The 55,380-nt window shown below is 75.4% G+C and carries 54 protein-coding genes, 1 tRNA gene and 1 riboswitch (2 of these 56 running past the window's edge); of the genes, 23 read left to right on the top strand and 32 right to left on the bottom strand.

The features are described 5' to 3' along the window. Together CELF_RS03925 and CELF_RS03920 are read left to right on the top strand one after the other, a co-directional pair. On the top strand, positions 1-588 hold the 3' portion of the coding sequence (locus tag CELF_RS03925) for a hypothetical protein (RefSeq protein ID WP_013769954.1). 513 nt of this gene lie to the left of the window's left edge; 588 of the gene's 1,101 nt are visible here — the last part of the coding sequence; the start codon falls outside the window, past its left edge; the stop codon is at positions 586-588. Between the two features lie 43 nt (positions 589-631). Continuing rightward, a complete protein-coding gene (locus CELF_RS03920) occupies positions 632-1,741 on the top strand; it encodes a DNA glycosylase AlkZ-like family protein (protein ID WP_013769953.1) in 1,110 nt (369 codons plus the stop codon). A 15-nt stretch (positions 1,742-1,756) separates the two neighbouring features. Here the strand turns inward: CELF_RS03920 and CELF_RS03915 are convergent, their stop codons facing one another. Together CELF_RS03915 and CELF_RS03910 are read right to left on the bottom strand one after the other, a co-directional pair. Then, positions 1,757-4,018 carry a SpoIIE family protein phosphatase gene (locus CELF_RS03915; RefSeq protein ID WP_013769952.1) on the bottom strand — a complete coding sequence of 754 codons (2,262 nt, stop codon included), beginning with the start codon at positions 4,016-4,018 and terminating at the stop codon, positions 1,757-1,759. 85 nt (positions 4,019-4,103) lie between these two features. Continuing rightward, positions 4,104-5,684: a methyl-accepting chemotaxis protein gene (locus CELF_RS03910; protein ID WP_013769951.1), complete on the bottom strand. Its 1,581-nt coding sequence runs from the start codon at positions 5,682-5,684 to the stop codon at positions 4,104-4,106. A gap of 126 nt (positions 5,685-5,810) precedes the next feature. Here CELF_RS03910 and CELF_RS03905 point away from each other — a divergent pair, with 126 nt between their 5' ends. Further along, positions 5,811-6,323, top strand: coding sequence for a GNAT family N-acetyltransferase (locus CELF_RS03905; protein ID WP_013769950.1), 513 nt, complete (start codon positions 5,811-5,813; stop codon positions 6,321-6,323). Positions 6,324-6,412: 89 nt separating this feature from the next. Here CELF_RS03905 and CELF_RS03900 read toward each other — a convergent pair whose 3' ends face one another. From CELF_RS03900 to CELF_RS03890, 3 genes are all read right to left on the bottom strand, one after another. Next, positions 6,413-6,943, bottom strand: a complete 531-nt coding sequence (locus CELF_RS03900; RefSeq protein ID WP_013769949.1) for a hypothetical protein — start codon at positions 6,941-6,943, stop codon at positions 6,413-6,415. Between the two features lie 162 nt (positions 6,944-7,105). Beyond that, positions 7,106-7,912, bottom strand: coding sequence for a hypothetical protein (locus CELF_RS20330; RefSeq protein ID WP_126297665.1), 807 nt, complete (start codon positions 7,910-7,912; stop codon positions 7,106-7,108). A 23-nt stretch (positions 7,913-7,935) separates the two neighbouring features. Further along, positions 7,936-8,508 carry an RNA polymerase sigma factor gene (locus CELF_RS03890; RefSeq protein WP_013769947.1) on the bottom strand — a complete coding sequence of 191 codons (573 nt, stop codon included), beginning with the start codon at positions 8,506-8,508 and terminating at the stop codon, positions 7,936-7,938. 287 nt (positions 8,509-8,795) lie between these two features. On the opposite strand from CELF_RS03890, the gene CELF_RS03885 reads away from it, so the two are divergent. Continuing rightward, positions 8,796-9,599: an SCO4651 family lipoprotein gene (locus CELF_RS03885; RefSeq protein ID WP_013769946.1), complete on the top strand. Its 804-nt coding sequence runs from the start codon at positions 8,796-8,798 to the stop codon at positions 9,597-9,599. Positions 9,600-9,716: 117 nt separating this feature from the next. Then, positions 9,717-10,205 (top strand): GNAT family N-acetyltransferase, encoded by a 489-nt coding sequence (locus CELF_RS03880; RefSeq protein WP_013769945.1) that lies wholly within the window; start codon positions 9,717-9,719, stop codon positions 10,203-10,205. Between the two features lie 65 nt (positions 10,206-10,270). On the opposite strand, the gene CELF_RS03875 is transcribed toward CELF_RS03880, so the two are convergent. Next, positions 10,271-10,879, bottom strand: coding sequence for a class I SAM-dependent methyltransferase (locus CELF_RS03875; protein WP_013769944.1), 609 nt, complete (start codon positions 10,877-10,879; stop codon positions 10,271-10,273). Positions 10,880-11,017: 138 nt separating this feature from the next. On the opposite strand from CELF_RS03875, the gene CELF_RS03870 reads away from it, so the two are divergent. After that, on the top strand, positions 11,018-12,064 hold the full coding sequence (locus tag CELF_RS03870) for a serine hydrolase domain-containing protein (protein ID WP_041553332.1): 1,047 nt from the start codon (positions 11,018-11,020) through the stop codon (positions 12,062-12,064). A gap of 45 nt (positions 12,065-12,109) precedes the next feature. Here CELF_RS03870 and CELF_RS03865 read toward each other — a convergent pair whose 3' ends face one another. From CELF_RS03865 to CELF_RS21365, 3 genes are all read right to left on the bottom strand, one after another. Then, positions 12,110-12,559, bottom strand: coding sequence for an HNH endonuclease (locus tag CELF_RS03865; protein WP_013769942.1), 450 nt, complete (start codon positions 12,557-12,559; stop codon positions 12,110-12,112). 76 nt (positions 12,560-12,635) lie between these two features. Then, entirely contained in the window at positions 12,636-12,866 is a 231-nt protein-coding gene (locus CELF_RS03860) for a hypothetical protein (RefSeq protein ID WP_013769941.1), read from the bottom strand. A 180-nt stretch (positions 12,867-13,046) separates the two neighbouring features. Beyond that, positions 13,047-13,175 (bottom strand): hypothetical protein, encoded by a 129-nt coding sequence (locus CELF_RS21365; protein WP_013769940.1) that lies wholly within the window; start codon positions 13,173-13,175, stop codon positions 13,047-13,049. Positions 13,176-13,335: 160 nt separating this feature from the next. Between CELF_RS21365 and CELF_RS03855 the strand changes: the two genes are divergently transcribed. Together CELF_RS03855 and CELF_RS03850 are read left to right on the top strand one after the other, a co-directional pair. Beyond that, positions 13,336-13,590, top strand: a complete 255-nt coding sequence (locus CELF_RS03855) for a hypothetical protein (RefSeq protein ID WP_013769939.1) — start codon at positions 13,336-13,338, stop codon at positions 13,588-13,590. A 275-nt stretch (positions 13,591-13,865) separates the two neighbouring features. Continuing rightward, complete coding sequence (locus tag CELF_RS03850) at positions 13,866-14,948, top strand: NosD domain-containing protein (RefSeq protein WP_013769938.1); 1,083 nt, start codon at positions 13,866-13,868, stop codon at positions 14,946-14,948. Between the two features lie 134 nt (positions 14,949-15,082). Here the strand turns inward: CELF_RS03850 and CELF_RS03845 are convergent, their stop codons facing one another. Next, the gene (locus CELF_RS03845) at positions 15,083-15,913 is read right to left on the bottom strand and encodes an alpha/beta fold hydrolase (protein WP_013769937.1); all 831 of its coding nucleotides are present in this window, start codon (positions 15,911-15,913) and stop codon (positions 15,083-15,085) included. Positions 15,914-15,990: 77 nt separating this feature from the next. Between CELF_RS03845 and CELF_RS03840 the strand changes: the two genes are divergently transcribed. Continuing rightward, a complete protein-coding gene (locus tag CELF_RS03840) occupies positions 15,991-16,521 on the top strand; it encodes a MarR family winged helix-turn-helix transcriptional regulator (protein ID WP_013769936.1) in 531 nt (176 codons plus the stop codon). A gap of 36 nt (positions 16,522-16,557) precedes the next feature. Here the strand turns inward: CELF_RS03840 and CELF_RS03835 are convergent, their stop codons facing one another. After that, positions 16,558-17,142, bottom strand: coding sequence for a nitroreductase/quinone reductase family protein (locus CELF_RS03835; RefSeq protein WP_013769935.1), 585 nt, complete (start codon positions 17,140-17,142; stop codon positions 16,558-16,560). A 220-nt stretch (positions 17,143-17,362) separates the two neighbouring features. Beyond that, positions 17,363-18,364, bottom strand: coding sequence for an NAD(P)-dependent alcohol dehydrogenase (locus CELF_RS03830; RefSeq protein WP_013769934.1), 1,002 nt, complete (start codon positions 18,362-18,364; stop codon positions 17,363-17,365). A 99-nt stretch (positions 18,365-18,463) separates the two neighbouring features. On the opposite strand from CELF_RS03830, the gene CELF_RS03825 reads away from it, so the two are divergent. After that, positions 18,464-19,156 (top strand): TetR/AcrR family transcriptional regulator C-terminal domain-containing protein, encoded by a 693-nt coding sequence (locus CELF_RS03825; protein WP_013769933.1) that lies wholly within the window; start codon positions 18,464-18,466, stop codon positions 19,154-19,156. Positions 19,157-19,169: 13 nt separating this feature from the next. On the opposite strand, the gene CELF_RS03820 is transcribed toward CELF_RS03825, so the two are convergent. After that, complete coding sequence (locus tag CELF_RS03820) at positions 19,170-20,681, bottom strand: vWA domain-containing protein (protein WP_232014298.1); 1,512 nt, start codon at positions 20,679-20,681, stop codon at positions 19,170-19,172. A 631-nt stretch (positions 20,682-21,312) separates the two neighbouring features. Here CELF_RS03820 and CELF_RS03815 point away from each other — a divergent pair. Further along, the gene (locus tag CELF_RS03815) at positions 21,313-22,008 is read left to right on the top strand and encodes a GOLPH3/VPS74 family protein (RefSeq protein WP_013769931.1); all 696 of its coding nucleotides are present in this window, start codon (positions 21,313-21,315) and stop codon (positions 22,006-22,008) included. Positions 22,009-22,164: 156 nt separating this feature from the next. On the opposite strand, the gene CELF_RS03810 is transcribed toward CELF_RS03815, so the two are convergent. After that, a complete protein-coding gene (locus tag CELF_RS03810; protein ID WP_232014297.1) occupies positions 22,165-23,004 on the bottom strand; it encodes a DUF4253 domain-containing protein in 840 nt (279 codons plus the stop codon). 191 nt (positions 23,005-23,195) lie between these two features. On the opposite strand from CELF_RS03810, the gene CELF_RS03805 reads away from it, so the two are divergent. Further along, positions 23,196-24,251 (top strand): hypothetical protein, encoded by a 1,056-nt coding sequence (locus CELF_RS03805; RefSeq protein ID WP_013769929.1) that lies wholly within the window; start codon positions 23,196-23,198, stop codon positions 24,249-24,251. Continuing rightward, positions 24,236-25,372: a hypothetical protein gene (locus CELF_RS03800; protein WP_013769928.1), complete on the top strand. Its 1,137-nt coding sequence runs from the start codon at positions 24,236-24,238 to the stop codon at positions 25,370-25,372. The genes CELF_RS03805 and CELF_RS03800 overlap by 16 nt, the downstream gene beginning before the upstream one ends. A 22-nt stretch (positions 25,373-25,394) precedes the next feature. Here the strand turns inward: CELF_RS03800 and CELF_RS03795 are convergent, their stop codons facing one another. Next, positions 25,395-25,721, bottom strand: coding sequence for a hypothetical protein (locus CELF_RS03795; protein ID WP_013769927.1), 327 nt, complete (start codon positions 25,719-25,721; stop codon positions 25,395-25,397). A 317-nt stretch (positions 25,722-26,038) separates the two neighbouring features. Here CELF_RS03795 and CELF_RS03790 point away from each other — a divergent pair, with 317 nt between their 5' ends. Beyond that, a complete protein-coding gene (locus tag CELF_RS03790) occupies positions 26,039-26,584 on the top strand; it encodes a hypothetical protein (RefSeq protein WP_013769926.1) in 546 nt (181 codons plus the stop codon). 496 nt (positions 26,585-27,080) lie between these two features. Continuing rightward, positions 27,081-27,153, top strand: a tRNA-Lys gene (locus CELF_RS03785). Between the two features lie 63 nt (positions 27,154-27,216). Here CELF_RS03785 and CELF_RS03780 read toward each other — a convergent pair. The 7 genes from CELF_RS03780 to CELF_RS03750 form a co-directional block, all read right to left on the bottom strand. Further along, positions 27,217-27,591, bottom strand: a complete 375-nt coding sequence (locus CELF_RS03780; RefSeq protein ID WP_013769925.1) for a PH domain-containing protein — start codon at positions 27,589-27,591, stop codon at positions 27,217-27,219. Positions 27,592-27,637: 46 nt separating this feature from the next. Then, entirely contained in the window at positions 27,638-28,852 is a 1,215-nt protein-coding gene (locus CELF_RS03775; RefSeq protein ID WP_013769924.1) for a VWA domain-containing protein, read from the bottom strand. Further along, a complete protein-coding gene (locus CELF_RS03770) occupies positions 28,849-31,347 on the bottom strand; it encodes a DUF5682 family protein (protein WP_013769923.1) in 2,499 nt (832 codons plus the stop codon). Before CELF_RS03770 ends, CELF_RS03775 begins: the two co-directional genes overlap by 4 nt. Then, the gene (locus CELF_RS03765) at positions 31,344-32,453 is read right to left on the bottom strand and encodes an ATP-binding protein (protein WP_013769922.1); all 1,110 of its coding nucleotides are present in this window, start codon (positions 32,451-32,453) and stop codon (positions 31,344-31,346) included. The genes CELF_RS03770 and CELF_RS03765 overlap by 4 nt, the downstream gene beginning before the upstream one ends. Beyond that, positions 32,450-33,961 (bottom strand): DUF5691 domain-containing protein, encoded by a 1,512-nt coding sequence (locus CELF_RS03760; RefSeq protein ID WP_126297662.1) that lies wholly within the window; start codon positions 33,959-33,961, stop codon positions 32,450-32,452. The genes CELF_RS03765 and CELF_RS03760 overlap by 4 nt, the downstream gene beginning before the upstream one ends. Positions 33,962-33,992: 31 nt before the next feature. Continuing rightward, positions 33,993-35,309: an SWIM zinc finger family protein gene (locus CELF_RS03755; protein WP_013769920.1), complete on the bottom strand. Its 1,317-nt coding sequence runs from the start codon at positions 35,307-35,309 to the stop codon at positions 33,993-33,995. Positions 35,310-35,372: 63 nt separating this feature from the next. Continuing rightward, positions 35,373-37,265 carry an N-6 DNA methylase gene (locus tag CELF_RS03750; RefSeq protein ID WP_126297661.1) on the bottom strand — a complete coding sequence of 631 codons (1,893 nt, stop codon included), beginning with the start codon at positions 37,263-37,265 and terminating at the stop codon, positions 35,373-35,375. Positions 37,266-37,415: 150 nt separating this feature from the next. Between CELF_RS03750 and CELF_RS03745 the strand changes: the two genes are divergently transcribed. The 3 genes from CELF_RS03745 to CELF_RS03735 all read left to right on the top strand — a co-directional run bounded on the left by CELF_RS03745 (position 37,416) and on the right by CELF_RS03735 (position 40,194). Next, positions 37,416-38,750 (top strand): MFS transporter, encoded by a 1,335-nt coding sequence (locus tag CELF_RS03745; RefSeq protein WP_013769918.1) that lies wholly within the window; start codon positions 37,416-37,418, stop codon positions 38,748-38,750. 65 nt (positions 38,751-38,815) lie between these two features. Beyond that, positions 38,816-39,337, top strand: a complete 522-nt coding sequence (locus tag CELF_RS03740; protein WP_013769917.1) for an OsmC family protein — start codon at positions 38,816-38,818, stop codon at positions 39,335-39,337. A 5-nt stretch (positions 39,338-39,342) separates the two neighbouring features. Beyond that, positions 39,343-40,194, top strand: a complete 852-nt coding sequence (locus tag CELF_RS03735; RefSeq protein ID WP_013769916.1) for a hypothetical protein — start codon at positions 39,343-39,345, stop codon at positions 40,192-40,194. A 13-nt stretch (positions 40,195-40,207) separates the two neighbouring features. Here CELF_RS03735 and CELF_RS03730 read toward each other — a convergent pair whose 3' ends face one another. Further along, positions 40,208-41,200, bottom strand: a complete 993-nt coding sequence (locus CELF_RS03730) for an aldo/keto reductase (RefSeq protein WP_041553329.1) — start codon at positions 41,198-41,200, stop codon at positions 40,208-40,210. Between the two features lie 119 nt (positions 41,201-41,319). Between CELF_RS03730 and CELF_RS03725 the strand changes: the two genes are divergently transcribed. The 3 genes from CELF_RS03725 to rocD all read left to right on the top strand — a co-directional run bounded on the left by CELF_RS03725 (position 41,320) and on the right by rocD (position 43,994). Beyond that, on the top strand, positions 41,320-41,775 hold the full coding sequence (locus CELF_RS03725) for an SRPBCC family protein (protein WP_013769914.1): 456 nt from the start codon (positions 41,320-41,322) through the stop codon (positions 41,773-41,775). A gap of 130 nt (positions 41,776-41,905) precedes the next feature. Then, complete coding sequence (gene ddaH, locus CELF_RS03720) at positions 41,906-42,751, top strand: dimethylargininase (protein ID WP_013769913.1); 846 nt, start codon at positions 41,906-41,908, stop codon at positions 42,749-42,751. 16 nt (positions 42,752-42,767) lie between these two features. Continuing rightward, positions 42,768-43,994, top strand: coding sequence for an ornithine--oxo-acid transaminase (rocD, locus tag CELF_RS03715; protein WP_013769912.1), 1,227 nt, complete (start codon positions 42,768-42,770; stop codon positions 43,992-43,994). Between the two features lie 128 nt (positions 43,995-44,122). Here rocD and CELF_RS03710 read toward each other — a convergent pair whose 3' ends face one another. Beyond that, the gene (locus CELF_RS03710; RefSeq protein ID WP_013769911.1) at positions 44,123-45,232 is read right to left on the bottom strand and encodes a CAP domain-containing protein; all 1,110 of its coding nucleotides are present in this window, start codon (positions 45,230-45,232) and stop codon (positions 44,123-44,125) included. Positions 45,233-45,415: 183 nt separating this feature from the next. On the opposite strand from CELF_RS03710, the gene CELF_RS03705 reads away from it, so the two are divergent. Continuing rightward, positions 45,416-45,925 (top strand): Lrp/AsnC family transcriptional regulator, encoded by a 510-nt coding sequence (locus tag CELF_RS03705; RefSeq protein ID WP_013769910.1) that lies wholly within the window; start codon positions 45,416-45,418, stop codon positions 45,923-45,925. 3 nt (positions 45,926-45,928) lie between these two features. Here CELF_RS03705 and CELF_RS03700 read toward each other — a convergent pair whose 3' ends face one another. From CELF_RS03700 to CELF_RS03685, 4 genes are all read right to left on the bottom strand, one after another. Next, a complete protein-coding gene (locus tag CELF_RS03700) occupies positions 45,929-46,861 on the bottom strand; it encodes a universal stress protein (RefSeq protein ID WP_013769909.1) in 933 nt (310 codons plus the stop codon). A 145-nt stretch (positions 46,862-47,006) separates the two neighbouring features. Further along, entirely contained in the window at positions 47,007-47,609 is a 603-nt protein-coding gene (locus CELF_RS03695) for an HNH endonuclease (protein ID WP_013769908.1), read from the bottom strand. A 212-nt stretch (positions 47,610-47,821) separates the two neighbouring features. Next, positions 47,822-48,580, bottom strand: coding sequence for a C40 family peptidase (locus CELF_RS03690; RefSeq protein ID WP_013769907.1), 759 nt, complete (start codon positions 48,578-48,580; stop codon positions 47,822-47,824). Positions 48,581-48,582: 2 nt separating this feature from the next. Then, positions 48,583-48,742: riboswitch (cyclic di-AMP (ydaO/yuaA leader) on the bottom strand. A gap of 273 nt (positions 48,743-49,015) precedes the next feature. Then, complete coding sequence (locus CELF_RS03685; RefSeq protein ID WP_013769906.1) at positions 49,016-49,708, bottom strand: iron-dependent transcriptional repressor DtxR; 693 nt, start codon at positions 49,706-49,708, stop codon at positions 49,016-49,018. 112 nt (positions 49,709-49,820) lie between these two features. Here CELF_RS03685 and serC point away from each other — a divergent pair, with 112 nt between their 5' ends. Next, positions 49,821-50,963 (top strand): phosphoserine transaminase, encoded by a 1,143-nt coding sequence (gene serC / locus CELF_RS03680; protein WP_126297660.1) that lies wholly within the window; start codon positions 49,821-49,823, stop codon positions 50,961-50,963. A 237-nt stretch (positions 50,964-51,200) separates the two neighbouring features. Here serC and CELF_RS03675 read toward each other — a convergent pair whose 3' ends face one another. The 4 genes from CELF_RS03675 to CELF_RS03660 form a co-directional block, all read right to left on the bottom strand. Then, on the bottom strand, positions 51,201-51,920 hold the full coding sequence (locus tag CELF_RS03675; protein WP_013769904.1) for a hypothetical protein: 720 nt from the start codon (positions 51,918-51,920) through the stop codon (positions 51,201-51,203). Positions 51,921-52,091: 171 nt separating this feature from the next. Next, on the bottom strand, positions 52,092-53,909 hold the full coding sequence (locus tag CELF_RS03670; protein ID WP_013769903.1) for a DUF4012 domain-containing protein: 1,818 nt from the start codon (positions 53,907-53,909) through the stop codon (positions 52,092-52,094). A 103-nt stretch (positions 53,910-54,012) separates the two neighbouring features. Next, positions 54,013-55,350, bottom strand: coding sequence for an MFS transporter (locus tag CELF_RS03665; RefSeq protein WP_013769902.1), 1,338 nt, complete (start codon positions 55,348-55,350; stop codon positions 54,013-54,015). Next, a protein-coding gene (locus CELF_RS03660) for a MarR family winged helix-turn-helix transcriptional regulator (RefSeq protein WP_013769901.1) crosses the window boundary here: on the bottom strand, positions 55,347-55,380 show its end. The gene runs 389 nt beyond the window's last position; the window shows 34 of its 423 coding nt (coding positions 390-423); its start codon lies beyond the right edge, outside the window — the gene reads right to left on this strand; the stop codon is at positions 55,347-55,349. Before CELF_RS03660 ends, CELF_RS03665 begins: the two co-directional genes overlap by 4 nt.

Here is a 55,380-nt window from a genome sequence, read left to right as displayed (position 1 = left end):
GCCCGGCCGGTCGCCACCGCCGCCGCCGTGGTGGCCGGGCTCGTCGCCGGCGCGGGGTGGACGGTGGCCGCCGCCGTGCACGCGTGGGTCGACCGGACCGTCGCCACGCACGCCACGACGGGCCGCTCGACGCTCGCGATCACGGTCTCGACGACCGCCGACTGGTTCGCCCCCGTGACCACCGCCGGGGAGGCGTCGACGGGCGCGCTGCTCGCGTGCGGCGGCCTCGTCGCCGCGATCACGGGCGGGCTCGCCTACCTCGCCGCGCGCACGGCGGCTGCCACGCACGGCCGCACCGTCCTCGTGCTCGGGGTCTGGGCCGCCTGCGTCGCAGGTGCGCTGTGGGGTGCCCTGCCCACCGCGCTCGTCGGCGACGGCCTCGACCCCACGGGCGACGGGCGCTGGTTGCGCCAGCAGGACCTCCTGCAGCTCGGGCCCACCGACGGCGGTGCCGCCGGCCTGCTGTACGGCTGGCTCCCGGCGCTGCTCGCGCTGCTCGTCGTGCAGCGCCTGCGCGCCGCCACGCCGGTCCCGCGGGAGCCGGGCGGGCCGTCCCCCGCGCCGGCCGCGGCGGTCGCCGGGGGCTGACGGCCGCCCGGGTGTCGGACCCGGTCCGTAGGCTCCCGGTGTCATGACGGTGCACCACCTGTCCCGCACCGACGCACGACGGCTCGCCGTCCGCGCGCAGCTCCTCACGGCCGAGCGCCCGGCGGGCGTCCTCGAGACGGTCCGCGGCCTCACGATGCTCCAGGTCGACCACACCGCCTCCGTCGCCCCGAGCGCCGACCTCGTGCTGTGGAGCCGCCTCGGCTCGCGGTACGACCCGGGTGAGCTGGCCGACGCGGTCGACGGCCTCGCGCTGCTCGACGTGCAGGGCATGATCCGGCCCGCCGAGGACCTCGTCCTCTACCGCGCCGAGATGGCGCAGTGGCCCGGCCCGGACCCGCAGCCGTGGCAGGCGTCGCGCGCCGGCTGGCTGCGCGACAACGCGGGCTGCCGGCAGGACATCCTCGACGCCCTGCGCGCCGACGGGCCCCTGACCGCCCGGGAGCTGCCGGACACGACCGTGCGGCCGTGGCGGTCCAGCGGCTGGAACGCGAACCGCAACGTGCCGATGATGCTCGAGCTGCTGGTCGAGTCGGGCGACGTCGCCGCGGCCGGACGCCGTGGCCGGGACCGGCTGTGGGACCTCGCGGAGCGCGTCTACCCCGCCGACGACCCCGTGCCCGTCGAGGACGCGCGACGGCTGCGCGACGAGCGCCGGCTGCACGCGCTCGGCATCGCCCGGTCCCGCGGGGCGCAGTGCCCGGTGGAGCCGGTCGACGTGGGTACGGCGGGCGAACCCGCGGTCGTCGACGGCGTCCGCGGCGAGTGGCGGGTCGACCCCGCCCTGCTCGACGCGCCGTTCACCGGCCGCACCGCGCTGCTGTCGCCGTTCGACCGGCTCGTCCACGACCGCCGCCGCATGGCCGAGCTGTTCGCGTTCGACTACGCCCTCGAGATGTTCAAGCCGGCCGCGGCGCGACGGTGGGGGTACTACGCGCTGCCCGTGCTGCACGGCGACCGGCTCGTCGGCAAGGTCGACGCGACCGCGGACCACGCGGCGGGCGTGCTGCGCGTCGACGCCGTCCACGAGGACGGCGCGTGGTCCCCGGCCGTCCGGGCGGACGTCGCCGACGAGATCGAGGACCTGGCCCGGTGGCTCGGCCTGGAGCTGCGCCTCGGGGCCCGCACGCGCTGACGCGCGCCCGGCAGGTCAGGCGGCGTCGCGGCAGAGCACGAGCAGCGTCAGGTCGTCGACCGAGCCCTCCTCGCGGCACGCGTCGAGCACGTCGTCGATGCGCAGCGGCCGGGCCGGGTCGTCCGTGCGGTCCACCGCGGCACGCAGCCGCGCGAGCCCGTCGCGCAGCCGCGTCGCGCGCGAGTCGACGAGCCCGTCGCTGTACAGCACGAGCGCACCGCCCGCGGGCACGTGCAGCCTCCCGGCGGGCGGGTCGCCGCTGCCGACGCCGACCGGCCGGTCGACGGGCAGCTGCACGAGCTCGGCCCGGCCGTCGGCGTGCAGCACGACGGGTCGGGGGTGACCGGCGACCGCGACGTCCGCGTCGCCCGTGACGGGGTCCACGACCGCGACCACGACGGTCGCCATCTCGAACGGCATGGTCCAGCGCGCGACGTGGTCGAGCCCCCGCAGCACCTGGGCCGGCCCGTCGCCGCGCAGCAGGTAGGCACGCAGCGCGTTACGCAGCTGGCCCATCGCGGCGGCGGCCTCCAGCCCGTGCCCCGCGACGTCGCCGACGACGACCGCGAGCCGGCCGTCGGGGAGCAGCAGCGCGTCGTACCAGTCGCCCCCGACGCGTCCGCCCGCCGCGGGCTCGTACCGCGCGTCGACGCTCCACCCGTCCAGCACGGGCAGGCTCGCGGGCAGCAGGCTGCGCTGGACGGTCTGGGCAGCCCGCAGCCGGGTCCGGCTCCGCAGCACGAGCACCTCGAGCAGGCGCGCCCGCAGCTCGGTCGCGGTCCGTACGTGGCGGTCCTCCCACGGCGCGCTGCGTCCCCGCACCGTCTCGCGCCACAGCTCGAACGACAGGCGAGGGCTCAGGCGCACGGTGCCGCCCTCGCGACGCGCGATCGCCTTGTTGTGCGGGTCGCCGCCCCAGTCGACGTGATGCACCTGCTCGCGACGCAGCCACACGGCCGACTGCCCGTCGGGCAGCCGCAGGGCGAGCACCCCCGCGACCTCGGGGACGTGCCGCGCGAGGTCGGGCTCCTCGTCGGCGAGCGCGGTCCGGACCACGACGTCGTCGGGCTGCTCCGCGACCCACGTGAGCAGCGCGCCCACGCCGCGCGGCACGTCGCCCGCGGTCAGCACCGCCCCGTCGACCTGCGCGACGGCACCGTCGGCCGGGACGAGGTCGAGCAGGCTCGGCGGGTCGAGCAGGGCCTGCGCGAGCGGCCGGTCCTCGTCGCGCGCGTTCTCCACGAGCCGGCCGAGGACCTCCGCCGACGCGAGCCGGTCGGCGAGCTCGTCCTCCTCGACGCGCGCCACGAGGCGCAGCGACAGGGTCGAGCCGAGGAACTCGGCCGCGGCGCGCACGCCGTACGGCGGCTCGAACGGGCCCGCGTAGTGGTGGCACGCGATGAGGCCCCACAGCCGGCCGTCACGCAGCAGGGAGATCGACATCGACGCGGCGACGCCCATGTTGCCCAGGTACTCGCAGTGGATCGGCGAGACGCTGCGCAGCACCGCGTGCGTGAGGTCGAGCGGCAGACCGGTGCGTCCGTCGATCCCCGGCACGATCCGGGCCGGGGTGTACGCGACGTCGGAGATGAGCCGCACCCAGTTCTTCTCGTACAGCGCGCGGGCCTGCGGCGGGATGTCGGACGCCGGGTAGTGCAGGCCGAGGAACGCGTTGAGGTCGTCGCGGCGCGCCTCGGCCACGACCTCGCCGTTGTACTCGGCGTCGAACCGGTAGACCATCACGCGGTCGAACCCCGTGAGCGCCCGGACCTCGCGCGCGGTGATGTCGTACATCTCGGTGAGCTCGTGCGCGCGGTTCAGCTGCTCGACCACCCCGCGCACCGCCTGGTACGTGTTCGGGAACGAGAACGGCCGTGGACCGGTCGCCGGCTCCAGCTCGATGACGAGCAGCGTCGTGTCGCCGCTGACCACCCGGTGCAGCACGGCGTCGACCTCGAGGTCGCCGCCGGGCGTCGGGACGAGGAGCTGCAACGGGTTGCGCTCGCGCAGGCTCCCCCACGCGGCGACGTGCTGCCGGACCGCGGCGGCGCTGCGTGCGCCCACGGTGGCGTCGAGCGGCCTGCCGAGCGCGTCCTCGACCGCCACCCCGAGCAGGTGGGCGACGTTCTCCGAGACGTGCGCGACGACGAGGTCGGGCTCCGAGACGGCCAGCAGGACGCCACGCGGCTGGACGCTGCCGGGGACGTGGATCGGCTCACGTGCGCAGTTGTCGAGGTCCACGGGCTCGCCGGGGGCGAGGAACGTGGCCTCGGTCATGCGCGACTCCCTCACGTCCGCCGGCCCCGGCCGGGCACAGGACCGCCGCCACGCTAACCCATGGCGCCCGCGGGCACCCGCGGGGTCAGACCTGGAAGGCGGCGATCCGTGTCGCGAGCTCGCGAGACGTGCCGGCGACCTCCTCCACGCGCCCGTCGACCCGCTCGAGCGCGCGGGCGCTCGTCTCCGCCGCGGACGCGACCGACGTGATGCCCTGCGCGATCTCCCCCGCACCCGCCGCGGCGTCCGCGACCCCGCGGCTCATGACCGCCGTGGTCGCGGTCTGCTCCTCGACGGCCGACGAGATCGTGAGCTGGTAGTCGTTGATGCGGGCGATCGTGCGGGAGATGCCGTCGATCGCGGCGACGGCCCCGTGCGTGTCGCCCTGGATCGCCTCGACGCGGCGCGCGATGTCCTCGGTCGCGCGGGCCGTCTCCGTCGCGAGCTCCTTGACCTCGCCGGCCACGACCGCGAACCCCTTGCCCGACTCCCCGGCGCGCGCGGCCTCGATGGTGGCGTTGAGCGCGAGCAGGTTGGTCTGCTCGGCGATCGAGGTGATGAGCTTGACGACGTTGCCGATCTCCTGCGACGACGTCCCGAGCCGCGACACCGTGTCGTTCGTCGCCGCGACCTCCCGGATCGCCTGCGCCGCGACCTCGGCGGCCTGCGCGGCGTTCTGCGCGATGTCGCGGATGCTCGCGCCCATCTGCTCGGCGCCCGCGGCGACCGTCTGCACGTCGCGCGACACCTGCTCCGCGGCGGCCGCGACCTCGCCGGCACGGGCGCTCGTGTCGTGCGCCGCCCGGGCGCCCTGCGCCGTCACGTCGCGCAGTTCGCCGACGGCGGCGTCGGTCTGCGTCGCGTTGGTCGTCACCTGCCCGACGAGCACCGACACCGCGTCGACCGCCGCGTCGAGCGCCGAACCCGCGCGCGAGATCTCCCCGCCGCCGCGCAGGCCGGTGCGCTGCGTGAGGTCACCCCGCGCCAGCGCGTCCGCGACCTGCGAGATGCGGCCCGCAGGCTGCGCGACGTCCCGCGTGACCTTGCGGACCGCGAACACCATGAACGCCGCCGTGAGCACCCCGATGCCCACGAGCCCGAGCCGTCCGCGCTCCTCCGCCGCGCGCTGGCCCGCACGCAGCTCCTCGGTGCGGCTCTGCGCCGACGCCTGCACCTCGTCGACGAGCGCGAGCACCTGCCCGTACGACTCGCCGGCCGCCCCGTCGTTGATCGACGTCATCGCCGCGACGTAGTCCTCGGGCTCACCCGTGGCGAGCAGCGCGACGACCTCCGCGTCCCCCGCGAAGAACGAGTCCCACGCCGGGGCGAGCCCCTCGAACGCGGCGCGCTCGGCGGGGGTCGTCCCCGTGAGGTCGAGATCGTCCAGCCACGCCTCGACGTCCGCGCGGAGCGCGAGCAGCGCGGACCGGTTGCCCGCGTCGTCCGCGAGCGCCTCCTGCGGCCCCACGGCCGCGACGTCGGCCGCGACGAGCGCCTGCCACCCGGTCGCGTCGGCGATCTGGAAGCGGGCCTCCTCCGCGAGCCGGGAGATCCGGTCCGTCTCCGCGAGCCGGTCCGCGAAACCGCGCTGCACCTGGGCCGTCACCACGCCGAGGACGATGATCCCGATGAGGACGGTGACGAGGATGGTGAAGAGCGCGGTCATCCGCGCTCCGATGGTCTGGCTGTTCCAGGAGGACACGGCGGGCCGATCTCGTGCGGGGGCTGTCGCCCACGTGATCGGCAGGGCGGGCGCGGATGTGAGCAGTGCGGCGGCCTATCGTCGGTCACCATGACCGCGTCGCCCGTCCCCGCCGGCCCGCAGCACGTCGACGCGATCCACGCGCTGCGCCGGTCGCTCGAGGACCGGATGGCGGCCGCGGGCGTGGTGCAGTGGCCGCAGGGGTCGATGCCGCGCGAGCGCGTCGAGGCGCAGGTCGCCGACGGGCAGTGGTGGGTCGTGCCGGACCCGGAGATCGAGGTCGCCGGCACCGTGCGGCTGCTGTGGTCCGACCCGGAGTACTGGGGCGACGACCCGACCCCGGCCGCGTACGTGCACGGGCTGATGGTGGACCGCCGGCGCGCGGGGTCGGGCCTGGGCGGCGACCTGCTCGCGTGGGCGGCCGCGCGGGGACGCGACGCCGGTGCCACGCTGCTGCGCCTCGACTGCCGCGAGAGCAACCCGGCGCTGCGCCGGTACTACGAGGGCCAGGGCTTCCGGGCCGTGGGCCGCCGGGACCTGGGGAGCCACGCCAACACGCTCCTGGAGCGTCCCGTCGGGGCGCGGCGGTCGACCGACCGCTGAGGGCGGCGGGCCGGCTCGTGCCGGCCGGCCCGCCGCCGTGGTCCGCGAGCCCCGGAGGGAAGGGGGGAGGCTCGCGGACGGTGCCGAGGTCAGCCCTCGGCGCGGGCACCCGCGTCGACCGGTGCAGGGGCCTCGGTCGACGGGGCGTCGGGGGTGGTGCGCTGCTCGGCACCGGTCTGCGCCTGCTCGGGCAGCGCGTCCGGCCCGGTCTGGCCGGCGTGGTCGGCGGCCTGCTCGGGCAGCGTGACGCCTGCGCGCTCGCGCGCCTCCTGGGAGATGACCTGCCCGTCCACGCCGCCGTCGCGCGCGTCCTGCGCGACCCGCTGGCCGAACTCGGAGGCCTCCGGCAGGTCGGTGGGCGACGCGGTCGCCTCGGGGGACGCGCTGGGGGTGCCGGTCGGGGCGTCCGTCGGCGCGTCGGTCGCGGCCTGCTCGGGCGCCGTCGCCTCGGGGGCGGGCTGCTCGACGGCCGGCGGGACGTCCTGCGACGCGGAGACGCCGTACGCGACGCCGGGCACACCGACGCCCACACCGACGACCACGGCCACGCCTGCGGCCTTGGCGGGCAGACCGAGTGCGGCCAGCTTCGCCGTGACGGCAGCGAGGGTCGTGGAGCTCATGCGGTTACCTCCCGTGTCGGGTGCCGCCCCGCGCCACCCCGGTCGGGGTGGGGACCGCACCTCTCACCCACGTCATCGTGGCGACCTGCGCCAGGGGTACGGGTGCGGGCCGACGACTTTCGCGGGAGGCGGGAACCCGTCCGGCACGGCCGGTGCCGACGGTCAGCCGCGGCCCTCAGCGCTGCGCCCCGCGGCCCCGCCCTCGTCCCGGACGTCGGCGCGCGGCGTCGGGACGGCCGTGGGCCGCCCGTCCTGGCCGGGCGCGTCCTGCGGCGCACCACCCGGTGCGTCGGCCGGTGCGGGCTCGGGCAGCACGGGGGCGCCGGGGACGGCCGGACGGGGAGCGTCCTCGGAGCGTCCGCGCTCCTCGCCCGCGCCGGGTGCGGCGGGCGTCGGCGCGGGCGACGGCGCACCCGGGTCGGGGCACGCGTTGCCGCACGCGGGCACCGGCTCGACCGGCACGGCGGCCGGGCCCGACGGGCTCGGTGCCACGGGCGCCGGGGACGCGGGGACGCCCGTGACACCGTGCCATGCGTCGACCACGGCACCGACGACCGCCCGCGCCGGCTCCCGCACGACGGCCGGGGCGCCGTCGAGCTGCGCGGTGCCCACGACGGCCGCGGCGGCGGCAGCCGCCCCGATGCCGACCTTGAGCACGAGCGCGGCCGCGGCGGCGGCGCCCGCACGGCGAGCGGTGCGGCGTCCGGGGCGGCGTGCCCGCGAGCGCTCCGCGAGGTCCACGACCCGGGCACCACCGTCGGCCCCGAGGCCCGCAGCCTCGGCACCCCCGGCCACGGTGCCGTCAGCGCCGGGCGTCAGCCCGTCGCGCAGCAGGGCCGCGAGCGCGGCCGACGGTGCGGGCGGCTCGTCGTGCGCGGTCGAGCGCAGCGCGGCGAGGAACGACGACAGCGCCGGCTCGCCCGGGACGTCCCGGCCGGCCAGCAGATCGTCGTCGTGGAGGTGCCGCACGTCCTGGTCATCGTCGAACCGGCTCACAGGGGTACGCCCTCCCGCTCCAGGGTCCGGCGGACCGCCGCCAGACCACGGCGCTGCAGCGCCTTGACGGCGCCGACCTGCTTGCCGACGACCTCCGCGACCTGCTCGATCGTCAGGTCCGCGACGACGCGCAGCGTCAGGACGTCCCGCTGCTCCTCGGTGAGCGTGCCGAGCACCGCGAGCACCCGCTCGCGCGACAGCGTGTCGAGCGCACCGTCCTCGGCGCTCGGCACGGGCGTGCCCTCGTCGTCGTCGCCGAGCGGCTCGACCGCGACGCTCCGGGCGCGACGGCGCCAGGAGTCGACGGCGCGGCGGTGCGCGATCGTGAACACCCACGACCGGAACGCGGCCTGGTCGCCCCGGAAGCGCGCGAGCCCGGTGAACACCGACAGGAACACCTCGTTGGTGAGGTCGTCGACGTCGTCGACGCCGCGCGAGCGCAGGAAGGCGGCGACGGGACGCACGAGGTCGTGCCAGATGACGGTGAACGCGTCGCCGGACCCGTCGCGCGCGGCGGCGAGGACGTCGTCGAACCGCTCGATCACGGGCGTCGCGCCCGTCCCGTGCACCGCACGCGCACCTCCCTCGCCGCTCCGGGGCCCCGGCGTGCGCCGCCGTCGGTCGACCGCGCGCGGGGGTACGGACGGAGGACCGTACCGGACACGCCGGGCGTCGCGACACCACCGCAGCCTGCGGGGCGGGCCGGCGGCGGCGTCGGCCGACCGGGTGAGACGGACGAAACGGGCTGTCACAGCGTTCTCACAGGTGGCAGGATGTTGACCGTCGTGCGCCGCGCCGCCGTGCGGCCGTGGGGGTGTCCGCCCGACGTCGCGGCGTTCATCCAGGAGACTTCTCAGTGCTTCGTTCGCGTCTGTTCGCCCTGCCCGCCGCTGTGCTCCTCACCGCCACGCTCGCCGCGTGCGGTGGTGGCTCCGACAGCCCGTCCGCCGAGAAGACCTCGGCCTCGTCGGAGAAGTCCACGCCGACGCCGACCCCCGAGGTCGCCGAGCTGACGACCGAGGACTTCGTCGCCCGCCTCACCGCGGCGCAGAAGGACGTGACGTCCTACGACATCGCGATGACCACGACGGGCGCGGCCGCCAGCTCCGCGACGGGTTCGGTCAGCACCGCCGACGGCAAGCAGGACATGGCGATCCGCATGTCGACGGCCGAGACCGGCGACATCGAGGTCCGCATGGTCGGCGGGATGCTCTACCTCAACCTCGCGGAGCTGTCGGGCGGTCTGTTCCTGCAGGTCGACCCCAACGACCCGTCGAACCCGTTCGGTGCGGCGTTCTCGACGCTCGGCGAGGACCTGTCGGCGTCGGCCGGCGTCGCGAACCTCGAGGCGGCCCTGGTCAGCGTGACCGCGACGGGTGACTCCGAGGCGATCGACGGCACGGACACGCAGGTCTACGAGGTCGTCGTCGACACCACGAAGATCGCGCCGGAGCTGCAGTCGTCGCTCGGTGCCGACGGTGCGGCCGCGCTGCCCGAGACCATCACGTACACGTACTGGATCGACGCGGACGACCTGATCCGTCAGGTCGCGTTCGACGTGGCCGGCACGACCACCACGACGACGTTCTCCAACTTCGGCGCGGGCGCGCCGGTCGAGGCGCCCCCGGCGGACCAGATCACCACGGAGATGCCGTTCTGACGGTCCTCCCGACTCACCGCTGACGGCGGCGCTCCTTCCGGGGCGCCGCCGTCGGCGTCTGCGCGGACGGCGACGGTGCGACACCGACCGGGCGGCCTCCGCCGTTACCGTGACCGGGTGCCGATCCTCGTCCGCCCCTACGACCCCGACGGCCCTGCCGGGGTCCCCGACGACGCGGCGACCCTCGCCGTCTTCCGCCGCGCGGTCCACGTGACCGCCGCCGCCGACTACACGCCCGAGCAGCTCGCCGCGTGGGCTCCGGCCGACCCCGACCTGGCCGCGTGGGCCGTGCGCCGCGCCGCCCGGCGGACGGTCGTCGCCACGCTCGACGGCCGGGTCGTGGGGTTCACGGACGTCGACGCCGACGGGTACGTCGACATGATGTTCGTCGACCCGGACGCCGCCCGGCGCGGCGTGGGGCGCGCGCTGCTGGCGTGGGCGCACGACGAGGCCGTCCGGCTCGGTGCGACGTCGATGACGACGCGGGCGAGCCTGACCGCACGGCCGTTCTTCGAGGCGCACGGGTTCCGCGTGGAACGCGAGCACCAGCCGGTGGTCCGGGGTGTGAGCCTCACGAACTTCGCGATGCGCCGCCCGCTGCCCTGAGGCCCGGCCCGCGGGCCACCGTCGGCGCGGCCGCGCCGCTGCCTGCTGGACCGCGGCGGCCGTGCTCAGGCACGTCGCGCGGCGACCCGCTCGACGATCCGGTAGCGCGTCGCGGAGTGCTCGGTCGCGACCAGCCCGGCCTCGGCCAGCCGGTCCAGGGGCCGTCGCCGGTGGTGCTCGCCGTGCGCGCGACCGCCGACGTCGAGCAGGCGCTGGACACCACGCAGCAGCGCCGCCGACGACACCACGTGGTCCGCGAGGAGGACGGCACCGTCCGGACGCACGACGCGCGCGAGCTCGCGCAGCACGGCGACCTCGTCGTCCACGCAGCACAGCGCGAACGTGCACACCACGGTGTCGAACGTGGCGTCCTCGAACGGCAGCGCGGCCGCGTCGGCCCGGAGCAGCGTCACCGCGCCCAGCCCGCGGGTGCGCCGTCGGGCGAGGTCGAGCATCGCGGGGCTCTGGTCCACCGCGACGACCTCGTCGGCACGGTCGGCGTAGTGCGGCACGGTCGCGCCGGTGCCGACGGCGACCTCGAGCGTGCGACCGCGAACCCGCTCGCCGACCCACGCACGCGCGCCCTCCAGCACGCGCCGCTCGAGCCACGCCGTCGTGCGGTCGTAGCTCGGCGCCTGGCTGTCCCAGTAGGCGACGCGGTCGTCGCGGCTCATCACCACCCCCGTCGCCGACCCAACTCCTCGGCGAGCGGTCGGTCAACCCTCGCCACGCCGCCGCCGGACCCGCCCGGCCCGGGCGGTCATGTGCGGTGACGTGCGGCGATGTCGGCGCCCGGTGCTTCACTGCCGGTCGTGGACACCCCGCCCAGCACCCCCGAGGCCCCCTGTCCGTCACCTGCTCTCGCGACGGTCGCGGTCACGCTCGACGGCCGCGGAGGCATCCGCGTCGCAGGTTCGGCGGACGTGCGCTCGGGCCGCGCCGCCGACGCGACGACCCCCTTCCACCTGTGCTCCATGGCCAAGACGGTGACGGCTGTCGGCGTCCTGCGCCTCGCGCGCGACGGTGTGCTGGACCTCGACGCCGACGTGCGCGACGTCGTCGACGTCGCGGTGCCGCACGGCGTCGGCCCGACCGTCCGCCAGCTGTTGGCCCACCGGGGCGGCGTCGAGGACGCGCCGGGCTCCTTCACGCCGACGGCCTCCCCCGCTCCCCGGACCGCCGACGTGCTCGCCGGGTCGACGGCCCACCACGACGGCCCCGTCCGCGTGACCCGCCCGCCCGGCACGGCCTTCGCGTACTCGGACGCCGGCTACTGCCTCGTGGAGCGGGTCGTGGAGGTCGCCACGGGCGAGCCGTTCGCCGACGCGATGCACCGGGCGGTCGTCGAGCCGCTGGGTCTGCTGCGCACCGCGTTCTGGGCCGGCGAGACGGTCACCGGCGGCCCGCGCGCGGCGACCCTGGCCCGTGTCGCGGGGTCCGCCTGCGCCGGGCACCACGCCGACGGGACGCGCGTCGACGGCGGGCGCGTGCACTACGCCGGCCCGGCCGCGTCCGGGCTGTGGTCCGCGCCGACGGACGTGGCCGTGCTCCTCGAGGACCTGCTGCGCGCGTGGACGGGCGACGCACGTGCCGTCGTGCTCGACCCCGGGACCGCGGCGGCGATGCTGTCCGACCCGGACGACCTCGGAGTGGGTCTCGGCGTCTTCGTCGGCGGCTCGCCCGTGGCACGCGTCATGACGCAGGGCTGGGGCGTCGGGTTCCAGGGCCAGGTGCGCGTCGACCTGCGGTCCGGGGCGGCCGTGGCCGCGCTCCTCGCGCAGGACCCGGGCGTCCCGCAGGAGGAGTCGGTCGTGGGCCGCACGGTCCTCGACCTGCTCGCGGGTCTCGCGCGCCCCTGACGCACGGATCCCGTGGCCCCGGTCGCACGGACCCGGGCCACGGGATCAGGTGCCGAGCAGCTCGGCGAACGTCGGGACGCGCGGCGCGTACCGCAGCCGCATCCCGGCCTCCTCGGGCGTGCGGTCCCGCTTCCGGTTGTTGCACCGCCCGCACGCGGTCACGGTGTTGAGCCACGAGTCGGCGCCCCCGCGGCTGCGCGGCCGCACGTGGTCGACGGTGTCCGCCCCCCGCGCACCGCAGTACGCGCACGTCCGGCCGTCCCGCAGCAGCAGCCCCGTCCGGGACCACTGCGGGGCGCCGTGCGCGTGCCGCCAGCGCATCTGCACGTACCGCACGAGCCGCAGCACCGCCGGCAGCGGGTAGGGCCCGAACATCCGCCCCTCGACGGCCTGCTCCACGACCGCGACCTGCCGGTGCAGCATCCGGACCGCGTGCGCGAGGCTCACGCGCTGCAGCGGCTCGTACCCCGCGTTCAGGACCAGCACCCCGGACATGCGCTCACCTCCTCGTCGCACGACACGACCGCCCGGGACCGTCCCGGCGGCTCGCCCGCTGACCCGCGGGCCGGGTTCACTCGACGACGTGCACGACGCGCGAGAAGTCGCCGTGCGCGTCGCACCACACGTGGTCGCCGACGACCGCGACCGCGTCACGCTGGGTGTGCTCCTCGCACGCGAGCTGCACGCGACGCAGCGGGTTCGCGGCCTGGCGGCGTTCCAGACGGCGGGCGGCCCGGCGCCGGTCGGCGACGGACAGGTGGCCGCCACCGGCGGCCAGGGACTCGTTGACGATGCGGACCACGACGGTCTCCTTCCTGCACGGCTGAGCGGTGGTCTGGGGTGGGTCGCGAGCAGAGGACTCGAACCTCTGCACCGGAGCCCTGCGGGCCCCGGCGGTCTCCTTCTCTCGCGCGGGTGGGACGACGACGAGGGCCGTCCCCCGTGTCGGGGAACGGCCCTCGTGGCGACCTGGTCGGGAGGATCAGGCCGGCACGAGGGGCACCTCGGGTCGCACGTCCGTCGGGCCGGCGACCGGGCCGTGGCCCGTCGGGTCCGTCGAGCAGGCGAGCAGGGACGTCCCGGCCTGCCACGTGGGGTACGCGACGGTCATCGAGGTCCTCCTCTCGCTGCGGATGGGCACGCGTCCCGGCCGTCCGACCGGCCGCGCGCCGCACGTAGGGTGCCCCTGTCCCGGCGCCGCCCGCCACGCATTTCTCCCGCGCCGCGCCGAGCCCGTTGCCGTCGGACTGTGCGCCGACGACGATGCCGCCATGCCGACGACGCCCGCCCCCACCCGCCGCCGAGCCGTGCTCGCCGGGATCCTGCTCGTCTCGACGACCCTCCTGGTCGTCGGCCTGTGGCGCACGTGGACGGTGCCGTTCGGCTGGTTCGCGTACGCGCCCCTGAGCCAGGTCACCTACGGCGGCGGCGCATGGGAGACCCGCCTCCCGACCCTCCTCGTGCTGGTCGGCGCCCTCGGTGTGGGAGCCGTCGCCGGCTACGCCCTGGGCCGCCGCCGGTCCTGACGGGCGCCCGGTCCGGCGAGCAGCGGCGCGCGTCGTCGGCCGGTCGTCCGCCTCGACCGCGACGCGGCGTCACTGCCCCGCCGGCGAGCGGTGCGGTCACGACGTGCGCGAGGTTCAGGGAGGGCGCGGACCCGTCCTTGCCACCACGGTGCCGTCGGGCGGCTTTCGCCGGTTCCACCCGGGTGAAAACCCGCGCAGACCCGGACAAGCCGGACGCTCGTCAGCATTGTGGTGCGCGAAGCCCACAGGGCGTGGGCGCACAAGGGGGAACACCGATGCGCAGTCGATCCGTCGTCGTCACCGTCCTCGCAGGGGCCGCGGCCCTGCTCGCCGCTCCCGCCCAGGCGGCCGGACCCGGCCCGACGCCGGTGACGGAGTGCGGGCAGCAGGTCACAGGACCGGCGTACCTCGCGCAGGACCTCACCTGTACCGAGGTCGGCGTGACCGTGCTCGGCGGAGGCACGCTCGACCTGCGGGGTCGGACCATCAGCGGCCCGGGGGCGGCCCAGGGCGGCACCGGCGTGGCGCTCGGCGGGGACGGGGCCGCGGAGGTGCGCAACGGCCGCATCACCGGCTTCTACAACGGGGTGTACGCCTACGGGCCGGGCACGAAGACGGTGCGCTCGGTCACGGCCGAGGACAACTCGCACGGCGTCGCCGCCTTCGGCGACATGTTCGAGGAGAACCCGGCCGACCTGCGCATCGTGCGCTCGACCCTGCGGGGCAACATCGACGGCGTCTCGACCGCGTGGCTGCACCGGGTCGAGGTCTCGCGCAGCACGATCGTCGACAACAACTGGGGCGCGCAGTTCGCGTGGGCCGGCGTCGCGGTCGTCTCGACCACCACCGTCGAGGGCAACTCCACGGGCGTCGTGTGCAGCGTGACCTGCACCGTCACCGGCAGCACGTTCACGGGCAACGAGTACGAGGGTGTCTTCCAGGACGCCGGCGAGCTCGACCTCAGCAGCAGCGTGCTCTCCGACAACGGCACGGGGTACCAGGGCGGCATGTCCGTCGCGCGGCTGACCGGCAACACGTTCACGTCGAACGGCGTAGGAGTCGTCGGCGGCTTCGAGCTGGACCTGCGCCTGGAGCGCAGCACGTTCCGCGACAACGGCACGGGCTTCACGACCGACGGCGACGGCGGCCCCGTCGACACGCTCGTGCGCAACACGTTCGTGCACAACGGCGACGCGATCGTCTCCGACGCCGCCGAGCTGGCACTCGGCCGCAACACCGCGAACGCGAACAGCGGCTGGGGTATCCACACCCCGAACGCGACGGACCTCGGTGGCAACCGCGCGGCCGGCAACGGCAACGACCCGCAGTGCGTCGGCGTCGTGTGCCAGGGCTCCTGAGAGGGGCACCGGCGGACCCGTTCGGTCCGGAGCTCCGCTGACCGGTTCCCCGTGACGGCCGAGGTCGACAGCTCCCTGTGGGTGGGCGAGAACGCCCTCCCGTCGCGGTGACGGGAGGGCGTTCGGGGCAGCGGTCAGGCGGAGAGGAAGTCCAGCAGCGCCGTCGTGACCTCGTCGGCGTGCGTCCACAGCAGGCCGTGCGGCGCGCCCTCGACCTCGACGTACGTCGCCTCGGGCAGCAGCTTGCTGAAGGCGCGACCCGTGGCCCCGACCGGGAGGATGCGGTCGCCGGTGCCGTGCAGGATCAGCGTCGGGACGTCGATCTTCGCGATGTCGTCGCGGAAGTCGGTGTGCCACGTCGGCACGACGGTCCACGCGGCCCACGGCGCCGAGCCGGCGGCGACGGCCCACGAGCCGCGCACGGCGGCCTCGCTGATGCGCGTGCCGAGGTTCTCGTCGAGGTTGTAGAAGTTGCGGAAGAACTCGTCGAACCACGCGAAGCGGTCCTGGCGGGCCTGGGCGGCGATGCCGTCGAACGCGGCCTGCGGCAGGCCGTCGGGCGTCTCGTCGGTCTGGAGCAGGAACGGCTCGATCGACGCGAGGAACGCGGCCTTGGCGACGCGGTCGGAGCCGCGGGTCCCGAGGTAGCGACCGACCTCGCCGGTACCCATCGAGAAGCCGACGAGGACGACGTCGGTGAGGTCGAGCGTCGTCAGGACGGCGTCGAGGTCGGCGGCGAAGGTGTCGTAGTCGTAGCCCTCGGTGGCCTTCGTGGAGCGGCCGAACCCGCGGCGGTCGTAGGTGATGACGCGGTAGCCCGCGTCGAGCAGCGCGACCGTCTGCTTCTCCCACGAGTGCCCGTCGAGCGGGTAGCCGTGGATGAGCACGACGGGCTGGCCGCTGCCGTGGTCCTCGTAGTAGAGCTCGACGTGCTGGTCGGTGGCGGTGCTCGTGATGTACGGCATTCCCCTGCTCCTCTTCCGTGACGTCGCCCGGGTGGCGACCGGGGCGGTCTCGCAGTTTCCTCGCGAGCAACTACATCGTGCACGATTCAGTTGCGGGCGTCAATCCTCGCCGTAGACTGATCCTCGTGACCGACGACGGCCGGCAGGAGAACCCGGCGCAGACGGACGGCATCTCCCTGGCGACGATGCTGTGCTTCGACCTCTACTCCGCGTCCCGCGCGATGACGTCGGTGTACCGCGGCCTGCTCGACCCGCTCGGCCTCACCTACCCGCAGTACCTCGTCCTCGTCGTGCTGTGGACACGCGGCGACCAGACGGTCCGGCAGGTCATCGACCTCCTGCACCTCGACTACGGGACGGTGTCACCCCTGCTCAAGCGGCTCGAGGCGCGCGGACTCGTCGAACGTCGTCGCCGCGCCGACGACGAGCGGTCGGTGACCGTCACGCTCACCGACGCCGGCCGCGACCTGCGCGCCCAGGTCGCTCACGTGCCCGCGCACATCGGGGCCGCGTTCGGGCTGGACGACGACGAGCTCGCCGTCCTCGGCCGCATGCTCGACACCGTGACCCGGACGGCGACGGAGCACGCGTCCGCACCGCCCGCCTGAACGGCGCGGACGGGTCGGGCCGACCGGCGGCGCCGATCAGGCCGTGCGGGGCTCCCCCACGTCGAGGCGGACGACCCCGACGTGCGCGCGACGCACCGCGTCGACGACCTCCTCGGTCGCCGGCACCCTGTCGTGCGCGAGCCGCAGCCCGGTGCGCCGCGCCGACGCCCGCGGCGCGAGCGGGTCGATGCGCCCGCGGTACACCTCGGCGACCGCCTGCGGGTCCTCGACCAGCTCGGCACGAGCCGGGCGGCGCAGGCCGCGCCAGGTGACCTCGACGTCGGGCAGGTCACGCAGGTTGACCCGCCAGCGACCGTGCGTGACGACGACGAGACGCCCGTCAGGGCCGGGGCGGCAGCCCACGGGCACGTCGTAGGTCCGGCCCGTGCGGCGCCCGGTGACGTGCACGAGGAGCAGCTCGTCACCCATCCGGCCGGCGGTGCGCGGCGACGACAGCAGCCGGCGCATCACGGGGTCGGCGGCCCGGACGACCCACCGCGGCGGGTGCGTCACCTCCACCGCGGGGCGGTCGCTCGTCGCGCGTCGGCGGCTGCGCAGCACGGCGACGAGGGCCGCCGAGCCGAGGCCGACGACGACGGCTGCGCGGGCACGACCTGTCATGACTCCTCCTCCGGGACCGACCGCCGGGGCGGTCGTGCGTCGCCCGCTCCGGACGACGACGCGGTCGAGTGACGCGACGTACGAGCGACCCCGCTCAGGGGACGTACTGCCCGGTGACCCTGCACGCGCAGGCCCGACTCGATCTGCTCGGCCCCTCTACCCTTTCCACCGTCCTCCGACGGGGCCGTGGCGCGAGGTCCTTTGGTCCCGCCGGGGCGTCTCAGGCGAGGCGCAGCACGACGTTGCCGCGCTTGCGCCCGGTGTCGACGTACCGGTGCGCCTCGACGACGTCGTCGAAGTCGAAGACGCGGTCGACGACGGGCCGCAGCGTGCCGGCCTCGACGGCGGCGGTCACCTGCCGCAGCTGCTCGGCGAGGGGGATCGTGGCACCGCGCACCGCGACCGTGCCCCGCACGCGCAGGCCGTGGAGCGGCGCGAGGACCATGCTCGCCGGCGTCCCGACGACCGCGAGGACGGCCCCGCCGCGACGGACCACGGGCGCGACGCGCGACACCGGGGCGTTGCCGACGCAGTCGACGACCACGTCGTACACCTCGCCCTCGCGCGCGAAGTCGGTCGTCGTGTAGTCGACGACGCGGTCGGCCCCGAGGCTGCGCACGAGGTCCGCGTTGCGCCCGCTGCACACGCCCGTCACGTGGGCGCCCGCGGCGTGCGCGAGCTGGACGACCGCGGTCCCGACCGCACCGGACGCCCCGTTGACCAGCACCCTCGTGCCCGGTCCGACCTGGGCGCGCGCGAGGAAGACGAGGGCCGTCACCGCACCGAAGGGCAGTGCGGCGGCCTCCTCGAACGTGGTGCCCGCGGGCTTGCGGGCGATCCCGCGGTCGGCTCGCACGACGACGTACTCGGCGTGGAACCCCATCGCCAGGCCGCTCGCGACGAGCACCTCGTCGCCGGGCGCCCACGCGGTGACGCCGGCGCCGGTCGCGACGACGACCCCCGCACCGTCGACGCCCAGGCGGCGCGTACGCGGCCGGCGGATCCCGAGCATGAGGGGGCCCACGAGCCCCCATCCCGCGGGCAGGTCGCGCGCACGCATGCGGTGGTCCGCGACGGTGAGGGACGCGGCACGCATGCGGACGAGCACCTCGTCCGGGCCGGGGTCGGGCCGGTCGACCACCGCGAGGTGCACGACCTCCGGGGCACCGAACCGGTCGATCTCCGCGGCACGCATCGTCTTCGGCAGTGTCTGGACGTCCATCTCGGCTCCCCTTACGTCGTAAGTCTTACGTCGTAAGGTAGACCTGGTGGACGGACCCGTCCAGACCCCGCGTTACCGTGGGCGCGACAGGAGGTGGGGATGCCCGCACGCACGGATCGGCCGACGCTGACCCGCGAGCGCGTCCTCGCCGCGGCGCGCGACCTCGCCGACCGCCACGGGATCGACGCCCTCACCATGCGGCGCCTCGCCGAGGACCTCGGGGTCGAGGCGATGTCGCTCTACCACCACCTGCCGAACAAGGACGCCATCCTCGACGGCCTCGTGGAGCTCGGCTTCGACGAGATCGTCGCCGAGGTCGGCGACCCGGGTCCGCTCGAGGCAGGCGCGTGGCAGCCGGCTCTGCGGGCCCGCGCCCTGGGCGCGCGACGCGTGCTGCTCCGCCACCGCTGGCTCGCCGGGCTGCTCGAGCAGCGGTCCGCGATCTCGCCGTCGATGGTGCGCTACGTCGACGCCACCGTCGGCGTCATGCTCGCCGGCGGGTTCTCGCACGACCTCGCGCACCACGCGCTGCACGCGCTCGGGAGCCGCATGTTCGGCTTCACGCAGGAGCTCCCGCTCGACGACAACGGCACCGCCGACATCGACATGGAGCTGTTCGCGGCCGCCGCGCCGCACCTCAGCGCGATGCTCGCCCAGGTCGTGCACGACGCCCCCGAGCAGACGCTCGGCTGGTGCGACGACCAGACGGAGTTCGAGTTCGGCCTCGACATCGTGCTCGACGGCCTGGAACGCCGCCGCCGGGCCCAGCACGGCCCGACGGCGGCGTCGTGAGCTCAGCGCCCGCTCAGGCGGTCAGCTCCAGGTACTCCTCGACGAGGGTGACGAACTCCGCCCGCAGGCCGTAGGGGTCCTCGCCGAGGGCGGCACCCGCCCGCTCCCGGGCCCGCGCCGGGTCGGCGTCGCCCGCGTGCTGCGATCCCGTCGCCGCGAGCGCGAACTCGACCACCGCGGACGCGAACCGGAAGTCGCTCGTCGGGCGGGTCGTGTACGTGTCGGCGCCCGCGGGGAAGACGACCTCGGTGCTCTCGGTCGCACCCGGGTCCTTGTAGCGCACGTGCACCGTCAGGAAGTCGCCCGACGAGCCCGGCTCGACGTCCTGGTAGTCCAAGCCGTCGTCGCCGCCCGACCCCTGCGCCGGGACCAGCTCGTAGAACGCCGTGACCTCGTGCCCGGCGCCCACGTCGCCCGCGTCCTTCGTGTCGTCGGCGAACTCCTCGTCCTCCAGCCGGCGGTTGTCGTAGCCGAGCAGGCGGTACTGCGACACCGTCGCGGGGTTGAGCTCCACCTGCACCTTGAGGTCCTGCGCCACGACGAACATCGTCGAGTCGAACTCGTCCACGAGGACCTTGCGCGCCTCGTCGAGCGTGTCGATGTACGCGTAGTTGCCGTTCCCGTGGTCGGCGATCGCCTCCATCGTGCTGTCCTTGAGGTTCCCCATCCCGAAGCCGAGCACCGAGATGTAGACGCCGGTCCGGGCGTGCTCCTCGATGAGCTCGGTGAGCTGCTCCGGCGTCGACGGGCCGACGTTGAAGTCGCCGTCCGTCGCCAGGATGACGCGGTTGTTGCCGCCCTCGACGAAGTTCTTCGCCGCGAGCTCGTACGCCGTCTCCAGCCCGCGCGCGCCGCCCGTCGAGCCACCGGCCCGCAGCTCACGCAGGATGTCGACGATCTCCCCGCGCCGGTCGCCCGGCACCGAGTCCGCGAGCACCTGGTCGCTGCCCGCGTAGGTCACGATCGAGACCGTGTCGTCCTCGTCGAGCTGCTCGACCAGGAGCGCGAACGAGTCGGCGAGCAGCGGCAGCTTGTTCGGCTCGTCCATCGATCCCGACACGTCCAGCAGGAAGACGACGTTGTTGCCGCGCGTCGTGGGCTTCACGTCCGTCGCCTGCACGCCGATCATCGCGAGCTGGTGGCCGGGCGCCCACGGCGCGTCCGCGACCTGCGTCGTGACCGTGAACGGGTCCTCCGCGTCCGGTTCCGGCGCCGGGTAGTCGTAGTCGAAGTAGTTGACGAGCTCCTCGATCCGGACGCCCTCCGGCTCGACGCCCTGGCGGAGCTGGCGGCGCAGGTTGCTGTACGACGCCGTGTCGACGTCCGACGCGAACGTCGACAGCGGGCTCGTCGTCACGTCCTGGAACGGCTGCTCCGGCGAGTCGTCGTACTCCTCCTGCGGGTCCGTCGGGACGTCGCGCCACTGGTCCGGCGCGAACGCGTCCTCGTAGGCACCGTCAGGTGCGACCGCACCGTCGCTCGTCCCGTCCGACGAGCAGGCCGCGAGCGACCCGGCGAGCGCCACTGCCGCCAGCGCACCCACGACACGCCGCGCGCCCGCATTCCCCGCAACACCACGAATACCGTTCGTCGACGAAATCCTGGACCTCGTCATCGACCTACCACGCATCAGCCGTCCTCCATTGTTCGAGGACTGAAGCCTCCCGGCCGGGATCGACCTCCGACCAGCACAGGGCGGTCACACGAATGTCCCGTTCGGGTAACGACGTCACATTGTCGTCACGGCGTCATCCGTTCGGCGGCACGTTCCTGACCTGCGGCGACCTGCGTCCGGCACACGGCGGGCTGCACCCGGGCCGCACACCGGCGCGGCACTCGTCCGCCCGAGAAAACACGCCGGACCGTCGACCCGCCACATTGTCGACCCGCCAGAATGCCCGACTAGAAATCCACCCGCGCGCGGATCGGCGAGACTTCCCCCGATCTTCACACACCGCACACAATTCTCGGTCGCTGCCGTTGCCACACCCTCGTGGCCCGCCCTGGGGTGCGCCGCGCGGTCCGTCACGGGCCACCCCCGGCGTGAACGGTCTCGGCGACCTCCAGCAGCCGGCGCGAGCGGGCGGCCGCGGTCGCCCGTGCCGACGAGCGACGACCACACCCGGCGCCGGGCCCGGGGCGCTACGGTCGGCGTCATGCTGCTGGCCGAGGCGACACTGCTGCTGCTGACCGACCCGACGACCGGGCGGTCGCTCGACTCCGGGCAGCGCACCGGGCTCGCGCTCGCCGGTTCCGTCCTGGTCGAGCTCGTCCAGGACGGGCTCGTGGAGATCACCGGCAAGGGCCACCCGCAGCTCGCGCCGGGTCGCGTCGTCGTCACCGCCACGGCACGGCACCCCGACCCGGACCTGGACGACGCGCTGCGTCAGATCGCAGCCTGGCGCCGGCACCGCCGCCCGCAGGAGGTGGTCCCCGTCCTCGCGCGCGGGCTGCGCGCGACGATCGAGCAACGGCTCGTCGACGCGGGCGTGCTGCGCCCGGTACCCGTGCGGTTCCTCGGCATCACGTGGACGACGCGCCACCCCGTCGTCGACCCGGCCGGGCCGTCCGCCGTGCTGCGTCAGCGGCTGCGCGAGGTCGTCGTGGGCTCCCGGCAGCCCGACGCGCGCGACGCGACCCTCGTCGCCGTCCTGCACGCCCTCGGCCGGGTGCCCGGCGCCGTCGGCGACGTCGGCCTGTCCCGCTCGGAGGTGCGGCGGCGCGCCGCCGCGATCGCGAAGGGTGACGTCGGCGGGGAGGCCGTGCGCCGTGCCCTGCAGGCCGCGGAGAGCGCCACCGCGGCGATCACCGCGTCCGCCGTGATCGCCGCGTCGACGTCGTCCAGCTCCTGACGCCCGCGTCCGGCGCGCCATGCCACGAGGCCGGGCGAGCATCCCGTCGTCGCCCGTCGCCCACGTCGCTCACTCCGGCGCATCGAGCGGGTCACACCTCGCCGGTGGGCACGGGCGCGTGCGCCGCCCCGCGCTCGCGCTCGCTCCGGCAGGCCGTCAGTCCCACCAGAAGTACCAGGACTGCGAGCCGACCTGGTCGCGCGCCAGCTCGGTGAGCGAGCCGACGCCCTGGTAGACGCTGTCGTAGCAGTACTCGAACTGCTCGCGGGCCACGGCGAGGGCCTGGGCGGGGTCGGTCGGCGGGTGGTCGACCCACAGCTCGAGGACCTGCTCGTTGCCGAGCGTCACGAGCTGGGCACCGAACCGCTCCTGCCAGTCGCGCAGGACGACCGCGTGGTCGACGGGCTCCAGGTCGTAGTTCAGCCCACCGTCCCAGCCGAGCAGGACGGGCACCTGCCAGGCGTGGGCGGCGGGCACGAGCGCGACGAGGCCGTCCGTCCGGGCGGCGGTGAACGTCGCCTCGTACCGGGCCAGCGCGTCGGGCTCGACCATCGCGAGCGCGTCGTCGTCCTCGTCGTCACGGAACGAGTCGTCACCGCCGAGGTCCGCGTACTGCGCCAGCCGCTGCGCCCGCAGGGCACGCAGGTCCGCCAGCGACATGCCGTGCGCGCGGACGAGCTCCGCCGCCGGGTCGTAGTCGTCGCGCACGGCACCCGGCAGGGCGGCGCACAGGTCACCGGGCCCGTCCCCGAGGAGCACGGGCCACAGGCCGGTCGTCGGGTGCTCGGCGCGCAGCCGGTGCCACCACGCCACGAGGTCCTGGGCGGCGGCCCGGAACGCCAGGACGTCGCCCGTGCTCGTCGTGCCCAGCACGAACGTCGGCGGCGCCTGCCCGAGCACGGCCGTTCGGGTGATCTCCCGTCCGGACGCGGCGCCGGGCGCACCGGGGCGCACCGAGCGGGACGGGCTGCTGCGAGACGTCTTCCACCAGGCCACGACGTCATCGCACCACACCGCACGCGACGGCAGGGGCGACTCGCCTCCCGAGCGCGCCCCGGCTCATGGACACAGGTCCGGGTCGCCGCACCGCGACGTCAGCCTCAGCATGACGGGGACGGGTGTCGTGCCCGTCGACGGCACCGACGGTCGACCGCGGCTGGGGCGACCCTGTGCAGGGGGAGAAGCTCGTGCGACGTCGCATCATGCCGGGCGCGGTCCTGGTGGCCGCGCTGACCGTGCCCGTGGCGGCGCCGGCCGCCGCCGTGGAACCACCCCCGCCGGGGTGGCAGGGCCCGGTGTGCGGCACGCGCACGGTGATCCCGCTCAGCGTCGCGCGCGACGTGGACGACTCCGGGCTCGTCGTCGGCCACGACCAGCGCTCGCGGGCCGCCTCCTGGGACTCCCGGACCGGCACCTATCGCTGGTACGGCGGCATCGACGGCGGCCTCTCCTCGGAGATCAGCGCGATCAGCGGCGGCGGGCGCGTCGCCGGCGCGGCCCAGGTCGACGGACCCACGCTCGACCCGGCCAAGGCGGTGCGGGTCGAGGGGCCACTCCCCCTGCGACCCGTCGACCGCTCGCTGCGAACCTCCGACCAGGTGCAGGACGTCAACGACGCCAACGTCGTGGTCGGCACGAGCGAGATCGTCGGCGGCCAGGGTGCCACCGAGGCGTTCGTGTGGACCGACCGCCGGCACGTCCTGGCGACGCCCGACCCGTCGTACGTGCTCGTGCACGCGCTGTCCGTGAACGAGGCCGGCTGGGTGCTCGGCTCGGGCTACCGCCTCGACGCGCGGGGCGTCTACCACTACCAGGTGCTCGTGTGGCGCCCCGACCGGACCGTGACCGTGCTCCCGCCGCTCCCCGACGGCGGCATGTTCGTCGCCGAGCACATCGACGAGCAGGGCGGGGTGATCGGCCACCACCTCAGCCCGGACTGGACCAACGATGCGCTCGTCACGTGGTCGCCGACCTCGGGGTACACGTTCGTGCCGTCTCCCGGCGGCGACCTCCAGGTCATCGCCGCCGACGACCGCGGCGGGGCGGTCGGGACGGTCATCGACCCGACGACGGGGTCCGCGCTGCCGTTCCTGTACCGCCCGGACACCGGCTTCCGGCGTCTCGCGGAGCCCGGCGGCGCGCTGCTGCGCGGGGTGCCCTACGGCATGAGCGAGGCCGGCCAGGTGCTGCTCATGACCGACCAGCGGCCGCACCTGTGGACCCCGACGTGCCCGGCCGGCTGAGCACGGTGCCCCGGCTCGCGCGCCGCCCGTCGCCGGCGCGCGGTCCCGCTCCCCGCCGACGCCGGCGAGCCGCCCCGGGCGCGCTCGTCGCGCTGGTTCTCGTCGGGGCCCTGGCCACGCCCGCCCGCGCCGACGCGACGCCCGCGACGGGCTGGACCGGGACCGCCTGCGGCACGCTGACCCGCGTGCCGGTCCCGTTCGCCCTCGACCTGGGGAACGACGGGTTCGTCGTCGGCTACGACACCCGGCTCCGCACGATGTCGTGGCACGCCGCGACCGGCGACACCCGCTGGTACGGCGGCATCGAGGGCGGCCTGCGCTCCGAGCTCACCGCGGTGTCGCCCGGGGGTCGCGTCGCGGGCGTCGCCCACGTCCGGGGCGAGCGGTACGAGATCGCGAAGGCCGTGCGCGTCGACGGTCCCCTCCCGCTGGTCCCCGTCGACCGGTCGCCGAGCCGCTACGACAGCGTCCGAGCCGTCAACGACGCCAACACCGTCGTGGGCGCGAGCGACCCCGTCGGGTCCCCCGGCCGCACCGAGGCCTTCGTGTGGGCCGACCAGCGGCGCGTGCTCGCCCCACCCCCAGGCGCATGGAGCTCGACCGAGGCCCTCGCGATCAACGCGTCCGGCTGGGTCCTGGGGTGGGGCGCGGGGACCGACGCGACCGGCTCCTTCCGTCGGCAGGTGCTGCTGTGGTCGCCGACCGGTGCGGTCACGGCCCTGCCGCCGCTCGCCGACGGCGCGCAGCTGGTCCCCGTCGCGCTCGCCGACGACGGCCGTGTCATCGGGTACCGGACACGGTCGGACGGTCGTGGGGACGCCGTCGTGACCTGGACCGCCGCCGGCGGCTACGTCGTCGTCCCGGCACCGACGCCGGACGGGTCGCCGGTCGAACTCCAGGTGAGCGACGCCGACGCCGACGGGACGGTCCTCGGTGCGACCTACGACGCCCGGGCCACCCCGCCGCTGCGTCCCTTCCTGTACGACGCGCACTCCGGGTTCCGGCTCCTCGTCGACCAGGACGGCACGGCGCTGCCCACCGTTCCTCAGGCGGTCAACGACGGCCACCAGACCCTCCTGCGCGTCGGCGCGCACCCTCACCTCTGGACCCCTTGCGACTGACGAGCGTGCGCCCCTGCGGGTCCTACGCGTCCGTGAAGTTGCAGGTGATGACGAACCGGATGGGCTTGTCGAACGTGTAGGTGCGGTCGCCCTCGTTGGCGTCTCCGAGCTCGCTCACGAAGTACGTCCTGCCCGTCTTGATGACGACGAACGCCACGGGGGACGGCTTCGTGTAGGTGCGGACGCCGTGGCCGACGGTCGCCTTCGTGCAGTCGTACACGCCGCCGTACTCCCACGTCGTCGGGTCGGCCTGCGGGTCGGGCCGGCACGCCGCGGCCGGTCCGGCCGAGGCGAGCAGCGTGGCGCCCGCGAGCGCGGCTGCGGTGAGTGACAGACGTAGACGAGCCATGGGTCCCCCTGAGTCGACGAACGGGCACCGTGCGAGCCACGGTGTCTGTTTTGTCCACGTTAGGGGTCGCGTGGCATGCTCAAGAACCCCGCGAGCGGCGTTTCACCCTCCGGAGCTCCGCGCACGACGGCGGGTGCGCCGCCGGCGCCTCGGCGCACCCGCTGGGGCGTCAGGAGGTCTTCTCGAAAGGCTCGGTCATGCTCGTCGCCGACGCCCCAGGTGACGCCGCGCAGCCGGGGCTGCGTACGGCGTCCTCGGCAGTCCTCTGCGTGGGCTGTCGATCCTGTCCACTCGCCGAACCATCCAGGAGGCATCCGGTGAACCGCGTGCTGTACGTCCAGCGCTGGAGCCGACAGACGCGTCGACCGTTCCCCGGCCACACGTGGATCGACCCGTCGCGCGCGAGGCAGATCTACGAGTGCGGCGGCGACTTCATCGAGGTGCTCGATGCGGCCGAGACCGACCCAGACGGCAGGCCCCACCCGCGATGGTCGATCGGCTTCGCTTCCAACGGGTTCGTCCGGACCACGTTCTACAACCCGGCCGGCAGCACGTGGCGCAGCTCGGACTACGAGCCGCACGACGGTCGACTCTTTCGTGCGCACGTCTACGACTACACCTATCCCGACGGCGAGGTGTTCTACCTCGAGAACCAGTGCACGCGGCTGACGCGCTTCTTCTTCCGTCCCGACGGCACCGGCGCGGTCGAGACGCGGGACAAGGGTGCGTCAGGCACGGACCTCGGCCAGTTCACCGACGCGAACGTCTCCGGCCTGTGGGTCGACCGCCCCGAGTTCGGGCAGTGGTCGTCGCTCGCCGACGCCGAGCACGGCAAGGCCGCCCCCGCGGACGCCCAACGGTGACGAGGCGAGATCCGACGGGCGAGGCCCTGAGCACACCGCCGGTGGCATCGCCGACGCGCGACGGTTCGCGCTCCGCCAGGCCGAGTCGTCCCTGGAGTCGGAGGTGCTCTCCGTCGCCGATCCGGGTGCGGCCCGGCTCGCCCGGTAGACGTCCGCTCCCCCGTCGTACGGCGAAAGCCCCGCACGCCGAGCACCAGCCCGGCCGAGCACGCACACAGCTTCGAGGCCACCCCACCTCTACCTCACGAGGGCCCCAGTCGCCTCAGCCCGGGCGACGCGACGGGGGCCCTCGCCGTCCCTGAAACCCAGCGCTGTATCCCGAGGGTTCCACCGACGGAACACCGCGACGAATCACGCACCGCCGCCCCGCTGGCAGGCCCGCCACCGCCTTCACCAGGCTGTACCGTCGGTGCGTCAGCCGCGGGGCCCCACGGCCCGCACGCGGACGACACGGGTGTTGTCCCGTGGGTTCCACGAGTGAATCCCCTCATCACCCGGGCCTCTAGCTCAATCGGCAGAGCAGCGGACTTTTAATCCGCGGGTTGTGGGTTCGATCCCCACGGGGCCCACCCGGTCGACGCCCGTCACCCGTCGCCAGCCCGACGAAGTGGCCTGCTGCGGTGACGCCCGCGTCAGGCGCCGCCTCCCGTGATCTTCCAGAGGATGACGTCGTGCACGTGCCGGGCCTTCTGCTCGCCGCGGAAGTCGGCCTCACGGACGCTGCCACCGACGTCGAGGGCGATCGAGGACGTCGAGTAGAAGCTCCCCGCCCACGACTTGTTGGCGACCATGGACACCGAGCGGATCTGCCCGTACGGCACCGACGTGATCGCGACCTTCTTCCCGACGAAGCTGTTGTCCTGGAAGATCACGCGCTTGTCGGTCAGCCCGACGAAACCCGTCCCGACGCCGATGCAGTCGTAGACGGCGTAGAGCTGCTCCCCCTGCAGCAGCCCGCTCATGATCTTCGCGAGCTGGTCGGGCTTGTCGTGCGGGACATCGGCCATGGTGCTCCTCTCTCGGTCGGTCCTCCCGGCCGGTCGCGCGTCGGGCTCAGCCCGTCGGCACTCCCAGGGTGCTCTGCGCCCACCGGCCGACGTCGCCGCGGGACAGTGCGACGGCGAGCAGGTCGGGGAACGCGTCGGGTGTGCAGGCGAACGCGGGGACGCCGAGGGCCGCGAGAGCGGCCGCGTTCTCGTGGTCGAAGGCGGGGGCGCCGGAGTCGGACAGCGCCAGGAGCACGACGACCTGGACGCCGCTGGCCTGCATCGTCGCGACCCGCCGGAGCATCTCGTCGCGGACCCCGCCCTCGTAGAGGTCGCTGATGAGCACGAACAGGGAGTCGTTCGGGCGCGTGATGAGGGACTGCGAGTACGCGATGGCGCGGTTGATGTCGGTCCCGCCGCCGAGCTGCGTGCCGAACAGGACGTCGACGGGGTCGGCCAGCCGGTCGGTCAGGTCGACGACCTCCGTGTCGAACACGACCAGCGACGTCTTCAGCGCACGCATCGACGCGAGCACCGCGCCGAACACCGACGCGTAGACGACCGACTCGGCCATGGAGCCGGACTGGTCGATGCACAGCACGACGTCCCGCGCGACGACGGAGTGCCGGCGCGATTCCCCGACGAGCCGCTGCGGGATCACGGTCCGGTGCTCGGGCAGGTAGTGACGCAGGTTGGCGCGGATGGTCGCGTCCCAGTCGATGTCCCGCGGCCGTGGGCGGTGCGTGCGCTCGCCCCGGCGCAGGGCGCCCGTCACGGCGGACGTGGTGGCGGTCGAGATCCGCTGCTCGATCTCGTCGACGACGTGGGCGACGACCTGCCGGGCGGTGGCCTTCGTCTGCTCGGGCATGACGCGGTTCAGCGACAGCAGGGTGCCGACGAGGTTGACGTTCGGCTCGACGGTGGACAGCAGCTCGGGCTCGAGCAGCAGGCGGGCCAGCCCGAGACGGTCGACCGCGTCCTTCTGCATGACCTGCACGACGGTCGACGGGAAGTAGGTCCGGATGTCGCCGAGCCACCGCGCGACCCGGGGTGCCGACCCGCCCAGCCCGGCCGAGCGTGAGCCGCCCGCGCCGCGCGCACCCCCGGCACCCGTGTCGTAGAGGGCGGCCAGCGCGGCGTCCATCGCGGCCGCGTCGCCGTGCAGCGGCCCGGCCAGGTCGCCGGCCTCGCCGCCGAGGAGCAGGCGCCACCGGCGCAGCCGGGTGGCGTCGTCGACGCGGACGGCGACCTGGTCGTCGACGGGCGAGGGCACCTCGGTCATCGGCTCACTCCCAGGATCAGGGCGACTGCGGCCAGCGCGGGCGCCGCGAGGTCCTCGTCGACGTCGACCGGGGCGAGCGTCGCGCCGGGACGGGTGGTGCGGCGGACGGCGTCCCCGACCGCACGGCGCTCCGCGGGCGCGAACCCGCCGAACGTGCGACGCAGCAGCGGCAGGACGTCGGTGAACTCCTGCTCGTCGAGGGTCGCGACCCAGGTGTCGAGCGGGTCGAGCAGGTCGGTGTCGCGGGCCAGCAGCAGACCGGTGCCGGCGAGGAAGCCCTCGACCCATGCGGCTTTGTGGGGCGGCGTCGCGCCCACGGACAGGGCCCGGCCGAAGCGGGTCGCGGCGTCCTGCGTGCTGAGCGTCCCCGTCTCGCGCAGCAGACGCGTGACCCGGCCCGCGAGCACGCCCGCCAGGTCCGGGCGGTCGGCCAGGCCCGCGAGCGTCGCGAGCCACAGGTCGCGGGTGTGCCCGGGGTCGCGCAGCATCACCGCCGCGTGGACGGCGTCGACCGCGTCCCGCATCCGGGCCGCCGCGTCGTCGTCCAGGCTGCTCACGGCCGCGGGCAACGCCGCGCACGTGCGGATCACCAGCGCGTCGACGACGCGGGTCAGGTCGGTCGTGCGGGTGCCGCGCACGTCGGTGTACCGCTCGGCGCGCACCAGGGCCGGCAGTGCGGCCATCAGGTGCGCGGTGTCCACGTCGCGGGCGGCCCGGGCGTCGAGCTCAGACAGCAGGGCGCCGAGCGCGTCGGGCAGGTCCGCGGCCAGGACGTCCTCGACCAGGCCGGTCAGGGCGGGCAGCGCCGCGTTGCCGGCGGTGTCGACCACCTTCGCCGTGGCGGCGCCCGGGACGGTCGTGCCCCACATCGCGGCGTCGACGACGGCGACCGACAGCTCGGGCTTCCACGCGAGCGACCACGTCTCACGGAACGTCCCCGTGGACCGCACGGCGGACGTCTGGGGCGTGCCCCAGTGGACACCCAGCAGCCGCAGGCGGCGCAGCAGCGTCGACCGGTCCCGGTCGGTGTCCTTGCGCAGGTCGAGCGCCAGGTCGCGCGGGACGGCGTCGAGCTTGAGCCGCAGGCGGCGCCCCGTCGCGCGCAGGTCGGCCTCGAGCGGGACGGTCGGGACGGAGCCGGGGACGGTGCCGAGCGCCTCCCCGACGACGAGCCGCCCCGTGACGAGCTCGAGCAGGAGGTCGTCCCCGTCGCACATCACCGCCCGGATGGCCTCGGTGACCTCCTCCAGGCCGGGGTGCGGGCGGCCGCGCATGACCGCGAGCGCGTCGGCCAGCCGCGTGGCCTCGATCGCGTGCGCGGAGGACACGGGCAGGTCCTCCGCGCGCAGGACCCCCGCGACCCTGACCATCCACCGGGCGGTCACGTCCGTCTCGGTCGTGAACAGGTGGTGGTACCACCCGGGCGACGTGACGCCGGCGCCGTACCCGGACGCGAACGCCAGGCGGGACGCGGTCCACGGCACCCACGTCGTCGCGGTCGGGCGCTTGGGCAGGCCGCGCAGCACCTTCGCGTCGTGGGACGCCGGCGGCAGCTTCCCGTCGAGCGCGGGCGCGTGCCAGGCGCCGCAGACGACCGCGACCCGCCGGGCGCCGGACTTGAGCACGGCGCGCAGCGTCTGGCGCATGTGCGCCTCACGGCGCTCCTCGTGCTCGGCCTCGTGGGCGGGCAGCGGCTCCGCGGCCTCACGCAGCGCTGCCATCGCCTCGGTGAGGACGGCGAACGGGGCGGCACCGTCGCGGCGGTGCTCGACGACGTCCTCCCACCAGCGCTCCGGGTCGGTGTACCCGGCGGCGGACGCGAGCTGCGCGACCGGGTCGGTCCGCAGGGCGTGGCCGTCGCGCGCGGGCGGCACGTCGCCCCCGGTGCTCGGCTCCGGGTCACCCGCGTCAGGCCCGCCCCCGTCGGCGTCGCGGGGCGCGTCGGCGTCCTGGTCGGCGCCGTCCGCGTCGGCGCCGGCGGCCCGGTCGGTGCCGGCCGCGTCGCCATCGGCAGCCGGGTCGGCGCCGGCCCCGTCGGCCCCGTCTGCCTCGCGGGCCCCGTCCGCGCCGTCCGCATCGCCATCGGCGGCCGGTGCGTCGCGCCCATCCGTGCGCGCGGCCAGCACGGCGCCCGACGGCAGGTCGCAGAACCGGACGGGCACCTCGTGGGCCGCCGCCCAGGTCAGGGCCTGCCACTCCGGGGAGAACACCGCGAACGGCCAGAACGCGGCCTGCGACGGGGCGTCGGTCGCGTAGGCGAGGAGCGCGACCGGAGGGCGCAGGTCGGGGTCGGCGGCGAGCACGGCGAGCGGGTCGGCGTCGGCGGGACCTTCGATCAGCACGACGTCCGGCTGCAGCTCCTCGAGGGCGGCGGCGACCGCCCGCGCCGAGCCGGGTCCGTGGTGCCGCACACCCATCACGCGCACGACCGGTGCCGTCGACGCGGCGTCAGGCGGTACGTCCGGAGGGGCGTCGGCGGCCGTGCCGGTCGTCATCCGCTGACCTCGCGGCACGCGCGGTAGAAGTCGGCCCACCCGGACCGCTCGCGCACGACCGCCTCGAGGTACTCGGTCCAGACGGCCTTGTCGGCGACGGGGTCCTTGACGACGGCGCCGAGGATCCCGGCCGCGACGTCGGCGGACCGCAGCACGCCGTCGCCGAAGTGCGCGGCCAGCGCGAGACCACCGGTCAGCACGGAGATCGCCTCGGCGGTCGACAGCGTCCCGGACGGGGACTTGAGCTGCGTGCGCCCGTCGCTCGTGCGCCCGGAGCGCAGCTCGCGGAACACCGTGACGACCCGCCGGATCTCCTCCGCGGCGGCAGGGGCGGTCGGCAGCTCCAGGGACGAGCCGAGCTGCGCCACGCGGCGGGCCACGATCTCCACCTCCTCGTCCTCGGTCGCGGGCAGCGGCAGGACCACGGTGTTGAAGCGGCGGCGCAGCGCCGACGACAGGTCGTTGACGCCGCGGTCCCGGTCGTTCGCGGTCGCGATGACGTTGAACCCCTTGGCCGCCTGGACCTCGGTCGCGAGCTCGGGCACGGGCAGCGACTTCTCGGACAGGATCGAGATGAGCGCGTCCTGCACGTCGGACGGGATGCGCGTGAGCTCCTCGATGCGCGCGATCCGTGCGGTGCGCATCGCGCTCATCACCGGCGACTCGACGAGGGCCGCAGGCGTCGGGCCCTCGGTGAGCAGGCGCGCGTAGTTCCACCCGTACCGCAGCGCGTCGTCCCCCGTGCCTGACGTGCCCTGCACGACCAGCGCGGACGTGCCGCTGATCGCGGCGGCGAGGTGCTCGGACACCCACGTCTTCGCCGTTCCGGGGACACCCAGCAGCAGGAGCGCGCGGTCGGTCGCGAGGGTCGCGACGGCCACCTCGACGAGACGGCGGGGGCCCACGTACTTCGGGGTGACGACCGTGCCGTCCGGCAGCGTCCCGCCGAGCAGGTAGCTCACGACGGCGGCGGGCGACAGCTGCCAGCCCGGCGGGCGCGGGCGGTCGTCGGCCGCGGCGAGCGCGGCGAGCTCGTGCGCGAACGCCTGCTCGGCGTGCGGGCGCAGCAGGTCGCTCGAGGGCTCGGCGGGGGTGGTCGTGGTCATCTGAGCTCCTCGAGGATCACGCGGCGGGTGTGCAGGGTGTCGGCGGCGCGGTGCAGCGCATGGCGCCAGGTGTGGGCGGGGTCGAGCCGGTCCGCGGCGCCCCGCAGGGTCGCCTCGACGTCGGCACGCGGCGGCAGGTGCTGCACCGCCTCGGTGAGCGTCCCGTTCGCGTACCAGTCGTGCTGGCGCCGACCGGCACCGGCGGCCCAGGTCAGTACCGCCGCGACGAGCAGGTCCGGCCACGGGTCGCCCGCCCGGGCGAGGAGGCCGGCCAGCTCGGCGGACGACCGGTTGGCCGGTCCCGAGCCGTCCCGCGCGAGCAGGCCGGCCAGGTGACGGGCACGGGCGTCGGGCGCGAGCACGTCGACCAGGTCGAGCGCGTCGACGCCGGCCGCCAGGAGCGCGGCCGCCCAGACGGGGTCACGCTGGGTGCGCGCGGCCCGGGTCCAGCCGCGGCGCAGGACGTCGAGCTCGGCGTCCTTGGCGGTCATCGCGACCAGGTCGGCCGGCGAGCCGCCGAGGTGCGCGGTCCAGGCGGCGAGCGGGGTCGCGGCGACCAGCTCCGTGAGCAGCCACACGGACGGTGCGTGCCCGGTCCGCGGCGGCGGGAAGGGATCGCCGGGGTGGGCCTCGGGCAGGGTCAGCGCCAGGGTCCGCCGCACGAGCCGACGCTCCGCCCGGACGCTCGCCAGGGCGCGGGCCGTGACGGCGCGCGTGAACGGCGCGTCGGGCAGGAGCGACAGGAGCTCGACCGCGAGCGCCCGGACGCCCGCCGACCGGTCCGCGACGGCCGCCTCGAGGAACGGCGCGTCGGCCGCCGAGAGGCCGGTGCCCAGGCGACGCAGCAGCGCGGCACGGGTGTCGGCCTTCTCCTTCTTCCACGTGCCTGCGAGCAGGTCGAGGCCGGCCTGCGGGTCCCGGGCCCGCACGTGGGACAGGTGCGCGGCACGCTGGGCGTCGGTGCCGTGGTCCCAGACGTCGCCGGTTCCGGCGGGCGGGGCCGGGTCGATCCGCGCGGCCCAGTCGTCGCGCTGCGCGGCGAGCCAGCGGCCGCGCTCGCCGAGGACGGCGACGACCGCGTCGCGCACGGCGGCCCCGGTCGACGGCGTGCACGCGAGGTCCAGCAGCGCGGGCAGGTGCTGCGCGGGGGCCCGGTACCCGGCGGCGGCCGCGGCGTCCAGCCACGTGAGCAGCGCCGGGTCGGCGGTCGCGCCGGGAGCCACCAGCAGCCCGGCCAGCCGCTGCGCGGCGGCGGGCGGGACGGAGGCCAGCGTCTCCGGCGCTGCCGGTTCGGGTGCCTCCGGGGCGCGCCTCGCGGGTGTGCCGGCCCGGCGCGTGACCGCGACGAGCGCGGCCGCGTCGAGCAGCGCACCGGCCGGGTCGGCCTCGTCGATCCGTCGCGCCAGGTCGCCCGCGGCGCCGGGGATCGTGGCGAGGTCCGGCGCGCGGCGCGCCGTGCCCATGAGGGCGGCGGTGACGAGGTCCTCGCCGAGCGGTGCACTCACCACGCTGCCCACCCGTCCTCGCTCCGCCTCGCGCTCACCACGTCACCAGCCCGTCCTCGCCCCGCACCGCACACACCAGGACCCCGTCGCTCGTGTGCTCGCCGGCGACGCTCACGGGGCGGCCGCCGCTGACGGCGAGCACGCGCCACAGGTGCGGGGACGCGACCGCGGGCAGCGCGTGGGTCTCGTCGCGCAGCACCCAGCCACGGTCCGAGGAGTCGGCGGGCACCGGCACGACGCCCGCGAGCACGACCGGCACCTGCGTGGTCCACGGATCGGCTGCCAGCGCCCGGGCCCACGCGGCGGTGGCGTCGAGGACCGACACCCCGGCGTCGGTGCTCGGCGGACCCGGCTCGCCGTGGCGCTCGCCGAGCACGCCCCGGGTCGGCGCTCCCGGGTAGAGGTGCACGTCGGCGTCGATGCTGACGCCCGGGGGGACGGTCACGTCCAACGGCTGGCTCCCCGCGGCGAACGACACCAAGGCGACGGTGCGACCGGTCGACGCACCGCGCAGCAGCGTCCGGCGCACGGCCAGGCGCCCGTCGACGGAGTCGTGCATCGCCCACACGTCCCACCGGTCGCGCACGGGCGCCGTCGCGAGGACGTCCTCGGTGCGCGTGGGGTACCCCACGCGGCTGCGGACGACGTCGGCGAGCTCGTCCGGGAGCTCGCCGAGCCGGGCGTGCGCCGTCGTGAGCAGGTGGGTGAGCGCCAGGTGGTCGAGGACCCGCACGGGCCAGTCCGGTCCGCTCGCGGCGAGCGACGGGACGGCACGCACGGCGGTCGCGAGTCCGGGGGCCTGCGCGTCGACCATGCGCGCCGCGACCCGGTCGACGTGCCCGTAGCCGGCCCGGTCCGTCCCGGCCAGACCGGTCCGGACCTGGTCGCGCAGCCACGTGCGCAGCTCCTCGAGCCCCGCGCCGACGTTGCCCGCGCGCCGCTCGGCACGGCGGGCCGCTGCGACCGGGTCGGGCGTCGCGGCCTCGTCCTTCTTCGCGGCGGCCTTCGCGGCGCGGTCCCGGCGACCGTCGAGCCACGCGACGGCGTGCGGGGCGACCTCGGTCGCGTCGGGGACGGTGCCGTCGGCCCACAGCAGGAGCAGCGCGAGCGCGTGCTTGCACGGGAACTTGCGCGACGGGCACGAGCACGAGAACGCCGGGCCGGACAGGTCGACGCAGGCCCGGTACGGGGTCTTCCCGGACCCCGCGCACAGCCCCCAGACGGCGGACGTGCCGGCACCTGCGCCGAGCTCGCTCCACGGCCCGGGCGTGGCGAGCCTGCGGCCGGCCGTCGCGGACGCCGGGTCCGGGGCGAGGGCCAGGACCTGCTCGGTCGTCCACCGCGGTTGCACGGACCGAACCGTAGCGGCGTGCACGGACAGTCCCACCCCGCCCCCCGCAGCGCCACCCGACCGCTACAGCTCGAACGTCTCCCCCGCGGTCGCGCGCTCGAGCTCGGTGAGGAGCGCGTCGCGGCCGTCGAGGACGCGCCGGAACGCCTCGACGCTCCCCCGCCACGGCCCGTCGCCGCCGAGGAGCGGGACCTCGAGCTCGAAGAGCCGCGCGCCGAGGGTGCCGAGGGTGCTCTGGACGAACACGAGGTCGCGGACACGCAGGCGCACCGACGGGAGCGTGAGCGCGTACAGCAGGGCGTACGGGTCGAGGTCGGGAGTGCCGGGCGTGACGGACAGGATCCGCAGGTGGCTCTGGATGACGCTGCGGACGGTCCGCTGCGTGACCATCGCGGCGGTGCCGATGCGGTAGCGGCCGTCGACGACCATGAGCAGGTCGCCGGGGCGCAGCGCCTGGGAGTCGCGGTAGCGGGCCCAGACCTCCTCGGACACGGACTTGGTGGGGTCGGTGGACACCTCGAAGTTGGCGACGTCGGACGTGCGGACGAAGGGCACGTCGCCCGTGCCGTAGGCGTCGGAGCCGGGTTCGTGGCCCTTGCGGACGGTGAGCGCGCCGTCGTGGACGAGGTCGCCGAGCGACACCCAGCGGGCGCCCTCGACGAGCCGGGCCTCCTGCGGGGTCCGCGGTGCGGGACGCTCGAAGTAGCGCGGGACGAGGTACGTCGCGTCGGTGAGGTCGGCCTGCTGCCAGCGGGAGCCGTCGGTGCCGCGCTGCGCGTGCTCGGCCGCGAGCGCCGGGAAGTCGTCCGCGACGGAGCGCCCGGAGGCGTCGACCCGACGCCCGCGCCGGTCGTGCCCGCAGTGCAGCGCGGACGCGACCCACGTCGGTCCCTGCGGCGCGTCCTTGCGGAAGAACAGCACGTTCGTCTTGGTGTCGGTGCCCGGCTGGAACGTCGTGCGCGGGCAGTCGAGCAGCGCCTCGATCGCGCCCTGGGTGCGCAGCCACTCCCAGACGTACGCGGAGCCGGCGTTGCCGAACACGCCCTCGGGCAGCACGATCCCCATCCGCCCGCCGGGGCGCAGCAGCCGGACGCACAGCTCGAGGAACAGGATCTGCGGGTCCCGGCTGCGGTCGACGGTGTCCGTGCGGCGCCACCCGCCGGTGCGCGGGTCGCGGCTCCAGACGTGCGCGAGGTCGTAGCGGCCGAGCAGCGCCTGGTCCTCGACGCCGATGCGCGCGCCGAACGGCGGGTTCGCGAGGACCACGTCGTAGGTGCCGAGACCGCCGGCCGCGACGTGGGACCACGCGTCGAGGTCGAGCGAGTTCTGGTGGTGCGGGTGCGCGTCGTCGCCCGCGACCATGGCGAGCAGGGCCGTCTGGAGCCGGAACAGGTCGAAGTCCTTGTCGCCGCCGACGACGGTCGCCGCTCCCCCACGACCGGCGGCGTGCGCGTGCGCCTCCACGAGGAACCCGCCCGACCCCGCGGCGGGGTCGACGACCTTCTCGCCGGGCTGCGGGTCGACGATCGCGACCATCGCCGCGACCAGGGAGCGCGGCGTGAAGAACTGGCCCTTCTCGCCGCGGACGCGCGGCCCGACGACCGCCTGGAACGCCTCGCCGACGACGTGCGCGGGCGCGTCGCTCAGCTCGACGTCCCGCAGCGCGCGCAACGCGTCGCGGACCGCGGCGGCGTCGTTGTTGAACCGCTCCTCGGGCCGGATCGCGCCGGGGAACTGCGCGGCGACGAGGTCGAGCAGCACGTCGGGCGACGCGCCGTCGAGGACCTCGTCGTAGGTGCGCATCGACGCCGTGCGCTCGACCGCGAGCTTGGCGAGCAGCGCGAGCGTCATGTCCTCGACGATGCGCTCGGCCCTGCTGGCCTGGCCGTTCGCGTACAGGTAGTAGTACAGGCCGCGGAACGCCTCACCGAGGCTCGCTCGGGGGGCAGCGGGCATGCGGGCCATCGTAGGCGGCGGGTGCGCGGCCGGACGGGTCCGCCCCGCGGGCGCGCGGACGGGTCGCCGGCGGCGCGGACGTAGGCTGGGCCGGTCCCCCGGTCGTCCCGCGCGCTGTCGTCGCGGGCGCCGGCTCCCGGAAGGTTCCTCGTGACTCGCGTGCCCGCGCCCGACCCGGCGCGATCGGGCGCACCCGCCGCACCCGAGGTCTCCCGCCGGGCCGTCGCGGTCTTCGTCGCGGCGCTGCTCGCGTACGTGGTCGCCGTCGTGCACCGCACCGCGATGGGGGTCGCGGGCGTCGAGGCCGTCGAGCGGTTCGGGATCGGCGCGACCGCGCTGTCGTGGTTCGTCGTCGCGCAGCTCGCCTTCTACGCGCTCATGCAGATCCCCGCCGGGCGGCTGCTGGACCGGTTCGGCGCGCGCGCCGTGATCACGGTCGGGTCGCTCGTCATGGCGGGCGGGCAGCTGCTGCTCGCGTTCGCGGACTCCGTGCCCGAGGCGCTCGTCGCGCGTGTGCTGCTCGGCACGGGCGACGCGGGGATCTTCATCTCTGCGGTCCGGCTCGTCGACGCGTGGTTCCCGCCGCGGCGCGCCCCCGTGCTCGTGCAGCTCACGGGACTCATCGGGCAGTCGGGCAACCTCGCGTCGGCGATCGGCGTCGCCTGGGTGCTGCACCGGCAGGGCTGGACGACGACGTTCGTGCTGCTGGCCGTGCTGGGCGCGGTGGCGACGTGCGTCGCGTTCCTCGGGATCCGCAGCCCGGAGCCGCGCGAGGTCCGGCCGCACGAACGGTTCGCGCCCGCGGTGCTCGCGGCGGTGCGGCCCGCGGGGACCCGGCTCGGGTTCTGGAGCCACTTCGCGACGCCGTTCAGCGCCAACGTCGTCGCGCTGCTGTGGGGCGTGCCGTTCTTCGTCACCGCGCAGGGCCGCACCCCGGCGGAGGCGAGCGCCCTGCTCACGGTCCTCACGCTCACCGCGATGCTCGTCGGGCCGGTGGTCGGGCGGTTCACCGCGCGGCACCCGCTGCGCCGGTCGTGGTCGGTGCTCGCGAGCTGCGTGGTCACGCTGCTCGCGTGGGTGTGGCTGTTGGTCCCGTCGGGGCCGCGGCCGATGTGGCAGCTCGTGGTGTTCGTCGTGCTCGTCGGTGCGGGAGGACCGGTGTCGCTCGTCGGGATGGACTTCGCGCGGACGTTCGCGCCGCCCGCGTCGCTCGGCACCGCCAGCGGGTTCGTCAACACGGGCGGCTTCTCCTCGACGATCCTCGGCCTGCTCGGCGTCGGCGTGGTGCTGCAGCTCGTCGAGCCGGACGGCGCGGGCACGTACTCCCTCGACGCCTACCGGCTCGCGTTCACCGTGCTGCTGGTCCCGTGGGTCGTGGGCGTCGTCGGCGTGCTGGTGAGCCGTCGCCGCACGCGCGCCGTCATGCGCGAGGCGGGCGTCGTCGTGCCCCCCGTCCGTGAGGTGCTGCGCCGACGCCGCGGCTGACCACCCCGCGGGACTCCGCCCGGCCCGAGCGGTCAGGCTCAGGAGCGCGTGGCAGGATCGGGCGCATGACCACGGACCAGACGGTGCAGGCCACCCCCGCCGTGCCCGACGACGCCGCCACCCCCGCCCCGGTGCCCGCGGTGAGCACGACCCCGGACGTGACCCGCAACGCCGGTGACACCCGGCTGTGGGTCGAGCGCACGGGCAAGCGGCAGTACATGGGTCGCTCGTCGCGCGGCGCCGAGGTGCTCATCGGCTCCGTCGGCGACGAGGGCCGGTTCACGCCGGGCGAGCTGCTGAAGATCGCGCTCGCCGGGTGCAGCGGGCTGTCGTCCGACGCGGCGCTCGCGCACCGGCTCGGAGACGACGTCGACGTCACGATCAACGTCAGTGGCATGGCGCACGACACGGAGGACCGGTACCCGGCGCTCGCCGAGGAGCTCGTCGTCGACCTGTCGAGCCTCGACCCGGCCGCGCGCGAGCGGCTGCTCACGGTCGTGCACCGCGCGGTCGACCAGCACTGCACGGTCGGGCGCACGCTCGAGCACGGGGCCACCGTCACCCTGACCGTGACCGGGGAGCGCTGACCACGGTGCCGCGCATCGTCGAGGCCGCCCTCGCCAAGGCGGTGACCGTCCCGTCGTCGACGATCCACGCGCACGTCGACGCGCTCCGCCGCCGCAACCCCGAGGCGTCGCCCGAGGAGCTCGTGCGGCTGCTCGAGAAGGAGTACCTCGTCGTCGTCGCGACCGCGGGTGGCGCCGTCGGTGCGGCCGCCGCGGCCCCGGCCGTCGGCACGGGTGTCGCGCTCACGCTCACGGCGAGCGACGTGGCGACGTTCTTCGGCGCGTCCGCCGCGTTCGCGCTGGCCGTGGCGAGCGTGCACGGCATCGACGTCGAGGACGTCGAGCGGCGCCGTGCGCTGCTCCTCGCGACGATCCTCGGCGAGTCCGGGGCGAAGGCGCTCGGCGACGCCGCGGAGATCTCGACCGCGAACGTCGCGCGGGTGCTGCTGACGCGCATGCCGATGGCGACGGTGAAGAAGGTCAACTCGACGCTCACCCGCAAGCTGGTCCGCACGCAGGTCACGCGGCACGCGGGGCTCGCGATCGGGCGGCTCGTGCCGTACGGGATCGGCGCCGTCGTCGGCTTCACGGGCGGCCGCGCGCTGGGACGGAACGTGATCCAGGGCGCGCGCGCCGCGTTCGGGCCGCCGCCCGCGCACTTCCCGCACGTCCTTCAGGTCGCGACGCGCGACGCGCTGCCGAAGGTGCTCACGGCCGAGCGCGAGACGGCCGAGCAGCTCCTCGGGCGCACCCCGCCCGACCGGGTCGGCATCACCGCGGTCCCGGAGCAGCGCAACGCGCCGCGCCGTTTCCGCGGCCTGGCGAACCGCCGGGCCCCGAAGATCCCCGACCAGAACCCGCCCAGCGGCGACTCCTGAGCCCGCGCGGCCGTCACCAGCAGCCGTGCACGTGCTCCCGGATGCGCTCGTCGTAGATCGCCCGCAGCCGGTCGCTCGTGTCCTGCGGCAGCGGTGCGAGGTCCGCGGCGGCGGCGTTGGCGCGCGCCTGCTCGGGGTTGCGCGCGCCCGGGATGACGACGGAGACGCCGGGCTGGTCGACGATCCAGCGCAGCGCGAGCTGCGCGGTCGTGGCGCCGTCCGGCGTGAGCGCGGCGACCTCACGGGCGGCCGCGACGCCGACGTCGTAGGGCACGCCGGAGAACGTCTCGCCGACGTCGAACGCCTCGCCGTGCCGGTTGTAGCTGCGGTGGTCGTTCTCGGCGAACTGCGTGCTTGCGTCGTACTTCCCGGACAGCAGCCCGGACGCGAGCGGCACGCGCGCGACGATCCCCACGCCGGCCTCGGCGGCCGCGGGCAGCACCTGCTCGAGCGGCTTGCGGCGGAACACGTTGAGGATGATCTGGATGCTCGCGACGTGCGGGCGGGCGATCGCGGTGAGCGCCTCGTCGACGGTCTCGACCGACACCCCGTACGCCGCGATCCGCTGCTCCGAGACGAGCGTGTCGAGCGCGTCGTAGGTCGACTCCCGGGACAGCACGGCGGTCGGCGGGCAGTGGAGCTGGACGAGGTCGAGCGTGTCGACGCCCAGGTTGCCGCGGGACCGGTCGGTCCACGCGCGGAACGCGTCGAGCGTGTACGCGTCCGCGACGTGCGGGTCGGCGCGGCGGCCCATCTTGGTGGCGACCGTGAGCCCGGAGCCCGCACCGCCGCGCGCCGCGAGGAACCGCCCGACGAGGCGCTCGGAGCGCCCGTCGCCGTAGACGTCCGCGGTGTCGAGGAACGTGACGCCCGCGTCGACCGCGGCCTCGAGCACGCCCAGGGCGGTCTCGTCGCCCACGTCACCCCAGTCGCCGCCGAGCTGCCAGCAGCCGAGCCCCACGACCCCGACGGACCGCCCCGTCCGTCCCAGCACACGCGTCTCCATGCCCCCGACGCTACCGTGGTCGGGCGTGCCGTCCGCGCACGCGCGACACCGTCCGCCGACGCCGCCACCCGCCCGAGCGCGGCGGCGGCCGACCGGCGGACCCCCGGCTGGGAGGCCTGATGCCGACGGTGACCCGCACGCTGCCCCTGCCGGCCGACCGCGCGTGGGACCTGGTCGCGGACGCCCGCAACCACGCGCGCTGGGTGCCGTTCACGCGCGTCGACGTGATCGACGGCGAGGTGGTCGCCGTGACCGGCCCGCGGGCCCGGCGCGGCGGTCGGGGCCTCGTGGACCGGATGCGGGTCGACCGGTTCGACCCGCCGTCGGGCGGCCGGCCCGGGGTGGCCGAGTTCGTCAAGGTGGGGCGGGTGCTCCTGGGCTCCGCGCGGATCGAGGTCACGCCCGCGGGGCCGGACGCCGCGCGCGTGCGCTGGCGCGAGGACGTGCACCTCGCGGGGCCGCTGCCGCGCCGGCTCACCGCTGCCGTCGGCGCGCCGGTGCTCGCCGCGATGGTCCGGCGCGCCCTTCGGATGGCCGCGGACGAGGCCCGGCAGGAGCGGGCGCACCACCTCTGACGCAACGGATCTTCACGATCCCCCTGCGCGACGCAACAGATCGCCCCCGGGCGCGCAACCGGCGTTGCTCAAGTGCGCCCGGAGCCGGCCCTAGGCTCGACCTGACTGCCGCCACGTCACGAGGAGCACGATGTCGACGACCGCCCCCGGTGCCACCCGCCGCCACTACCTCATGTGCGAGCCGCGCTTCTACACGGTGTCGTACGAGATCAACCCGTGGATGGACAAGACGCGGTACACCGACGTCGAGCGGGCCGTGCAGCAGTGGCGCACCCTGCGCGACACCTACCTGGACCTCGGGCACACGGTCGAGACGATCGACCCGCTCGAGGGCCTGCCGGACATGGTCTACGCGGCGAACGGCGCGACCGTCGTCGACGGCGTCGTCTACTCCGCGCGGTTCCGCTACCCCGAGCGCGCCGCCGAGGGCCCGGCCTACCAGAAGTGGTTCGCCGACCGCGGGTACGTCACGCACACCGCAGCCCAGGTCAACGAGGGCGAGGGCGACATGCTGGTCGTCGGCGACATGGTGCTCGCCGGCACGGGCTTCCGCACCGACCGGGCCGCGCACGCCGAGGCGCAGGAGCTGTTCGGGCGTCCCGTCGTCTCGCTCGAGCTCGTCGACCCGCACTACTACCACCTCGACACCGCGCTGGCGGTGCTCTCGAGCGACCCGGCCGACCCCCAGATCGCCTACTTCCCGCCCGCCTTCTCCGCGGGCTCGCAGGCCGTGCTGCGCCAGCTGTTCCCCGACGCGGTCGTCGCGACCGAGCAGGACGCGGTGGCGCTCGGCCTGAACGCCGTCTCGGACGGCCAGAACGTCGTCGTCGCGCCGGCGGCCACCGACCTGCAGGGCGCGCTGCGCGAGCGCGGCTACACGCCGCTGCCCGTCGACACCACGGAGCTGCTCAAGGGCGGCGGCGGCGCGAAGTGCTGCACGCTCGAGATCCGCGCCGCGGCCCCCAGCCACCCCTGACGCGACGGAGGCGACCGTGACCGCGGTGCAGCAGGACGCCACGACGCTCGCGCCGAACTACCACCCGCTGCCGGTGACGGTCGCGTCGGCGGAGGGGTCCTGGGTCACGGACACCGCGGGCCGCCGCTACCTCGACCTGCTGTCGGCGTACTCGGCGCTCAACTTCGGGCACCGGCACCCGGCGCTCGTCGCCGCCGCGCACGCGCAGCTCGACCGGCTCACGCTCACGTCGCGCGCGTTCGACCACGACCTGCTGCACCCGTTCGCCGACCGGCTCGCGGCGCTCGTCGGGCCGCTGCTCGTCGGGCGTCCGATGGTGCTGCCGATGAACACCGGGGCCGAAGCCGTCGAGACCGCGATCAAGGCCGCGCGCAAGTGGGGGTACGACGTCAAGGGCGTCCCTGACGGGCAGGCGCGCATCGTCGTCGCGGACGGCAACTTCCACGGCCGCACCACGACGATCGTGTCGTTCTCGTCCGACCCCGACGCGCGTGGCGGCTTCGGGCCGTACACCCCGGGGTTCGTGCGCGTGCCCTACGGCGACGCGGCGGCCCTCGAGGCAGCCCTCGACGAGCGGACCGTCGCGGTGCTGCTCGAGCCCGTGCAGGGTGAGCAGGGCGTCGTCGTGCCGCCCGCGGGCTACCTGCCGGCGGTCCGTGCGGCGTGCACCGCCGCCGACGTGCTGCTCGTCGCCGACGAGATCCAGAGCGGCCTCGGCCGCACCGGCACGACGCTCGCGTGCGAGGTCTGGGGAGTCCGGCCGGACCTCGTGACGCTCGGCAAGGCGCTCGGCGGCGGGGTCGTGCCCGTGTCGGCGGTCGTCGGGCGCGACGACGTGCTCGGGGTGCTGACCGCGGGCACGCACGGGTCGACGTTCGGCGGCAACCCGCTCGCGTGCGCGGTCGCGCTCGCCGTCATCGGGCTCCTGGAGAGCGGCGAGCCGCAGGCCCGGGCCCGCGAGCTCGGCGAGCACCTCGGCGCCCGCCTCGACCCGCTCGTCGCGGACGGGTCGCTGGCAGCCGTGCGCCGCGTCGGGATGTGGGCGGGGCTGGACGTGGCCCCGGGCCGGCCCGGCGGCCCGACGAGCGGGCGCGACCTGTGCGAGCGGCTGCTGGCCCGCGGCGTCCTCGCGAAGGACACGCACGGCCGCACGCTGCGGCTCGCGCCGCCCCTGACGATCACCCGGGACGACCTCGACGACGCGCTGGACCGGCTCGTCGACGCGCTGCACGCCGCGTCCTGACGGGGCCTACGGACCGGCTCCCGCCCGGGCTCGCCGGTGGTGTCTCCCGGACGGCAGCACGGACGGACGCACCGCCACGCCCGGCGCGCCGCGCCCCCTCCCGGCGCGGCGCGTCGAGCGCGCGGTGGTCAGCTGAAGCGGACCGCGCCGAACAGCCAGCCGGCGCTGGTCGCCGCACCCACGGACATGGACGAGACGTCCGTGCGCAGCATCTGCGCGTTGTGGCCGGACGACCGGGACCATGCGGAGACGAGCGAGGACGCGCTGCCGTTGCTCACGCAGCCCACGATGTTGTCCGACCCGGAGTGCCAGATGCCGCCGGCCGACGCCATGTCGAGCGCGTGCGACGTGAGTCCACCGGACCGCGACACGGACAGCGTGCTGAGCCCGTTGTTCGCCCGGTACGCGTTGATCGCCTCGCCGATCGCACTCGCGCTCGCCTCGGCCGCACCGCCGCCCGACCCCGCGCAGACCTTCCCGCCGGCCGGGACGCCCGTCGTCGGGGCGGGGGCGGCGGCGCCGCCCGTCGCGGGCGCCTGCGTGGCGGCCCGCCGCGTGGTGGTCGTGCCGGACCTCGTGGTCGTGGCCGCCCGGGCGGCCGCCTGCCGGGCGGCCTCGGCCGCAGCGGCCTGCTCGGCGGCGATCCGGGCCTGCTCGGCGGCGACCCAGGCGGCCTGCGCGTCGACGACCGCCTGCTGCGGCGCGGCGACGCCCGCGGTCACGGTGCGCAGCGCGGTGAGGCTCACGTGCGGCCCCGCGAGGGCGGTGCTCACGGCGCCGGCCGCCGTGGCGAGCTGCTGACGGGGTCCGTCGCCGGCCTGCGCCGACGCGGCGAGCGTCGCGGTGGCCTGGTCGACGGTCCGCTGCGCGCCCGCCGTCGCGGCCGAGCGGGCGGCGGCGTACACCGCGGCCGACTCGCGCGCGTCGAGCGCCTCCTGCACGGCACCGTCCTGCGTCGCGGCGGGCAGCACGGCGGTCACCCGCTCGCGCGCCTCGGCCCGCGCCTCCTCGCGCTCGACGGCAGCGCGCTGCGCGGCGATCCCGGTCGTGGCGCCGGCCATGAGGAGCGCGACTCCCCCGGCGACGACCACCCAGGACCGGCGGGTGCGTGCGGTGCCGCGCGGACCGCCCGAGCGGTCGCGCTGCGTCGGGATGGTCCCGGCAGGCGCCGGACGCGTCCCCGTGCGGGTCGCGTCCGTCAGCGTCGGCGTCACGGTGTCCTTCGCGTCCACGTCCATACGTCTCCCCCCGACGGACCCTCCCCGGTCGGGTGAGGGCGTCACTCGTGTGCATCGGCACGTGCCGTGTCCCGCTTGAGCGATCCGTTCCCTTTCGTTCGATCTCCGCCAGGGTGTCGGGTGCGCCCCGATGTCGCCACCCGAGCGGGCACGCGGTCCCGTCGCGGGCCGCCGTCCGGGAAGATGGTCCGCGTGCGTGACGACACCGGCACCGACGCCCTCGACGCGGCGATCCTGCGCGTGCTCTCCCGCGACGCGCGCGCGACGTACGCGCAGGTCGGGCAGCAGGTCTCCCTGTCCGCGCCCGCGGTGAAGCGACGCGTCGACCGGCTGCGCGAGTCCGGCGTGATCCGCGGGTTCACGGTGCGCCTCGACCCGGCGGCCATGGGGTGGCACACCGAGGCGTTCGTCGAGCTGTTCTGCCACGGGTCGACGAGCCCGGCGACGATGCGCGACGCGGTCGAGCAGTACCCCGAGGTCGTGGCGGCCAGCACCGTCACGGGCGACGTCGACCTCGTGGTGCAGGTGCGGGCGCGCGACATGCGCCACCTGGAGCGGGTCGTCGAGCGCCTCGCTGCGGAGCCGTTCGTGTCCCGGACCCGCTCGACGGTCGTGCTCTCGGCGCTCGTGCGGCGCCCCGACGTGCCCGCGGACCTGGCGGCGCAGGAGGCGGTCCCGCCGGCCGGGGTCTGAGCGTCAGGCCTGCTTCTGCGGGCCGCACCGGTTGGTGACGACCATGACGGGGCACTCGGAGTGGTGCAGCACGGCCTGGCTCGTCGACCCGAGCAGCAGCCCCGCGAACCCGCCCCGACCCCGCGACCCGACGACGATGAGGTCGGTCGCGACGGAGAACTCGGTCAGCAGCTCGGCACCGCCGCCGTCGAGCGCGTACCGCCGCACCTCGACGCCGCGGTAGTCGGCCAGCGCCCGGTCCACGACGACGTCGAGCCCTTCGCCGACGTCCTTGAGCACCTGGTCGTGGTCGACCGTGTCCGGCAGCCACGCGAGCATCCCGCTGAGCGAGCTCGCGGGCACCCCGGCGACGGCGTGCACCTCGGCACCCCACGCCTGCGCCTCGGCGAGCGCGAACCGGAGCGCCCGTTCCGCCTGCGGCGACCCGTCGACACCGACGACGATCCGCCGCACGGGCTTGACCGCGGGCAGCACGGCGTCGTCGGCCAGCGCTCGTCCGCCCTCGCGGAGCGGGACGACGACCGTCGGGCAGTGCGCGTGCGCCGGCAGCGCCGACGAGACGGTGCCGAGCAGGCGGTCCGCGAACCCGCCCCGACCGCGCGTCCCGACGACGGCCATCCGGACGTGGTGCGACAGGTCGACCAGCACCCCGGCCGCGTCGCCCGTCTGGACGGTGGCCGTGACCGGGATGCCGAACCCGTGCACGCGCGCCGACGCCTCGGCCAGGACCGCGCGGGCGCCCTGCTGGATCGCCGTGTCGTCGAGCGCGGCGTAACCCCCGTCGAGCGACGCCGCGGTGAACGAGGGCAGGGAGTACGCGCAGACCAGCTGCAGCCCCCAGCCGTGGGTCGCGGCCTCCTCGGCCGCCCAGTCGAGCGCGTGCAGGCTCGCGGCTGAGCCGTCGAGCCCGACGAGGACAACGTCGTCTCGCTCCATCGGGGCCTCCCTGCTCGTCGTCGCGCCGCCCGGCCTCGGGACCCCTGGCACCAGTGTGGCCCCGGGGCCGCCGACGCGCTCCTACGAGACGGCGGCGATACCGCAGTTTGGCACAACCTTGACCCGGGACCGGAACAGCCGGAGGTCAGGCGGGCACGTACGCCGCCCACAGCGGCTCGGAGCGGGCCGCCGCCGTCCCGAACGTGACCGACCAGCGTGGCGCGCGGGGCGCGAACCCGAGCTCCCAGCCGATCTCGTGCAGCAGCCGGTCCGCCTTGCGGTGGTTGCACCGCACGCACGCGGCCACGACGTTCGTCCACTCGTGCCGCCCTCCGCGCGAGCGGGGGTGGACGTGGTCGACGGTGTCCGCACCGCCGCCGCAGTAGGCGCACCGGTGGCTGTCGCGCTGCAGGACCGTGCGACGCGTCGGCGGCACCGGACGGCGCACCGGGACGTGCACGTACCGCGTCAGGCACAGCACGACGGGCAGCGGCACCGACGCGTGCTCGGAATGCAGCAGGCGGCCGTCGGTCTCCAGGACGGTCGCCTTGCCGCTCATGACGAGCAGGACGGCCCGGCGGAGGCTCACGATGCACAGGGGCTCCATGCTCGCGTTGAGCAGCAGGGAGCGGGCGCCGGAGGACAGGACGGGTGCCGGCGCGCGGGAGGCGGCGGGGCCGGTGCCGGTGGCGGCGGGGGCACGCCCCGTGCCCGATCCGGCGGCGAGCGTGACGGTCTCGGTCAGCACGGCGTCCTCCCGACCTCGGAAGTCGGACCGGCTGGCTGCCGGACCGGCGAAGCGACAGCGTGGTGCGCGACCAGAGTACGCGGCGGTGGGCGGGCGTCCACCACGGGAGCGGCCGTGCCACGGGTGAACGGCGCCGTCGCGGTGGGGGCAACGACGAGGCCCCCGACGACGCGGACGTCGTCGGGGGCCTCGGTGGACCGAGCCGGTCGGTGTCAGCCGACGCGGAGGAAGACCGGCGAGCTCTGCCAGATCTCGCGGAACTGGATCGTCTTGCCGGGACGCGGCGAGTCGATCTGCTGGTTGCCGCCGGCGTAGATCGAGATGTGGCCGGGGCTCCAGATGAGGTCGCCCGGCTGCGCGTCGGCGCGGGACACGACCGTCGCGGCGGCCTTGATGCCCGAGCTCGTGCGCGGCAGCGAGATGCCGAGCTGCGCGTAGACGTAGGAGACGAACCCGGAGCAGTCGAAGCCCTCGGGGGTCGTGCCGCCCGAGAGGTACGGCGTGCCGACGTAGCGGGCCGCGACCTCGAGGACCGCGTTGCCGGCGACCGACTGCGGGATCGGCGCGTTGCTCGTGGTGGCCGCGGTGCGCGTGGTGCTGCGCGACGCGGTCGTGGTGGTGCGGCGCTCGGGGGCCGGCGGGGGCGTCGGCTTCACGGCCGTGACGGCCGGGGCGTCGAACGTCCAGGCGGCCTCGGCGGGCGAGCTGACGACGGGCGACGTGTTGAGCACGGCACGCGCGGAGGCGGTGAGTGCTGCGGTGTCGACCGAGTTCAGGGCTCCGGCGTTGTCCGACGCGGCACCCGCGGGGGCGCCGATCATCGTGACGAGGAGGCCGGACGACGCCGCGACGACGGCGGTGCGGCGGCCGGCGGTGCCCATCTGCTCCGAGGCGGCGGAGGCCAGCTCGGACAGGGGCGTCGAGGGACGACGCGCTGCCCGATGCCGGGCGCGTGTGGTGCTCACGGTCACTAGGTGCCTCTCCTGTCGCCTGCGAGGTGAGCTGTCGGGTTCGAGTGGGAGAACACTCGGCCTGGGCGGCGGTCCTGCTGCCACCTGGGCTTCACCCCAAGGTCACCGTCTCCGGTGGACCACAAAACGTGGGTCCCCCGCCCCTGCCGGCGGTTCGTACGGACCTCGGGGCGGCGGCAGGGTTAGGCGTTCCGCTCGAGGGCTTCCACGGAGGAGGGTTCCGAGAAGCAGGTTGAACGTACAGGAGCGTTCGGGTGATTGTCACGTTCCGATCACGGCCAGATACGGCTTGTGTTGGACACCCGTCCGGCGTGTCGCCGCGACACGCCGGAACCACCTGGGAGGACGCCTCGGACGCCCGTGGGAGCGCGCGCACGCGCACGTGCCGGATCTCACCCGGACCCCCTGCACGGCCACCCCGTGGCCGCAGGCGCCTCAGCGCGTGCCGACGAAGATGTGCCGAGCGACGTCGTCCGGGAGGTCGAGCACGGTGCCCGAGCCCGCCACGCCGACCGTCACGACGCCGTCGCCGCGCTCCACGGTGACGTCACCGCCGGGCCGCACGCCGGCCTCCGCGAGCCGTGTCAGCAGCTCGACGTCGACCTGCAGCGGCTCCGCGATCCGCACGACCACGACCGTCGTCCCGTCGGCCGAGGGGACGGCTGTCAGCGGCGTCACCCCGTCGAGGAAGTTCACGCGCGTGACCTCCTCGCCGATCTCGGCGAGGCCCGGGATCGGGTTCCCGTACGGGTCGAAGTGCGGGTGGTCGAGCAGCGCCGCGAGCCGCTTCTCGACGCGCTCGCTCATGACGTGCTCCCAGCGGCACGCCTCCTCGTGGACGTACGGCCACTCCAGGCCGATCACGTCGGTGAGCAGGCGCTCCGCGAGGCGGTGCTTGCGCATCACGCGCACCGCCTTCGTGTAGCCCAGGTCGGTCAGCTCGAGGTGGCGGTCGCCCGTGACGACGACGAGGCCGTCGCGCTCCATGCGCGCGACCGTCTGGGACACCGTCGGGCCCGAGTGGCCGAGCCGCTCCGCGATGCGCGCCCGCAGCGGCGTGCGGCCTTCCTCGGTGAGCTCGTAGATCGTCTTGAGGTACATCTCCGTCGTGTCGATCAGGTCGCTCACCGCACAGCCTCCGCGTCTCCTCGTGCGCCGGCGGACCCCTCACACCGCGCGCTGCCCACAGATTAGTTGGTCGGTACGACCCGGCCGGGCCACGACGGCCTATCCTCGGGCCGTGCCCGCTCCTGACGCCCCGCCCGCCGTGACGATCCCCGCGCACCTGCTGCCGCGCGACGGCCGCTTCGGGTCCGGGCCGTCCAAGATCCGCCCCGAGCAGGTCGACGCGCTCGCGCGGACCGGCCGGACGCTGCTGGGCACGTCGCACCGGCAGGCCCCCGTGCGGGCGCTCGTCGGGCGGGTGCGGGCCGGGCTGACCGAGCTGTTCGGGCTGCCCGAGGGGTACGAGGTCGTGCTGGGCAACGGCGGGTCGACGGCGTTCTGGGACGTCGCGACGCTGTGCCTCGTCGAGCAGCGCAGCGCGCACGCGGCGTTCGGCGAGTTCGGCGCCAAGTTCGCCGGTGCCGCGGCCCGCGCACCGTTCCTCGGCGAGCCCGTCGTCACGACCGTCGCGCCCGGGCAGGTCGCGGTGCCGGGTCTCGCCGACGGCGTCGACGTGTACGCGTGGCCGCACAACGAGACGTCGACCGGTGTCGCCGCGCCCGTGCGGCGCGTGCCCGGGTCCCGCGAGCAGGGTGCGCTGGTCGTCGTCGACGGCACCTCGGGCGCGGGCGGGCTCGCGGTCGACGTCGCCCAGACCGACGCGTACTACTTCGCGCCGCAGAAGTCGTTCGCGTCGGACGGCGGGCTGTGGCTCGCGTGCCTGTCACCCGCCGCGGTCGAGCGCGCCGCGCGGCTCGAGTCCGGCGACCGCTGGGTTCCGGAGTTCCTGTCGCTGACCACCGCGGTGGCGAACTCGCGGCTGGACCAGACGCTCAACACCCCGGCGATCGCGACGCTCGTGCTGCTCGCCGAGCAGCTGGACTGGATGGTCGCGCAGGGCGGGCTCGCCTGGGCCGCGCAGCGCACCGCGACCTCGGCCGCGCACCTGTACGGCTGGGCCGAGGCGCGGGACTGGGCGTCGCCGTTCGTGCCCGACCCCGCGGCCCGGTCCTCGGTCGTCGGCACGATCGACCTGAGCCCCGAGGTGGAGGCCGCGACCGTCGCGAAGGTCCTGCGCGCGCACGGCGTCGTCGACGTCGAGCCGTACCGCAAGCTCGGCCGCAACCAGCTCCGGATCGCCATGTACCCGGCGGTCGACCCGGAGGACGTGCTCGCGCTGACCGCCTGCGTCGACCACGTGGTCGAGCACCTCGGCTGAGCCGGCACCACTGGACAGGCACCGCTCAGCCGGGCACCGCTGAGGCCGGCCCCGCTGAGCGCGGCAGCCTGAGGCCGGTACCGGTCGAGCTTGTACCGCTGAGCCCGGGCCCCGCTGAGACCGGCACGCTGAGGCCGGCACCGCGCACGCGACGACGCCCGCTCCCGTCGGACGGGAGCGGGCGTCGTCGTGCGTGACATCCGGGACCGGTCCCCTCCGACCGGTCCCGGTGCCGCGTCAGGCCGCCTCGTGCCGGCGGCGCACCAGGGTCACGGCGGCGACTGTGCCGACGCCCACGACCAGCAGGGCCGCACCGGCCCACAGGAGCGGGCCGACCTCGCTGCCCGTGGCGGACAGGACCTGGTTCGAGACGGGCGCCGCCAGGACCTCCTCACCGGGAGGGTCGGTGACGCACACCGGGCTCGACGGCGGGTACGCCACGGCCATCGACACCTCGGGGTTGACCGCGAAGTTCACGGTCACGGACGGGCGCACCCAGTCGAACTCGTCGCCCTCGACCCACGAACCGTCGGCGAGCTGCGTCCAGCCGGGCCAGTCCGCGCCCTTGCCGTCGGGGCCGACGACGGCGCCGGGCCACAGGACCGTGCCGGTCAGCGGGAGGCCGGACTGCACGATGCTCGCGCCGCCCGGGTTGACCCACGTGATCGTCACGGTGTCGTTGGGCGTGCCGACCGGGTCGACCGCGTAGCGCAGCTTCGGCACGTCGTTGTCGCAGAACGGCGTCAGGATCGAGACGGTGAGGTCGCACGGGAGCGGGGCACCGTACTCGTCGGTGTCACCGAGGCAGCCGTACTGGGGGCCGGACGGCTCCGGGTCCGGCGCCGTGACGGTGGGCTCGGGAGACGGGACGACGACCGCCTGGGCCACGGCAGGCGCCCCCAGCAGGGCGACGGCCGCCAGCAGCGCGGTGGCGCACGCTCGGAGGATCTTGCTCATGACCAGTCCCCTCGACGGGAAGATTCGGACTATTCGGAATCAGTGTGACGGTCACAATCCTGGATAGACACGTGCGGATGGGGTGATCTCGGACAATCACCCGCTCGCCGAGGCGGCGGTCACCCGCGCGGGCGACGTCACGCTCAGGCGTCGACGACCCCGACGGCCGGCTCAGGGGCAGGCGGCCGACACGGCGCCGGGGCTCGTGAGCGTGGGGGTCGTCCACACGTCGACGCGCCCGTCGCGCACCGGGACCTCGAACCGGTACGTCGCGCGGCCACCCGGGTCCAGCCGTGAGCCCACCACCGTGACCGGCCGGCCCGCGACGGTCTCGGCCGTGCCGCCCACGACGCCCGCGTCGGTCCGCAGCCCCTGCGGCGGCGCCCCCTGCGGCCCGTACAGGGCGATGCTCGTCGCGAGCGAGCCGACCGGGACGGCGCCGCTCGTGCCCGTGACGTTGAGCGGGTAGCTCGTGACGTCCGCGGGCGGGTCGAACGCGAGGTCGAGACGCACCGTCGCGGTCGGGTCCGGGCCCGAGCAGCGCAGCTCCTCGACGGTCAGCGTCGGGCGCAGGTAGTAGTCGAGCTTGCCCGCGGTGCCGTCGTTGAGGAACACGCCCGCGGCGTCCTCGAACGGCCCGGAGAGGAACGCCGCGCCCAGCGTCGTCGCCGCGATCCGCTCCTGCTCCTGCGGGTGCGCGGACCACACGCGCACGCGCCCCTCGTCGGCCGCCTGCGCACCGGCCTCGACGAGGGCCCGCACGTCGCCGTCGCCCGACGCGAGCGCCCCGAAGACCGCCGCGGCCACGTCGGCGAAGAACCGGTCCGCCGCCTCCAGGTCCGGGTAGCGCAGGTACGCGTCGTGCAGCAGCGTCGCCAGGAGCGTCTCGGCGTCGAGCGTCGTGCCGTCCGGGGCGTCGACCGGCCCGACCTGCTCCAGCAGCGCGGCGACGGCGACCGGGTCGGTCGCGACGACCCCGTCGACCGTCCCCCCGACGTCCGCCTGCCAGCGGGCCGCGAGCAGCTCCGCGGAGCGCGGGAAGTCCGGCGTCATCACGGCGTTCTGCACGAAGCGGCCCAGGCCCGTGCCGTGCACCGCGACCTCCTCCGCGGTCAGGGGCAGGACCGGCTCCGGGATGCCGCGCAGCTCGTCGGTGCTGCGCTGGTCGACGAGCGAGAGCGCGCCGCCGTCGGCCCGTACCACCGCGAGGCTCCCGACGATGCCGCCCGCGGTGCGCAGCTCCGCCGAGTTGAGCGCCGCGACCAGGTAGGTCCGCGGGCCCTCGGACCCGAGCATCGGGGGCAGGAGCGTCGCGACCTGCGCGCCCGTCTCGAGCGCGGACGCGACCTCGTCGAGACCGTCGCGCGCCTGCTCGACCGGCCCGACGAGCGGGCCCACGAGCCCGTCGGTGTCGATGCCCGCGACGTCGGAGGCCGCCCGGCGCGCCACGACGGACGCGGCGACGAGGTCCGGGGCGGCGGTCACGAGCGGCTCGAGGTCGACACGGCCGTCGGGCCCGCGCAGCCCCTCGCCGTCGCCGAGCAGGTCCGTCACGGCGGTCGTCGCGGGCAGCGCACCGGTCGCCACGTCGTCGAGCGCCGCGGAGACCGTCGCGACGGCCGCGAGCTGCGCGCCGGCCCGGGGCAGGTGCTCGGCGGCGCGCCAGACCGGGTCGGACGACGCGTCGTGCGCCCGGCCGGCGGCGTCCTGGATGCGGGGCAGCGCGTCGCGCAGCGCGCCGGTGTCGCCCGCGTCGAGGGCCTCCTGCACGTCGCCGACGGCGTCGCGCGCGTCGGTGAGCGCCCCCACCGTCTGGGTGGCACGCACCGCGATCCAGCCCGCGAGGACGAGCAGCACGACGACGACCACGAGGAGCGCGAGCAGGACCCGGCGCAGCACGCGACGGCGGGGCCGCGGCCCCGGCTGGTCGCCGGCCGGCGTCGGGGCGTCGACGGGCGGCACCGCCCCCTGGCCGACCTGCGCGCTCACCGCCCGATCGTGACATGCCGGACGAACCGCCCGACACGGGCGCCGGTGCGATTCACCCGCGCGACGTGGCGACCGGGTGACCGGCGGGTGCCGCTCCGTCCGGTCAGGCGGCGTCCTGCGCGCGCGCCGCCTCGTCCGCGCCGAGGCGCATCGCGGTCTGCTCGCGCCGGGTCGGCTCCCCCTCGACGGGGTGGGTCACCTCGAGGTGCGGCCTCGTGAGCAGGTGGTAGCGGACCCGCACGTCCCACGCGCGGCGCGCCCACAGGGCCGCCCCCGTCGCCACGAGCAGCGCGGTGATCGAGCCGATGCCGACGGCCCAGCGCGGCCCGAACGTCTCCCCGATCCAGCCGACCACGGGCGACCCGACGGGCGTCGCGCCGAGGAAGACCATCATGTAGAGCGCCATGACGCGGCCGCGGACGGCCGGGTCGGTGCTGAGCTGGATCGTCGCGTTGGCCGCCGTCATCATCGTGAGCGACGCGAGCCCGACGGGGATCGCGGACACCGCGTACGACGCGTACGTCGGCATGAGGGCCATGACGCCGGTCGAGATCCCGAAGCCGAACGCGGCGCCGATGACGAGCCGCACCCGCGGACGTTCGCGCCGGGCCGCGAGCAGCGCCCCCGACAGCGACCCGATCGCGAGGACCGAGCCGAGGATGCCGTACTCCCCCGCGCCCCGGCCGAACTCGGTGCGCGCCATCATCGCGGACGTGAGCTGGAAGTTGAGGCCGAACGTCGAGATGACCCCGACGACGACCATGATGACGAGGATGTCGCTGCGCCCGCGGACGTAGCGGATGCCCTCGCGGATCTGGCCCTTAGCGCGGGACGCGGTCGGCATGGCGTTCAGCTCGGAGGACCGCATGCGGGTCAGCGACAGGATGGTCGCCGCGAACGTGGCTGCGTTGATGACGAACACCCAGCCGGTGCCGATCGCCGCGATGAGCAGACCGGCGACACCGGGGCCGATCAGACGGGCCGCGTTGAACGACGCGCTGTTGAGGCCGACGGCGTTGGACAGCTTGCTGCTGGGCACGAGCTCGGCGACGAACGTCTGGCGGACCGGCCCGTCGATCGCGGTCACGGCACCGAGCAGGCCCGCGAAGACGTACACGTGCCACAGCTGCGCGTGCCCCGACAGGACGAGGGCACCCAGCCCCGCGGCGAGCACGCCCTGCCCCACCTGGGTGGCGACGAGGAGCTTGCGGCGGTCGACGCGGTCGGCGAGCAGCCCTGCCCAGGCGGACAGGAACAGCACGGGGGCGAACTGCAGGGCGGTCGTGATGCCGACGGCGACGCCCGACTCGTCGGAGAGCTGGGTCAGGACCAGCCAATCCTGGGCGACGCGCTGCATCCAGGTGCCCACGTTCGCCACCAGCGCCCCCGCGAACCACAACCGGTAGTTGCGGAACTGGAGCGAGGAGAACGTGGGACTCATGAAGCGGCGATCCTCCGCAGGAGCTCGGCG

Source organism: Cellulomonas fimi ATCC 484 (assembly GCF_000212695.1).
GTDB classification, from domain to species: domain Bacteria; phylum Actinomycetota; class Actinomycetes; order Actinomycetales; family Cellulomonadaceae; genus Cellulomonas; species Cellulomonas fimi.
The sequence above is the reverse complement of the archived record's forward strand: the minus strand, read 5'-3'. Positions and strand labels throughout refer to the sequence as shown.

What these genes read in the sequence shown, in the direction of transcription:
- CELF_RS03910 (WP_013769951.1), bottom strand. Translation starts at nt 5,684, where the DNA reads ATGACCGCGCTCTTCACCATCCTCGTCACCGTCCTCATCGGGATCATC.
- ddaH (WP_013769913.1), top strand. Translation starts at nt 41,906, where the DNA reads ATGTCGACGACCGCCCCCGGTGCCACCCGCCGCCACTACCTCATGTGC.
- CELF_RS03855 (WP_013769939.1), top strand. Translation starts at nt 13,336, where the DNA reads ATGCCGACGACGCCCGCCCCCACCCGCCGCCGAGCCGTGCTCGCCGGG.
- CELF_RS03830 (WP_013769934.1), bottom strand. Translation starts at nt 18,364, where the DNA reads ATGGACGTCCAGACACTGCCGAAGACGATGCGTGCCGCGGAGATCGAC.
- CELF_RS03795 (WP_013769927.1), bottom strand. Translation starts at nt 25,721, where the DNA reads ATGGCTCGTCTACGTCTGTCACTCACCGCAGCCGCGCTCGCGGGCGCC.
- CELF_RS03845 (WP_013769937.1), bottom strand. Translation starts at nt 15,913, where the DNA reads ATGCCGTACATCACGAGCACCGCCACCGACCAGCACGTCGAGCTCTAC.
- CELF_RS03700 (WP_013769909.1), bottom strand. Translation starts at nt 46,861, where the DNA reads ATGGAGCGAGACGACGTTGTCCTCGTCGGGCTCGACGGCTCAGCCGCG.
- CELF_RS03710 (WP_013769911.1), bottom strand. Translation starts at nt 45,232, where the DNA reads ATGGACGTGGACGCGAAGGACACCGTGACGCCGACGCTGACGGACGCG.
- CELF_RS03875 (WP_013769944.1), bottom strand. Translation starts at nt 10,879, where the DNA reads ATGAGCCGCGACGACCGCGTCGCCTACTGGGACAGCCAGGCGCCGAGC.
- CELF_RS03775 (WP_013769924.1), bottom strand. Translation starts at nt 28,852, where the DNA reads ATGACCGAGGTGCCCTCGCCCGTCGACGACCAGGTCGCCGTCCGCGTC.
- CELF_RS03750 (WP_126297661.1), bottom strand. Translation starts at nt 37,265, where the DNA reads ATGCCCGCTGCCCCCCGAGCGAGCCTCGGTGAGGCGTTCCGCGGCCTG.
- CELF_RS03835 (WP_013769935.1), bottom strand. Translation starts at nt 17,142, where the DNA reads ATGACAGGTCGTGCCCGCGCAGCCGTCGTCGTCGGCCTCGGCTCGGCG.
- CELF_RS03740 (WP_013769917.1), top strand. Translation starts at nt 38,816, where the DNA reads ATGACCACGGACCAGACGGTGCAGGCCACCCCCGCCGTGCCCGACGAC.
- CELF_RS03850 (WP_013769938.1), top strand. Translation starts at nt 13,866, where the DNA reads ATGCGCAGTCGATCCGTCGTCGTCACCGTCCTCGCAGGGGCCGCGGCC.
- CELF_RS03915 (WP_013769952.1), bottom strand. Translation starts at nt 4,018, where the DNA reads ATGACCGAGGCCACGTTCCTCGCCCCCGGCGAGCCCGTGGACCTCGAC.
- CELF_RS03920 (WP_013769953.1), top strand. Translation starts at nt 632, where the DNA reads ATGACGGTGCACCACCTGTCCCGCACCGACGCACGACGGCTCGCCGTC.
- CELF_RS03665 (WP_013769902.1), bottom strand. Translation starts at nt 55,350, where the DNA reads ATGAGTCCCACGTTCTCCTCGCTCCAGTTCCGCAACTACCGGTTGTGG.
- CELF_RS03825 (WP_013769933.1), top strand. Translation starts at nt 18,464, where the DNA reads ATGCCCGCACGCACGGATCGGCCGACGCTGACCCGCGAGCGCGTCCTC.
- CELF_RS03865 (WP_013769942.1), bottom strand. Translation starts at nt 12,559, where the DNA reads ATGTCCGGGGTGCTGGTCCTGAACGCGGGGTACGAGCCGCTGCAGCGC.
- CELF_RS03730 (WP_041553329.1), bottom strand. Translation starts at nt 41,200, where the DNA reads ATGGAGACGCGTGTGCTGGGACGGACGGGGCGGTCCGTCGGGGTCGTG.
- CELF_RS03770 (WP_013769923.1), bottom strand. Translation starts at nt 31,347, where the DNA reads ATGACGACCGGCACGGCCGCCGACGCCCCTCCGGACGTACCGCCTGAC.
- CELF_RS21365 (WP_013769940.1), bottom strand. Translation starts at nt 13,175, where the DNA reads ATGACCGTCGCGTACCCCACGTGGCAGGCCGGGACGTCCCTGCTCGCC.
- CELF_RS03675 (WP_013769904.1), bottom strand. Translation starts at nt 51,920, where the DNA reads ATGAGCAAGATCCTCCGAGCGTGCGCCACCGCGCTGCTGGCGGCCGTC.
- CELF_RS03765 (WP_013769922.1), bottom strand. Translation starts at nt 32,453, where the DNA reads ATGACCACGACCACCCCCGCCGAGCCCTCGAGCGACCTGCTGCGCCCG.
- CELF_RS03705 (WP_013769910.1), top strand. Translation starts at nt 45,416, where the DNA reads ATGGTCCGCGTGCGTGACGACACCGGCACCGACGCCCTCGACGCGGCG.
- CELF_RS03780 (WP_013769925.1), bottom strand. Translation starts at nt 27,591, where the DNA reads ATGGCCGATGTCCCGCACGACAAGCCCGACCAGCTCGCGAAGATCATG.
- CELF_RS03725 (WP_013769914.1), top strand. Translation starts at nt 41,320, where the DNA reads ATGCCGACGGTGACCCGCACGCTGCCCCTGCCGGCCGACCGCGCGTGG.
- CELF_RS03815 (WP_013769931.1), top strand. Translation starts at nt 21,313, where the DNA reads ATGCTGCTGGCCGAGGCGACACTGCTGCTGCTGACCGACCCGACGACC.
- CELF_RS03900 (WP_013769949.1), bottom strand. Translation starts at nt 6,943, where the DNA reads ATGAGCTCCACGACCCTCGCTGCCGTCACGGCGAAGCTGGCCGCACTC.
- CELF_RS03905 (WP_013769950.1), top strand. Translation starts at nt 5,811, where the DNA reads ATGACCGCGTCGCCCGTCCCCGCCGGCCCGCAGCACGTCGACGCGATC.